Here is a 57,671-nt window from a genome sequence, read left to right as displayed (position 1 = left end):
ACAGATTGTCTTTTGAGATCATCCTTAAATAATTTGAATAAATCACTATAAAGACTATGATTTTCACTAATTTTTATCGTGAAGCTATCTATTACACGTTGGACAATTCTATGAGCATCATCCAAAAGTATTGCTATGGGAACTATCCTATCCCGATCAAAAATATTCTTACCATTGAACATTCTATCCACTGTAGCAATCAGTATAGCTTCAGCATTAAGAAATTCTTCGGGAAAGTCTCTGTTAACATCCACCTCACAAGTCGGTATTCCTGACATTTTTGATTGTTCTATTACTTGAGCAACCAATTGTCGATCAGGGCATAAGTAAACTACTGGTTTTTTAAATTCCAACATCTTCGAATACAGCATCAAAAGACCAGTGAGTGTTTTACCAGCTCCAGTATTCATTTTGATTAAAACATTGTTAGAACCTCTTTGATGATGCCATTTTTTCAAGACCTCTTCTTGAGCAGGTCTTAATATACTATAATCATTTTGTTTGTCAAAAGAATAATAAAGTTCAATAGGTTCTATGGGCAGAGTTCGTTTTTCAAACTCTTTATTTTTCTCATCAAAAAAATCCATTACATATAATATTAGGTTAGTTGAATATTTAAAATATAGCTAATTGAGTATATCAACAGTTAATCGTTTATTTAAACTTTTAACGGTCACGTATAAGCAGTCGTTTTAATGCCGCTTATACAATGTTAGCGGCTTTTATTATATAATATTCCATCCATTTTCCTCTAATCCTGCACGATGCGCTTCAACAATCTCTTCATTAAGTGCAACGCACAATAAGTGCGTGGGTCGAGACATTCCAACGTGGGCAATCTTCAAACAAGCCTTTTTATAAGTATCTTTTTTATTCTGAGGCGGTGTGTAAGGTGTTCCAATAAGTTGATCGATTAAATGTTGACCACAAGATTTGTGATAAAAGGTTTCAAGGTAAAGCGTTACACGATGCGTCTCTCCTTTTACGGAATGAACAGTTCCTACCTCAATGGGGATCTGTCTCATCTTTTCCTGTTCCGAATAGAAGGTGTTTTTTGATTCTAATTGTTCTTCTGTCACCTCGACGACCTCTTCACTATCAATAAACGCATTAGCATATTTGTTTAACGTGAAATTGATAGCCGGGAAAAATATATCTTTTAAATAGGGGCGTATCTCCTGAATTACTTCTTCAGTTTTATTAACCAACAGTTTTCGACCCCAGATGGAAATTTTACCGTTGAGCGTAATTAATGATTCTGGGTGATGACGCTTTAAAAGCCCCAGAAATGATGTTCTATTGAAGTATCTCCGTCCTTTGGGTGTGTCGTGTTTTATATCCGCTAATCGAAGTATTTCAAGACAGCAATCCATCACCGTGTTGTAAACTTCTTTTGGATTCGTTGCTTCACAAATCTGCACAGCCGATTTTAATGTATCCAGTGATTTTTTCCTCACCATTACTTTGCTGAACGAAGGGAAGTAGCTACTTATGGTCAATCCGTCTTTTTCTTTCCCAACCCATCCAACTGCTTTAATTGGATCTTTCTGAGCATCACTGTCATCTAAACCCAACTTATGAATGAGGGAGACGAACCTCTCAAGCACTTGTGTTTCCTGTCCATTTCGATAGCTGATAATATGGGGTTGAATAGTTGCTTCCCCCGTGCCGGTTAGCTCAGAGTCACCATTCAACGCCACTGTTCTGAGAACCTTTGCAATAGGCTGTGAAAATCTTCTGGAACCAGTTATTTTTAATCTTTCTGAATCTTCCCAGGCGCTTTCAGAATTACTATCATTCAATATGGCCTGATTGGGATCACCAATCCGCTGAATAACAATATGCTTATCAAAAATCTCCTTGATGATCTCATCTTGATGAGCATAGGTATCCTGCATTTCATCAATGAATACATGGGAAAACCGGCTGGATATAGTTTGTTTAATCCTTGGGTAGTTCATTAAATACTCGTTGGCATAGAAATAGGCGTCATCAAAAGATAAATAGCCGTTACTTAAAATATCTATTTTTAAAGCTTGCAGGGCTTCATAAACTTGAGTTTCAGAATTCTCTTCCCAATTTTGGTTTTTAGGGATTTTTACTTCGATTTTATCACCACCGCATCCTTTTACTATAACAACCCCTTCTTCTGTCCTTTTCAAAGTCAGATTGCTTGCTATACCATTTGGTTGATGTAATAAAATCTTTGCTCGATTTAGATTTTGTCTACTAACATGGTTCACGTGGTAGGTAGTAAACAATCTCTTTGTTGCTATTTCTGAATCAATAGTCCTAGGTCGAAGTTTGTTTTTTCCAACGTAATATGGGATAGCCAAATATTTGTCAACAAATGATTGAATGGTGCCGAAAAAATTGGGATACTGAAAGAGACGATCAGCCTTGTTTCCCAGCTTTTTCCTTATCTCTTCAATAGCGACATTGGTATGCGTCAGAACACATATTCCTTTACCATTTTCGAATGGCATTCTTTCTGAAAGCAAATAGAGCTTTGCCAAAAGACTTGTTGTTTTCCCACTTCCCGGACAGGCTTCTACATCAATAGATTTGTCTAAACAGGATATAAATGCGTATCGCTCTCCCTTTTCATCTTGAAATGAACCATTTCCATTAAAGAAAATTTCTTCAACCCGTTTTATGTCATTTTCAGCTATCTCCATTTTCGGGTTTTGTCACGTGGTAAATTGCATCAACGATATACTTCAGCTGCGGATCACTTTTCAGAATCGGTTGCACCCGAGACTTGTACCGTAGTAGTATCTTGGACAACCATTGAGCGGTAACAGCTTTAGAGGCCTTCTTATTTTTAAGCCGCTGATATATTTTGAAAGCAATCTCGCTCTGACCTAACAGGGCAGCATCCCAATCGGCATATATTTCATTTGCTTTTCTGATCCTTTTTTTGGCCTCCTTTTCACTAATACCCTTAAAATTCTGATGAATTGATCTCGATTTTACTAATTGTGCAATGTAGGTAGCGTAATTGACCAATTTTGCCAACTCTCCCAAAGCGAGGTCATATTCCATTGTCCATAAAGTGGAATGAAATACCTTAACCTTTCCATCGGGAGAATCATAAGCAGCTCTCAGTTTATCTGATTCCGTTTGCACATCTGGTATCGCACCAGTAGTTTTTCGCTTTTTAGATTTTACTATACCGGCTGAGGGATTCACCTGTTCAATATCCAGATCAGTTAAAACAGCCACTTTTATAGGTAAAGAACCCTCAGGTTGCCGTTGGAATATTTTAGCGTATCTCAGAAGGGCTTTGCTTCCCACATTCACCACCGATACGCCATATTTATGTAATGGCCTTTCAAGTATTTCAGCAATAGCAGGAATCAGAATATTCTCGGCATCTCCTTCCACAAGAAGAACTCCTTTAGCGAAAAACAGGTTGGCTTTTGTTGCGTCCAGAAATCTTTCAAGAAAATCATAATCATCTTTTTCAAGACCAGTTTGGCCATGAGCTAACGAGTACGTCTGCCCATCCTGACACAGAATCAGATTGTCTAGATGTATTTTAGATGCAAGTGTGGTACTATGTGTGGTTAAAATAAACTGGTTGTTGAATTCCTGCTGCTTATCCTGAATGGCACTTATCACTCTGAGTTGAGCTTGTGGATGAAGGTGCGCCTCCAGTTCTTCAATAAGCGCCAACCTCAAGCCTTTGTGGTTAGTTCCTTGTAATAACAATAATTCTGCGGCAATAAATAGTTGATTCAAAGCACCAAGACCGGATCTGTTTTCTTCTAATTCCAATCCCAGTTTTCGAAGGATGCTATTCAATTCAGAACCAGAAATATTGAATTCTGGGTTTTGTGGGTCTTCAGAGTGGAAAAAATCATTTAAATGTTCCTGAACCCTTTGCTTTATTGGCCCTCCCCCTGGAGTGTTCGCTTCAATCCTGTATTCTTCATCTTGGTCAAGTGTTTCTTTTGAGAAGTATTCCTTTACCAAGCTGTTGGCCCTTAATATGTATTTCTCAAGAGTGTGTTCAACCTTTTTTTGATCCGCATCAAACTGATCCTTAAATAGAGGATCACTACTTAAAATTTGTGCCAGTCTTGATCTATATCCCGGAGACAATTCAGCTTCAGCATCTCTGAGAGGTTTAAGATAGGTCAATCTAAGTAGATCTTTAGCTCCCCCGTCAATAAAAGCACCTTCTTGGTCAACCCCAGCTCTTACATTATATATTACTCTGTTATTTCGTAAATAAGCGTATAGCCATACCCGGAGCTGATATTGCTTTTTATCATTGAAATGGAGCCACTCCAAAAAATGTCCTGCTTCCTGATCAGTGAAACCGGAAAAAAGACAATCAACCCTTAATTCTCGGCAACGTATATGTTGATTTGAGTAAAAATCACGTTCATCTATACGCTGATATTCTAAGCTGTGGGTACCGAGTAAGAATCTGATTGCATCAATGATCGCGGTCTTTCCAGAATTATTCTCTCCAACAAGCACATTCAATATAGGATTTAATGCAAGATCAATCCCTGGATTATCTGCTCGAATTTCACCGCTACTATCCGATGTGCCTATTTTCCTGAAGTTCCATATTTTAATATTTGATAAGTACATCTTGTATTTTAGTTGCCTTAACAATTGTATAAAACCTATGGGTTTTATTTTTTATTATATATTATAAACACCCCATACCCGAAGAAAACTTCGGACATGGGGTGGTTCTACTTTTTACGTTGCTTCTAAAGTAAGAAAATAAAATCAAAAGACTATTTTTTCCCTCATATTTTTATGTGTTTTTTATAAAACGTAATTTACACTTGCAATTTTTAAGAATATTACAAATAAGAGAGATTTAGATAAAAATGAGTTCATTTAAGTGTAAAATCGTAAACTTATAAAATGAACCATTTCATTGAACTTAAGGGACTTCGAGGTAGAATTTATGAGATCTCGCCGGATAGGCGGGATTAATTCAACTTACGGATTTGAGTTCGTCTTACAGACTTCTCAAATTCGAGTTTCATTAAAACGACAAGAGGGAGTACTAAAACGGTCAATTAAAGAAACCTACCCTCGAATAAGCAAAATTAGATTTAGAAACGAACTATTGACTTTTATATAAACTATCAGAATTTATAATTTCTTTACTGAAAATGTTGTATTTGATTCCTGTAATTCCGTATCTGTTTTTGGTAGTCACCGCATAATTATTTTTAAAAGTGTCATCCAATTTAATCACTTCTATATTAATTCCAGCATCGTATAATGGCGCTGTTCCCCCTCGGATAGTTTTACCTGTAGTACGCTGAAATATGACAATGAAGATAGTATTCGGATATTGTTTTCGTAAACGATCAAAATCTTGTGAGGGTAACCCTGTCTTATTCCAGCTATCTATAATGATCACATCGAAATTCTTTGTGGCAGCTTCAATGGTCTTATATCCATCAGGTAACTGATCTGCTCTGGAAATACGATTCCTGTTTTGCGGACTAAGGTATTCATTTTTCATTCTGGTAATCAAATCAGATTTACCACCAATCTCAAGGGTAAAAATGGCTACATTGTTTCCAATGCTTGCAAAGGCATCTGCTAATTGGTAGGTAAATCTTGTTTTTCCACCTCCCTGATCCCCTTCAATAGTAACAGCCAGTTCGAACTTTTCTAAATCCCCCAATAATTCTCCCATCTCTCCAGGTAATCTAAATGTTGGGGTATTGGTTGTGATAGGTTGCTGATCAAAAGAAGTGAATAAAGATTTTTTTGTTGATATGGTCATCGGAACACGATTTTCTTTGGGAGATATCATAGTATTTATACTTCCTAACCCTTCACTAGAATCTTGATTAGCTATTTTCTGAAGTTCAGATCGCCACTTACGATTGATGATGATATTGACGTGATCTACCAAGATCATTTCGTTGTATTGCCTGATCAGTTTATCTTGTACCTCTTCAATATGTTTAGCGTATACATCCCTTTTGGTGATTTCCTTTCTAGAGACTGCTTTTTGTAATGAAAGAATAAATTTTCTGAGTTCCTTTTTAGATTGGATGGTGTGATGCATATCCAAAAACGCCCGAATAAAGAATACAGAAACCATCGCATCTTGATTGTGTACTTTTCTATTCTCAAAAAGGTGAGCATTAAGTTGCTCCAGATACATATCAATGGTTTCTTTGATTTCTGGTTCTCGATCATAAAATTCCTTCGCCTCCAGAAAGAACTGATGTCCTTTTTGTAAAATATCAGGCAAATCTTTTATACGAACCTTAGAAATAGCATTATTATAATTAACTAATGAAATATGTTGTTTTTCCATTTGGTAATAATATCACAAGTGGCTCTGCCACATTCGGGTTGATTCGGGATGAGTTACGTTTTTACAAAAGATAAACGAAGTCGAAACGTCTTAGACTTCAGAAGCATAGCTTCACTTAAATTTTTGTTATTTCCATTTAAAGAAGTATTCATTTTTGTAATGTCATAATTCGCAGTAAAGACCTCTGTTTTCTTTTTATCTCTTTTCCCTTTGGTCACACTAACGGTTTGTTCTATAGACTGGCTATACCATTTATTTTTCTTTGAATATTTAAAAAGTATATCGGATGGATAACTACTAAGTAGAAACTTTCCTTTGATATTTGCTAACAAATTCAGCAAGCTGATGAAATCTTGCTTACTATACCCCTTATAATGCCCCATATCGGAATTAAAATAAGGAGGATCAATATAAAAGAAACTTTCCTTTGTATCCCTGCTTTTTATGACGGTAAGCGCATCATTACATTCGATATCTACCAAATCCAATCGCTCACAGATATCTTTAGTAAATCCATTTTTTTTGTTCAGTATGGTCCTGGAGACTCCATTGGTTTTTCGCTCATAGGCATAGCCTCCAAAAATACGGGAAGAAAAACTCATATTGGTCTGAATCCAAAATGCCCAGGCTTTTTTGACTATATCCTTTTCTGTAGGATCCTGAAGAATATCTTTTGCTTCGCTGTGCAACTTTCTACTATGCGGAGTAGACTGGATCATTTTCTGAAGTTTGGAAAACTGAAGTTTACATACTCTATAAAAATTAACCACTTTACCATCCAGATCATTAATCACTTCCACAGGACTTGGTTCTTTAGCAAAAAATACCGCAGCTCCTCCCACAAAAGGCTCACAATATAAGTTATGTTCTGGAATTAATGATAAAATATGTTTGGTCAAATTTTGCTTACCTCCATAATAACTAACAGGGGTTTTATTTACTTTTCCTAACCCATTTAAATATGAATCCATTTATATATCACCCCTTTTTATATGGTTGTTTTACTTTTTCTGCTAACCACTTTCTTACTTTTTGCTTTTCATTTCATTATAGTTTGTTTTTACAGAGGTAATGGTATGAAGGTTCGTGGATTTGATTTCGGGTTGATTCCTAATTGTGAATACCCTTAAGTAAATATTTTGTGGGTAAAACAAAACTTATAATATCTTTATAAAATGCTAACTTGAAATAAGTATGATCAACCATATAAGCCAAGATTCCCTTGTCTCACTAAGTAAAATAATTAAGAGGTATAGTCAAACTAATAACCTTTTTGACCAACAGTTTGATTCCAACAGTGCGTTTTCTTCTCTTCAGTATAATATAGTACCCGCGTTAGTAGAGATTTTTTTATCTGGGAGCTTAACTTTTTTAAAGGATACTGACTTAAAAAAAAGCATTAAACAATATAATAGTACCCAGGATGATAAAATCAATTTTGAAGAACTATTAAAGAAAGGCTGGATACGACTAATTAACAATGAAATCAGGGTAGCAAAAAAAATATATTCGTTGGGGAAAAATGGTTCAAATAGATCTGATCTAGAGTTAACAGAACAAGACAGTAAAGAACTTGATTTTATAAAATGGCTGCCAATAAACTTGGATAAAAATGTTTTTATTGATCAAACTAATATCAGTCAAATATTAGATAAATACAAAATCCCAGTAGATCATTTAATAAATAATTCTGTAGTCATTTCAAATGAAAACGGAACGTTTAAGTGGAATAATAGCAGTCGATTAATAGCGAATTTTGAACAAGAAATTACGGCCTTGCTATGGTCAAAATTGGAAGTTGAAAACAATGGCCTGGAGTCTTTTAAAAAGTTTATCAAATATCGATTACATATAATAAATCGATTCCCGGTTATACAAAATAAATACTTTAATAGAAATCAAAAGAAACTTCTTGTAACCTTGGTAGATGAATTGCTTACTAATGAAGGTGATTTGATCGACATAGGTTTTGAAAACCATAAAATTTTTCTTGATGGACATGCTACTCACTATCCTAACCTAGACGTTTCTGAACTAAAAATTAATAAAGAAGACGCATATACTATTTATAAAAGTTACGATGAGTTTCCTGGTAGTCTTCAAAATGATATAATAATTCAGGATAGTAGAATTGAATATTCATTAGCGATTCGGTTTTTGATCCTAAATGATTCAATACAACTAGACGAAACCAGAAAATTATTGAATCATCTAGATAAACCCTATGTTGTATATAAAATATTATACCAACTAAAAGGATATAGAGCACATTCCATTCCATATTTAATGATTGATGAAAAAAACTTTGCTCTTGCTTTTTATCTTATTAACGGTCTGGGGTTTGAAGCAGAAAAACCAGGAGCTTTTGAGAATTCGAATAGTTTAATTCAAGATAGCATATCAAAATTAAATAGTTTTCTGTTACTTTTATTTGAAGAAATCCTTAATGCTATAAGTTATTTGGCGTATCAAAACAATATCGGTAATTCAGCTACTCAAATAACAAGAATATTTTTACTCTTGTCAAAAAACACCTTTAAGTTCAACCGTAATGTCTATGATCAGAGTTTGACAATACACACCCTAAGCAAGGAGTTATATTCTGATTGCTTAAGGATTTTCCAAAATCAAAAAGTAAACCTAAAAAATCCAACTAAAGACTTTAATAGCTTATTTCAGCTTTTAGGACATGATTTAGTAAATAATATTTCGATAGAGTTACAACAGTTTAAAAGTATAAGTAGTATAATAATACTGCCTGTTTATTTGATTGATCTTTCAATCGAAATACTCAAAATATCTTCTTTGCATAAAACCACTGTACCCAATGGTTTTGATGATAAAAAAATTAAAAGAAAGATATTATCCACAATATTAAAACGCTTTGGGAAAATTTATAAAATTAAGAGCCCTAAAAAACTACAATATTCAGGAAAAACTTCCTTTATTAATACAAGTTTTCAGGTAGACGAATTTGGTATCGAAGTTATTGATTGGGGAGCATTTTGTGTACAATTATATAATTTTGATAAACTAGAGTCATTTTATAAGTATTTTTCATCAAAAAACTTTGATAATAAAATTAGTGACGGTGTATATAGTAATACTAACTTAGGAGAAGCTAAGAAATTAATCATTAATTTTAAAATTTTGATGATTGGTTATTTACAATTAACCAAAAACAACAATACATATTATGTTTCCAACCGACCTGGCACCATAGCTACAATCAAAAAAATTCTTTTCGAACAAATCAAATATTATGCACTTCATTACAATTCAGACATACACCTATCTAATGGTTACCTGGATATTTTTAATTTCAGGTATTTTCATTTAACAGGAAACCCATATTACAAACCATTACTGGATTTGTTTATGGGTATTATAAACGGTTTAGAAGATATTTCTGAGTCAAAGGAAATTTTGAATGATTTTTTCAAAAATAACCGGGACCTGGTAAGGCTTTTAAAAACAAGTAATTTAATTAAACATCCAGATTTAAAAGTTACTATTAATAGCCTTATTGACAAACAGAATGTCTCTGAGTTTGATACAATCTGGAGACCTGAGCTGGAAAATGCTTTGGTCGAATCGGTAAATTCTGATGATCATTATCTGAAGGCAGAAGAATTTTTGAAGAGATTAGAATCTCAAATGAAAAATACTTCAGGGTTTCATAAGGAAGAAAAACAAGACTTTATATATAGGGTTAAGCTTTTAATTGCGCTAAGAAAAAAAGATTTAGAAACCATAAAAAACTTAGAGTATCCAAAAATTAGAAATTTTTATTATAATCATCAACATCAAATCACCAATATAAAAGAACATTACATTGCCTTATATCACATTAACATTGATAATGATTTTAAAAGAGGGATAGAAATATTAATGGAGCTAGTAATTACAGAACCTGAAAATATTAACTATCAATTTGATCTTTATGAAGCAAAGACCCTTAATGCAGTTAAAGAGAATACTATAATCCAAACATCTATTGAGATAAGGAATGAATGGGAAAAGGCCAAAAGAGAGGAGCTACCAGAATTCAAAAATGACAACCTAAAAACTATTGAGTTAATTCATGCCTGCTCCCAAAAAAACACAATTTTGTTTGACACCCTGATTAATGAGGTATCTAAAACTTACCTTGAGGAGATAGATGTTGTTATACTATTTTGTGACTTTTATACTGAAAGGCAACTACCAGAAATGGCTTATAATTTGGTAGAATCAGCAATAAACCACAATAGTCAATTTAAAAAGCCTTTAGATAATTTCTTATCAATTAAATCGAGTTATGAATCCCCTAAATTAGCCAGTAAAATTAATAAAGCATTACAATCCTTAAATAACATTTCTAGAGAGTTTGTTCCTCTTTCCATTCCCGATAAACAAAACAATTATAATACAATAGATTTTTTTATTCTATTTGAAATTATAAAAGCAGTTAAGTTAATGCAAACAAAAATTGTAGCAGTTGAATCCATTAGAAATGAGAATAATTATAATGATATTATTAGTTCAATTCTAAGAAATAGAATCACATTATGGGGTTGGGATGTTAAGCAAGAAGAACGTTCAGGTAAATCTTATTCTAATGACGGTATAGGTAAAAATGCTGGTGAAGTTGATTATACCATTACAGATTCTAATGAAGATATTGCAATGATCGAAGCTTTTAGATTAAAAAATATTGAAAGAGGAAACATCCAAAAACATCTCAAAAAATTATATACCTACAATAAAAATCTTAATGAATATTATGTTTTAATATTTTTTAAGGGTAGAAATGGGTATGATCAAAGAGTTTGGGATGGTTATTTAGGAGAAGTTGAGAACACTAATTTCCCTAAACAATTGGCAATTGATAAAACAAAATTAACAGAAGACTTGTCAAACAAGTTTAAAAATATAAAGTCTATTAAAGTAGCACGTACATTTCACAAAAACGGCTCAAAAATTTATCACCTGATGGCTGATTTAACTTAACATACTATATAATTCTTAAAACCTAATTATGAAAATCGAAGTTTTTGAAAACATTAAAAAATTGTTCCCTTTTATTACTTTATGGATTTTACTATTAAGTGCCTGTAAAGAGCTAATATATTATAACGGTTTTGGTATTATGATTTTACATTATATGGAATTATCTGAACTTACATATCTGTTTTTGGATGACATCATGATTTGGGCTTTTTTCTTGATTTTACTTATTAGCTTTTCATTGACTAATAATATTGATAAAAAATTGAGTATTCAAAACCATCCTTTTAATCGGTTCTATACTTATGTGTTTATTTTTACTGTTCTATCAATTTTTGTAGTAACAGATATTCTGGAAGACTATGTGGAAAATATGAATTTATATTTTATCGCAATTACGATATTGATTTCTTCGTTTCTAATTTATTTATTACCAAGATTTAAAAATTCGTATATCGGTAAATTTGGTGTTCTAGTTCCCATGTCATTTGTATTGGTGTATTTTGTTGCAAAATTCAAGCAAGCATCACTTATGGATGGGTCCAGTGATTCGAAGTCGATAATTACGTTTGAAAGCAATGATGTTTATTCAAATTCCAATAGTTTTTATATAGGTCAAACCAAGGGATATCTCTTTTTTTATGATAAAGAGAAAGAAGAGTCAACAATTTATGCTAAAAACAAGATATCTAAGATGACATTTTCAAATTAACCATCTAAGGCTCTCCCAATCTTTCGAATAAAAATCGCACCACCTCAGGCCTGAGAAGCTTAGTACTTTTTTTATAACCAAACTTTTCTAATTCTTCTAAATAGGTATGTATCCAGGAAGAAAATGTTTTGGTGCATACATTATACAATGCTGCTAACTCATATTTATAATAAGCTCTTAACTTGGTAGGTTGTTCCCCTTCAAAATATACTCTTTTAGGCTGTAAAGATTTCATACTATTTTGCTAAGTTTTTATTCAGGAAACAATTATATACTTCTTTCCCTTCCCACATCGACTCAAGAGATTCTGTATCATCATCTACTTCATAAATAATAGTTTGTGGGTTTTCTAAAACATATGGAGCTTCGAATGTATCAATTGCCAATCCATATTGAGATGATATTTTTTCCAATGCTTTAATAAAAGCCCTGCATCGTTTTCTTTTGTCTCTTTGAAGTTTAATATTACATTTCATAGTTTTGTATTTTCTTTTTCTGGAATCAACTGCTCGCCTAGACAGGTTCCGATAAATCCACCGATCAGTATAAAAGGATAAGTTTCTTTAGGGGAGTACTTTTTAGCTATAATAAATCCAAGCATACTTCCAATGAGTATCCATCCTGCTTTCTGTGTGTTTTTAGATACTCTCATTAGTTCATTCTATTAAGTACGAATAATCCTCCGGCAGCTACCAATGATCCCCAAGCTGCAAGTTGTAACCTCCTTCTTCTCTCATCCCTAAAATCTACTAGTGTAACTGTAAAAGAATTACCATATCGTTTACGATGCCCGTTAGAAATCTGTAAGAATCGATCAAAATCTGTAGCATTGGCAAATACCAGGCATCCAGCAGAAAAATCATCAATCACTTTAGTGGTTCCTTGCCTTCTGGCACGATGGATATTAATCCCAAACTGACCTGTATCCTGAAATCCGGATTCAAACCATTTAAACAATCCTTTGCGCTTATAATTTCGAATTACAGTAACAGGTTTTGTTTGTATCAATGCATTATAAACCCCTCTATGTAATCCTATACTGTAGGCATCTATATATTGCCCTTTCTTTAGAAAAGCAGTTCCTTGAGGATGTATAGGGTTTTCCAGCCAGTATTGTCCTGGATCAGTTGTGGCTTTAAACATATGATATATCCATTTTCCTTTATCATTAGTATAGAAAACATGGATCTCATCATCAAAACGGTTGCTACCCATAAAACGACTGCGATATCCAACAATATTAAGCTTATAAGGCTCTCTATAAATCTTATACTCTTTGCTTTGTAATATTTGTAAACTCTTTGATAGCATCTTTTCTAATTTATGGTAATTTTTGCCTGTCAGTGCTATTGACAAAGTCCGATACTACCCATACTTGTTTTTTTAATCTTCGTTTTCGATAGACACCATCACCTTCCCGTGAACCATTATCATTGGTATTTCCTTCTACTGTGACAATCCATTTCTCACCCCACTGATCTATAAAACCGATATGAGCAGGACGGTTTTTGCTATTATACCATATCATAAATACATCACCTTTTTGTGGCGTTTGCTTTTCAAACTTACCACGATGATAGATGCGTTTACGCCTTAAAGCGAAGCTGGGAACCCAGGCACTTTGCGGAGCTTCTACTTCTGCATTCTGGTAACACCACGAAACGAACGCAGCACACCAAGCATATGACGGACCTAAATCTACACTTGCCAGATACATTTCTACATGAGATCCTCTGTTAGAACCTCCTGTTTCACGTACTCCCACCTGGGAATCGTATAGTTCTTTTACACATTCCCGTGTATGCTCTTCATCATTTTTAGTGCTTATTAGGCTCATAGAGCCCTGGCTAGTGATGCTACTGCAAACAAGAAAGCAAAGAATATAAAAGTGGATAATTTTAGCTTTTGCCATGGTGTAATGGTATTAAAATCGTTTCTAAAATGATGGTCTAAATAATGTTCTGAAGTGGGCCAGATGAGTTTCATCAGGATTCTTACAATGCCGTGAAGGACGAAAATTCCAATGATGGCGAACAAGTATACCTGGAATACTCCTGCATCATAGGTTCCTGAGGTTGGGTCAATCCATCGAAGGAATACTGCACTATGAATCCATAATATTAACCCAACTGCCAATGAGGACAATTCACGCCACACTTTAAAATAGTCACAGAATGGCTTTAGTTTTTCTAAAATGGGTAACAACCATTGTATTAGTTTTTTCATTGTTTTTATTTTTAAATGTTACACTTATAGTTATTTATTGATACCAAATGCCATCAATGATGGCTAGATGGAGGATAGGTTTCTGGTGGGGGCGAATACCGTTTCTCCGGATTGTGTTAGGATTCTGGTTGTTCCATTTTCCATTCCTGTGATATATCCCACTACCGTATTTGGAGCAAGTTCAGGAACGATAAAGGATCCATCTGTAGCTTTTAGCAAAGTTGGTTTAACTGCTATAGCGAGATTCCACTCATTATTGATTTGATTAGAATTTGTGTCAAAAGATCCTATGGATCCAAGTCCTGGAATAAACCATACACCTCGTGCATTTTGCTTTAACCCCATACGTCTAAACTCTGCTCTTATTTTTACTTTCTCCAGTTCTTTTTGTTTAAAAGTCACACTAAGTAATGCATTGACCAATGAAGTTACCCGAATCCCATTAATCCTAACCCCTTGAAAAAAGGTACTCACCGATTGGTACTGATCTACAGAATTTATTTTTTTAAGTTCACTAAGTACCCCAAACAGATTTCTTGTATTGGCAGCAGCTATAATTTCTCTGGAGATCGATGCTGCATCGAACCCTGAAGTAGTTGTTTTGCCTACTAAGCTTGTAAAAATACTTTGTGTAATTACTGAAGGAAAACCAGCAGCTCTAAGTGCTCGTTCTGTTCCTTTCCCGAAAATCCCATCCACACGACCACTTTTAAAACTAGTCTCTTTAATGATCATAGCTGCTTGTCCACCTTTTGCCAGGAGTGCATTTTGTATCATCGCTACTAAAGCACCTCGAGCACCTCTCTTCACCGGAAAGTTGCTAGCAGCAACGGGCAGGCTAGGTTTTGTGATGATATCTTTGGAAGGGGTAGTAATAGGATCATTGAAAGCACTTCGCTTTGCAGCTGCTTTATTTCTAATGTGATTATAAGCTAAATATCCTATCCCTAATGCTACTCCGCCACCAAGGCCAATCATCAAAATTTGCTTCTGGGTAAGTGGTTTGTTTTTATTTTTGCTTGGCTGTCCGCCTCGGACTTTCTTTCTTGTTTTGACCGCAGTCGTTGTATTTCGTTTCATGGGCCTTATCTTTTTGAGTTAATAATTTCATTGGCAATCGCAAACTCTTCTGTGGTGAGTTCGCTTTGTAGATCGGCTGCTAGATTTCTACCTTCTAAATCACGATAAGCGCGCTGAACTTTTCGCATCATACTGGCCGTTGGGATTTGTTCCAGCGTTCGAAACAAAGTTTCTTCATCGGTTCCCCATCCAAAAGCATTGTCATTTTCAAAAGCCATTACCAATCGAATGGCGAAATTGGCAGGGTTTCCTTCGTTTAGAGCTTGTCCTTCCCGGATATCTCTTTTAAACCTTCGCCATAATGCCCGTACTCCCCAAAAGGCAGCAACTCCCAATCCTGTGGCTAATAGTATATTTGTGGTTTTTCTACCAACTGTTACTTTCGATCTTTTCTTTATTGCCTGCACTGCAAGTGCTGCTGGGAGTGCCATAGTGTATTCTTTTTATTGATCTCTCGCTATGCGAGTTTCATTTTTACCAGGTTTCTAATAAAGGCATCATTAAGAAATAGCTGTTCCATCTTGATAATGCCTTTGGCTCCAAAATTTTTATTCATCGTTTCAAAAGCCTTTTGCACATGGCGGGCTTCTGTTTGGTCTTTTACTTCTATCTCTACGGTGATCGGTGTTTTCATATGTATTATTTTTATTGTAGTAATGAGTAGTCAGTATTAAGTACAAAGACTTATTTCTTAACACTGAATACTTTGTGCTAATTACTCTGCTTCTTTATTACCATTCTTTTTCGCCTCTGTTTTTCGTTTTAATTGACTTAGGTAATAAGTGATTTTTTGTATCAACCCCTGATCATCATTGATCTGTTCTCCTAATTGGATCATCAGTTGTATGACTTGTTCGAATTGTTCTTCAGTAAACACCTCACTAAGATGCTCTAATACCTGAAGTAAGTAGTTATTCTCCTGGTGATCATTAGTGTTTTCCGGTGTATCGCTGATACCCAGCCTTCCCAGGGTTCCTGCAATCCCTTTCATTTGATTGGGGTACTGTTTGGCTAATCCTGAAATTGCACCGGGAAGGAGGGCTTTTCCTAATTCTACAAAGCCTAATTTTTTCACCAGGGCTTCGATTTCCTTTTGGGCCTCATCGAGGCCTTCCTGTAATTTTTTTACTTTGGATTCAGATTCAGCATAGGACTTTTTAAGTTGCTCATAATCTCGTTTCTGGAGTTCTTCCTGAAGCATAGTATGTACCTTATGATGAACACCATTCAAGGTTTCCTCACTACTTTTGGATATTTCCTCCAGTTTTTCCTGAAGCTTTCTATTTTCCATCGATAGGCGTTGTATGGTCAGCTGATCTTTTACCACAGGATTCACTTCTTGTGATGTATTTGTAACTGGCAATTGTCTCACCATATCTTTTTCAAAAGATGTTTTTAATCCTTCTAACTTAGATTGTCCCTGGTCCATTTTATACTTCACATAAGCACTTTCATTGGTAAACCCTAACCGATCCATTTCAGCATACTGCAACTCATTTAATCGAACTGATCCTGGTTTTCTATTCCTTGCTTCCATCATCTTCCGTTTTTAAGATCACCTGTAAAAAGCGAATGGTTCGCTGGTATTTCCTAGTATTGATAATTTCAATACGGTCCCCATGCTCGTGGGAGTTTTCAATAATTCCTTGTGTATACCAATTATCATAGCGCCCATAATCTGATTTGACAATCAGCCCCCAAGCGATATAGGTTACCAACCAGATTTCATTATTTGCCTGAAACTTCAGCATCCCATTTGGTGGTATCATAAATTCCCTGTAAACAATGCGATACGAATCGTATCCTCGTTCTTTGGCTCTTCTGTCTGCATATTTCAGTGCAAATTCCTCACGCATCACACATTGTGTGTTTTGTTATCCCAGACCCATAGGGTCATTTGGCATTTCATTCTATTAGGGATAACTGGTTATTATTAATTTAAATGCCACTATGTGGCCTCTACGAGTAACCATACGGTTACTTCGTATGGATAGTTAGCTTGTCCTTCATCCTGATAGAAAGCGGTGATATAATCGGTATCACCTGATTCATCTACTGGCAACAATTGCTGGTTTTTTGGAACATCCGACAATTGTAATTGCATATCCGGAGTAAGTTCCTGTTCAATGACTTTTGAAAATGAGTCTTCCCAATGCAACTGCTGCTGCTTATAGAAAATTCCTCTTTTCTGAAATAGTGATAATGTTCCTAAAAGCATACTTGTATATTAAGTTGGTGGAAAAAATGTAATCAATGAAGACCCCGATTTAGGAAGTCTTTCACTCCAGAGATAATATTTATCAGGAGTACATTGTCCTTCTCGAGTAAACTCAAGGAGTATGGGATCCCCTAATTCCTCAGAAATACCATTATCAATAAAAAGGGGAAATCGATCTAAAACAGGATGTACATAGTACCACCATTGATTTGTGAATTCTCCATTGGAAAACCCATCAGGAGGGTAGTCACCATCATAAAAATCACCATCATTATCAGCTAAAAATTGGGTGTCCGTCATTTTAAAATCAGATATCCCATAATAGTACTTAGGAAGGAGCTCCTTATCCACACAGGATTTTTTTACTTTAGAAGTGACTAAAAGGGCATTGACTTTGGTAGTAGCGAATGGAAGTTTTGTCCCTGCGTTCAAAAATTGATTTTCCCTTTCGATTATAAATTTTATCGGGACAAACTTCCTCCGCACTATAACAGTGTCATAGGTACTTTTATTGTTTCCTCCTTTGATTATACACTTCATAACTATCAGTTATTAAATATCTATTGTGGATTTTTTGCTAAATACGGTCTACGACCGCTCTTGAATGAGGATGATAAGGGTTACCATATACCCACGTTCAAAAGGAGCACTACTATGATCTTTATCTTCAAAACGTATCTTTACGGAAAGGTCTCCCGGCAATACATCCCCCAATTCAAAGAAACGTTCCCTGGGGGCTACACTAAGTGAAGACATTAGTATCTTACTTTCAAAACCATCAGGAAAAAGTTCCTCCCCTCCAATTTCGATACGTTGTCTCCCTCGGTAATATAATCGGTCTGGATAATCAGAGATCAGTTGAATCCCTTTCACTAGTTTGGTATATTTTGGTAACTCAAAATTATCTACGGTAATCAGTCCATTTTGCTTTTCCACTTTAAAGGAAAATACTACCCTAGTCTCCTTGGTTTTCTCTTGTTCTTCAGTGTTCATCAGCTATTACATTTAGATTAGTTTTTTAATTTTTGCCCCGCACGGCTCTTGCCTAGGCTGGGACTGTTGCTGTACCTGCCAGTACCACTTTAATCAGTGCTTTTTCCGGGGCATCATCACCAAGTTCGATATTGAATTCAAATTCCTCATCATCACGGATAAAGCGTGGACTTTCTAAAAAGTAGGTTCCCAGATTCAGCATGGTATTGCCATCGGTAGCAAATTCCTGCATAGGGCGTTCATCGATAATAATCTTCTTATTCGCAATTAATGAGAACACTCCATTCTGCAATCCACCTACTTTTTTGATACTATCAAAATTGGTTTGTTTGATTACTCTTTTGAGTTCCGAATCACTCCCCGGAAGATCACCTTCAATCTCTGCAGCCAGTAGGATGATACGGTTGCATAAGAACAATCGATCCTTTTGAAGTTTTGCCTGGGTAACATTGGTGATCCCAATTTCCTTGGCATCCTGAGTTTCGAACATATCAATGTTTGCTTTGTTCCCTGCGAACTTGATAGCATAATACGCGGTATCTGCTAATTGTAACCTGCCTTCTTTAATCCCTGTGGCTACTTTAACCATCGCAGGATCATATTTTTTCGCCTGATCTCTTAAAGAGATATGGGCATTCACAATTTCTAAGAATTGTGATCTTGAACTTTTTTTCATTGTATTCATCGTTTTAGTATTTGAGTTTTTTAGTATTGGAGAGTTGAGTTTGTTTTTGTTAGAATAGATAAATATTTGATTGCTCAAATACTCACTTACTCACAGGCTCACCTCTATGCCACTGCATTGAGTTCAGAGATATCTTCAGCTCCGTTTAATTCCATCGTATCGATTCCACCGATATTTCCATCAAATCCATTAGCAAAGTCTTGCTGAATATCGATGGTAGGGAGTTGTTCTCCATTTTCAATCTTACGGATAATCTCATCCACTTCACCAGTATCAAAATCCCCTGTATCTGCAACTTCCGATCCCATAAAAACCAATGGGCGATCTTCAATATTTCCAAGTGCTAGTTTCTGTGCCATAGAAGGAGAGAGCTTATCGAGGTATAATTTTTTACCAATAGCTTTCAGGGAATTGATTGCCCGGTCTTTGGCATCGTCCAGATTATCTTTAATACCATCCACTCCGTTAATGGCTTGTGATTTTCTTCCGAAACCATTGGAAAATGCCATCCCTACTCCAGCGGAAGTGATCCAGTCTTTACCGTAGTAGGCTCCCCCGAATATGGTCAGCGCACCAAGTGCGAGGGAGTACCTTCCTACGGCAGATCCTGCCACCATTCCTAATACTCCTGTGCTGAGATGTTTCCCAACTTCCAGAAGACTACCTTTTGTATTTGCTTTTACTTTCATTTTAAATCTTGATTTATAGTTTCCGTGAAGACGGAAATCTCATGGTTACTACGTTATTTCTGTTTTACAATAATGCTTTTGGGACGAGTTTTTTTGGAGCTTTTCTTGTTGTGCTTTTTTTTCTACCTCTCCGGGTTCCGGAACCTTTGGTAAACCTTCCTAATTCATCTCTTTGTTGTCTTTTTTGCTTTCCTTGCCGAGGGTTTCTGGGTGTTCCGGATATAGGTTTAGAAGTTTTCTTTTTGTTAGATCGCATCGCAATGGCTACTCCTGTTCCTACCACCAACAATCCTGTTCCAATGAGAATGGGCGTTTTATGTTTTTTGAAAAAACTTTGTTTTTCAGAGGATTCCGTATTGGTATTTGAAGGCAATGCTTTATTCTGAACAACACTTTGTTGTGCAGGATTTCCTGGAATAGCAGGAGTAAAGTTCTGTACTGGAAACTGTTGTAATCTTGGATCTCCAAATCGTACAGGAGCAGGCGGTAATGTTGGTATTGGCTTTGGTTTTTGAAATAAGTCTTGCGCCTGCTGTTTTATCTGTTTACCTTTTGTAAACACATTACCTATCTTACCTACCAGTGCAGCCACAGCTGCTACCGCACTGGTTGCTGCAGCAATGGATGCACTGGATGCCACAGCACCTAATCCTTCTACCTGAATTTCATTATTGAGAAATGCTTCAACCACATCGGGATCAGACTCCACCACAAACTTTTCAAAAGGATCGTTATATATAGTTGGCTCATCATCTTCAAAAGGATTACCCAATCCAAAACCACTTAGGGGTACTTGTTTGTCTTTATTTCCTTTACCTCTTAGAATGGCTTTTTTCAGGTTTTTGGTTTTTCCGCCTGCCATATCGTAAATCTTCTCTGCCTTTTGAACTGCTTTTCGCATCTTGGCAAACTTGCGCATATCTCCACCACGTCTTCGGGCTTCGGCATCACTTAAATATCCAAAACGTAATTTCTCAGCTACTTTGAACATATTGATTTTCATTGCTAACAGAAATCCGTTTCTAAGCAGGATGGTAGCAGGATTTAGAAATCGGTTAAAAGTTTTTACAACGGGTTTGATGACTTTTTTGCCAAATCGTTTTAGGCCTCTTCCGATCTTTTTAAAGAAGCCTCCCAAACCATCAATCACATAGATGTTTTCATCCAGATCGGCATACATCACCACATTTCCTTCATCGTCTAATATCTCATAGGCTATATCCGGGGGGGCATCATTGATGCCATTTATTATCTCACTCATACTCTGAGTACCTGCAATATCCAGGGCATCTAATCCTGTGGCATCAAAGCCGTCTAATCGGTGTAATTCCATATCCTTTATCTATTTTGAGGTTATAAACCTCTTTTTTGTTTTAATTTCTGTTCGTATTATTATTTTTACCTCTCGCGTTGCGAGTTTTGCCTCTGGCGCTGCCAGTAAGGAGTTTTAGTACACCTATTCCTGCTGCAACTGATATCCCTGAAAGGATTAAAAAATTTAATAGATTAAAATCTTTTTCGGGGGGTAATGTCTTGATCTGCTCTCCATCATCGAGTCGAAAAGGTGAGGCTACCAGCCCATTTTTAAAAGATGATACTCCTTTAGTATTCCTTACAGGGGTGGTACATTGTATTTTCTCTGTCTTGGGAGGTATGACTTTTCGTAGTGGAATGGGTGATTCCTCTAAGGCATCTAAACTGATGTCTGCCATATCCACTCCACTCAATGTTCCTAAACCATCAATGGATATATTTTTACTAGTAGGGACAATGTCCCTTTTTTGGGAATAGGGGACTTCGTAATTAAACTGATCAGCTACACAATCAATGATGATATGTCCGTTCGAAGTTGGTACAATTGGGTATACATGTTGAAAGTGATGTTTTCCTCCATATTTGGTAATTCTCACTTTATATGGTATTCCAAGATTGGTCAGGATGCTTCCTATAAACACCGTATAACAATCACAATCCACTCCTGTAAACCGATCTGCCCAGGTACGAGAAGGTCTGCGTACTTGTTCTACACCTGTTTTATCCATTTTATACTGGATATGCTGATACACAAAATTCCAGATGTTCCTGCAGGTTTCAGTTATATGGTGACCTTTCAGTTTTTTTGCTAGTTTTTCTGTATCATTTATGGTCTCTCGCACTATGAGTTGCATCAGTTGAAGCGTATCCTCCAGTTTTGCTTTGCCAGGACCTATAATAACAGTATCCTTATGCACACTCTTTGGAAACAAATGGTCAAAGCTTTTGGTACTATTGATATGTCTTTTACTTTGTGCTTTCATCAGAGTTGTAGAGTCATAGTATCAGTTTGTTCATATGGCAATCCGTTGATTCGGGTGATGATCTGAGCTTGGATGTTCAGTTGGATAGGTTTTCCATTTCTTATCTGGTTTACCGCCTCGGTGCCCAGTATCTGGATCAGGGTAAGCCATCCTGCGGATTGGATATGCAGATCAAAATCTTTTTGACTGTTTTCGGGAATTTCAATGACTGCATTTTCCACTGTTGAGCTTCCCAAGAGTTTGTTTTTATGTAAAATTCTGACAAAAGGATGTTGTAGACGTAAGGCTACAGGATTAGGATTTTGTAATTGTACCATTGCTTTGAGTTCAATCCCTGTCAGGTTCACCTTATGGATCCGTACCCGAATACGGGAAGTGATATTGGTACTCGCTTTTTGCAAACGGGATAAATATCGTATCGAAAAAAAAGTGGCCAATCCACCAACGATCCATTTAAACATTTTGTACTGATTTTCAGTCAAAGGAAAATGTTTACAAAACAGCAGACAAACAAGCTTGTTTAAGCCTGTTTAGGTTATGGCCTTCTGTATAATTTATGGTAGTTTAGTGTTGTGCTAAGCACTTATTTGCAGCATTAGTAAACCTTTGGTTCTATAATTTAATGTGGGCTTAGATAAACCTAAATATTCGATATAATGGAAATGCGATTTTGGAGTAAAGCAGAATTAGCTACTCGATTTGGAATTAGTCGGGAAACTCTACGATTAAAATTGAAAGAAATTAAAGGGTTGGATACCGGACGTAGACAATTATTATACCCCTACGAGGTGCGAATGGTCTTTAAGGAATTTGGGATTAAATATTAAATCTATATTTAACATTTAATAGCCTAAGTTAGTTCGAACTCCAGGACCTATTGGAAGTCTTCCAAGATGACAAACCAAACCTTGATAAGCGAATGCATTAATTCTTCTATTATCTCTGGGATGTCCTCTCATATGTCCAAAGTAATAATGAAAACATTCGTGTATAAGCACACCAGGTTGATACTGTCCTTTTTCCTCCCAATAAGGGCTATAGAGCGCAATATAGTGTTCATTTGGGAATGCTGCTGCAGGAGTATGAAGTTGCATGTTACCAAAATGTCTTTCACTATTATTATCCGAGGTAGCAGCAAGATAACTTCGAGATATTCTTCTTACTCTAACTTCAGGAACAACTCTGGTTATTAATTGAACTCGTCGTAATAAAATATCTAAAAAAGTAGTAGCTCTCGAATTGAAGAATCTTCGTAATGCGAATTCCACATCTGAAGGAATACCGTGGTTTGTAGAACTATCCCTTTGCCTAATTGCTGCTTCCAACCTTATTTTGGTTCTGTTTAAAGCATGTACAGATCTATTTCTTACGGTTTGTATTTCCATAGTATTAAAAAGCTTATAAAACAACAAACCCATTTATTCTTAGAAGTGATCTCTAAGAATAAATGGGGTGTTTACAATTAATGATACAAGATACAAAGAAATGGAGATGCCAACAAGGGTTAAAACACCCTTATTCCATTCTTAAACTTAGCCAATTCTTTGCCATTAGTTTTATTCTCATAAATAATAGCAGTTTCCCAGGTTCCTTTAAAATGTTGTAATAGCATTTTTTCAAGTCTGCGGATGCCAAGGGCCTGATTAGGTTTTGATCTTTTATGTTTCCTGTCGAACGAATAAAATGTCCTGGAGTTTCCATCATTAAAGTATATAATGCATTTACTCAATGCTATATCTGGATTAGGATGTATCATGGTTTACATGTTTACCATTTTGTGTAAACTTTTTTCATATTGACTTAGTAAACGCTCATCTCTGTATTGTGCTAAGCGTTTTTGCTGTATTCGAAAGAGTTGTAAACGACTTTTATTTTTGTGTTTTCCTTCTCCTTTTTTATGATCCTGCCATTCTGATTCGGTTTTTTGAATCAGGATCTGATTTCTGATTTCTCGTTTTAGCAATTCCTGTTTTAGAAACCAATTGTGAGTTTTTCTAAAATCATTCTTTTTGTTTTCTGGATGAAAATACAAATGTGGTGGCGGTACCCATCGATTAGGGTTTCTGTCTAACCATCTGGCGACCATATCGATACGTTTATACAGGATTTCCTGATAACTTTCCCAATCTTTTTTGCTACCGTGTACTTTAAATTTTCGATATACGGAAGCCCATATGTTATTTAAAATCTCTGTTTCTTCCGGTTTACTTAGCATAGTATTTGGGTACAGGAGTAATCGGGTGTAGCTCCAAAAATCTCGCACCAGTTGTAATAAAAAAGCCGAATCTGCCTCTTTTGCATGTGTAGATTTTGTAATCTGTAGTTGCTTTTTAGAAGCAGAATTTCGACTTTCCCTGATGTTCTTGTATTGTTCTTGTGAGGTTCCTCTAACTAAGTTATCAGTGGACTTGTGAGCTGGCAAGCGAACTCCTTTTTTTGGAGTTGTTAACTTATTCACAGTGTTATTATTATTTTTTAGTTCTTGTTGTTCATGAACTAATGGGTGAAAATTTTTCACTTCGAGGTCACAGACCTCTTTTATTGTTTGAATATCAGTTTTAATATTGTTGGAGATCGTTGACAATTTTTTCGTCTTAAAAACAGTAGGATTAATCCATAATTCAATCCCTGATTTTCCTCTGTGGATCTCCTTGATAATAAACCCTGCTGCTTTTAATCGTTCCTTATGATTGATGATTGTTCTCACTGTACACCCTTTACAAGAAGCCAGGCTTGGGTTGAAGGTTTTAAACCCAGGGAGAGTATCTTTTATGTTTTGTCCCAAACTAATAGTCCTATTGAGTTGCTTGGCGTAAAGTCTTGTTATTAATTCTGCAGTAGCCCTATGGTTAGCATTTAGTCTTTCTTTTAGTTGTGGATGTTTTCTGTTATAATGATCAATAAACTCTTTTGTGGCGGTAAAGAGTTTCCCAAAATCATAATTAGACTTTACTATACCTTTACTTTCCATAGGATGTGTTTTTAATAGATTGTAATTCGCGTAAGGAGGATAATACTGAATCATAACAGAAAATATTATGATTCATCTTTTCTAAAAAGATATGACTATACCTATCTCCAAATTGCTTCTTAACATTTTTAAGATTTTGTATAGAATCCTTTCTTTGCTTTTTCAGAAATAATATTTGTTCTTCGAGTGTAAGCATGTGTATCAATATTTTTATTAAGAATATCTCACTATATGTCTGTTTAAATAATCCAGGATGCTTTTCTTGGAATATTTAATGACCCGTCCGGCTTTAGAAAACACAATCTCATCGCAATCTCTGAGTTCCTGTAATTTGGTTTTACTTTTGATTCCCAATAGCTTTTTAGCTTCCTCTGCAGAAAGCCAGTCATTGGCGGGATCCATATTGGCTAATGCTTCTTCTTTGGCTTCTCGAATCGAGGTTCGCATCATTTGCATAATGTCACTTTGTAATTTTTTGTAAGCCTCTGATTCAAATACAATAATTTCCATGTGTTTATTGATTTACTTTTGTTTCTAATAATTGAAGAAATTCTTTTCTGGGAATAGCAGTAAGAGGATTGAAATTTTCTTTAAAAAAAGAAGGAAGATTACCAGCTAATATATATTCCCCGAAGGGAATACTTTGTTGGTTATCATTACACCTTTTTGACGTTATACTTGTTTCCATTTTTTAATTTCTCTTCAATGTGGGTGTAAAGAGAATCAATAGAATCATACCAAAACAGTGGTACACATGTGTACCACAAATCAAATAAGTCTTAAACTGTTGTAATACAATTGATTAAATTTAAGTATAGAAGCAAAAATTGTAAAACTTAATGCTATATTGCACCTAATAGCATCAGTAAACGTGTTATAAAGTTGAACCCATATGCAACACTCTGCCTTAAAAATTTTAGTCAAAGCGTTAGATATTCCTGATGAATTACGAACATTTCTAAATACTAATAACATTGATAATCTGGAATCCGTAATCATATACAAGATTCATGAGATTATGAGTATGGAAGGATTCTCATATAGAATCCTATATCAATTACTGGATGTACTGAACTCTTATGACTGTCTTGATCTTTTAGAAGAGCGATGATTAAAGTTCTCCACGCATATTTTCTAAGGTATACAACATTTTTTTTAACATCCCTTCCACAGATAGTTTCGTGGCTTCACTAACAGAGTAATATCTATTACTTATACTTTCCTGAGAAATTACTTGGGATTTCTTTGTAATAAATGTATTCGATAAAAACTGAAACAGTTTCTTTTTTGGTCCCTTAAGAAGTCCGGTTTCAAAAAGCAGCCTGGCTATTAATGATATTTCTGAAACCGAAATATGTACTAGCTTCTTTTTAGGAGCGACCACAGCGGTTTTCGGAATATTCTCAGGAGAAGGTTTGATTAACTGCACTTCATTTTTAAGAAAGCTAATTTCCTCTCTGACCCATATCAGAAGCTGTTCTTTTAAAGAAGGAAGGTTAGGATTATATTTGTAACTGCTGGTGATAGATGTTGTAAGAATTTCTTTTTGAAAAGATCGCAAGATGTTTGTTTTTTCTGTTACCTCCAGTATATCTTCACTCATTTTTTTAAAATGATTAATAAGAAAAAAGAACATTTTAAAGGTATTAAACTCCAGACTGATAAGTACTTTATATAGCATCTCTAATGAAGGAGGGTTTTCCTTATGAAGTAAATTTCTTAAAACCTTAATATATACAGATAAATATTCTCTGTCTTGATAAGAAAAAGAAGGTAACTCATTTTTGTATATCTGTAAAAGTGGTGCACAAATGATGTTTTTGGCTAACTCAGGAATTTCCAAAGCTTTTATCTGACATAACATTAAAGATACTTGCTCTTTGTTCTTAAGAGTAAACCATAATTTTTGTTGGTGTGATATCTGTAGCGAACAGTCTAAATATTTATAGAAAATTTGTTCTAAGTAATTTAGAATACTATCCAATGACTGATATACCAGTTTGAAAATATCAAGATCCGTTTTTTGATCGGATATTTGAAATTTTGAATTATGGTCTTCTGAAGAGAAATAATTATTCTCTATAATTCGACAATAGTTTAGGAGTAAAGCCTGATAATTTCTCACAATAATTTCAGTCCTTCCTTGTTCGTGGTAAGACAGAAATATTTTTTCATGAAGACTGCGTTGCATTTTTTTCTGAAAATCAGAAAGTAATACTTCATAAAATAAGAATCGTAAAGAGGCTCTAGGTTTAGTATGTATATCTTCTAATGTAACTTCATTTTGTGTTAGTTTTTTAATGTTATTTAAATAGTATCCCTTTGTTTTTTGGTTGGTCAATGGATGTAAGTCCTCGTGAAATATCCTATAGAATATATCAATTTTTTCCATGGACGATTTGTGTTTTAGTTTGTTTTCCCTTTACGTAGTTTTTATGTCATAGTTCTTTTTAAATAGTTAAATGTGATATATTTTAATTAGAGATCTAGTAATAATAACCTATCAGTTTTCTTATTTTTTTTGGAAACTCTGTGTTGTTTCAAAAAAATCACCACTTTAGACACTTCAGGCGTATTCTCCAGGTTCTCCAGAAGCTTCTTTTTGGTTAATGGCAGTAATTCTAATGGAGCATATTTTGTCTTAAAATAATAAGTAGTAAATGGACTCCATTTCATCCAACCTCTTTTATTCTCTTGATAAATATGCAGCCAATCATTTGATCCAATAAATTCACAAAAATTACCATTAGGCAGGACAGTGAATTGAAACGGATCAACATCTCTACTGCCATCAAGCCCGGAGTTAATAATTTGTATAATACTATCTTTAGTAATGGGGCTTGAGGTATAGAATAATAAAATTTCCATTTTATGTAATAGATCAAATACTTCTATTTTTTGCATACCTTCAAAATGCTGCATTATTTTATATAATGAGTAGTTTTCATTTTTCATAATATTGTTTTTATAAAGTGGCAGTTTACCATTTGACCGATGATAATATAATCAATCGCCTACCTGATTACTACAACTAAGCCATAGGTAGTGCTGCCACTTTTGCTAATTGAAATTGCTTGTGGTATTATGTTGATGTAAATCTATTATTTCCTTATACTCAGATTGTATTCAGAAATCCAAAATAAACTGAAGACTTAACCGCAAGACTGAGATTTATGTCCTACGTTTAAAGATCAAACTATTTTTTTTAAACTTATAGTTATAAACAATCAAGAAACTAGACGTGATAAGGGTTTTGATCTTCGATATTTTGACTAACTTCTCATTTTAGGTTTATTATAACTTATTTAATAATAAGCTCTTTTAAAGTATATTTCATTTCAAAACCTTCATAGAACTCCATTTCTTGTTTGACCTCTAATGGGTAGTATTTATCAAGTATACTCTTAAACTTAATAATGGGATGATATGGTTTCTTAATCTGATCAGTAACATATAGCGTATAATAAGATAAAGCCTGTTCTGCACCTACCATACCATTGTCCAGATAAACCACATATACTCTATAACAATCATAGCCATTGATTTTCTTAATCGTTTTCTTATCCTCCCAAATCTTTAGTAAAAATTTTTCTTTAGTATAATATGTATCAAAATCTTTTATGGTTTGTTGTGATAAATGAGTAGAGTCATTTTTTAGATAATACCTTTTTATCCTTATAGAATCTTTAATAGACAAGGATACTTTTTGTTCTTTACTAAATTCATTAACCACAGCGTGGGCTAAAGAACTCATTTCTTCTAGCTCATCATATTTTTGTTTTAAACCAGTAGAATCCAGGCTATATAACAGTTGTCTATCAATTGATAAACTACCAATACGTATAAAACTTTCTGTTATTTTTTTATAATCCTTTTTATGAGTAGCATCAAATGAAACAAAGAACTCTTGTGAATACATTTGTACACTCAAAAATATAAACAGTAAATATGTGTAATTCTTCATTTTGTAAACTTTAAAATAAGGACTAGTAGTATCATACTAGTCCTTACTATTATTTTTAATTAAATGTTCTCATCATCTTTTATAGATTTGCCCTGTGCTACTGCCGCACTGTGGCGATGAAAATTGACTGGACAAGTGTGGAGAATATACTCTAAAATCCTAACTTGCCTAATAACCCCTTTTTCTTGGGTGGTTCTGGACTTTGATGTACCAAATCTTTAGGATAATATTGCTGATCGATAAAACTACTATCATCCAAGCCCATAATCTTTACTATTGCAGCAGCCTCGAAGCTCCAGTAACCATAATAAGTATTTGCTTTACTTTTATGACTATTATAAAAGCCCGAGTGTTTATGGTAAAAGTCTTTTTCTAAAAATTCTTTTACCAATTTGGCAGCCTCTTCTTTATCATTTTGTTCAGTAGCTCTACGCAGCTTATCGTACACTTTTAATATCACTGACTGATCTGTATCGTATTCCTCTGGTCGTTTTTGTACACGATCTGGGAAACGAGCTTTGATAATAAACTCATAAAGATTATCACTGATGTTATCTCGATCTATTTTATCTACTAAAATCTTAAAATCTTGATCAGATGTATTTAGCAAATATCCTAATGATAACATGCGTAACATTTTACCATGTGGCTCAACCGTATAACGATCTGTGTATTGAATTCCTAGATTAACTTTGGTAGTTTTTGCCTTCCAAACATTTAAGTCACTTAAAATTTTTAAATAATTGTCTTTTACTATTACCAAATCTAATCCTATAGAATAATCAGCAATAACTTTGCTTAAACTCTTATCAAAAATATCAAACTTAAAAGTATCGATCATTTCAACAGCTACTTTTCCTTGATCCAATAAAGAATGACCTCTCGATATTAGTCTTTCTTTTTTTTCTATAAACTCTGTAAAGTAAGTTTTATCTTTTAAACTATCACGCATAATTTTTAAGGATTAAATGTACCTAGTGGCCCTCCTCCTTGAGTTAGATAACCTGTATCACTAACGTATTTATAGGTTACCGATCCATCGGGAGCTACTTTTGCTAATACCCTTGTATAACCAGCAGCTAATATATCTTGTGCAACTTCCTCACCAACTGCATCTACTAATCTATTATCAGCTCTAATCCAAGCATCACTCATCTGCCTGTCAAGGTCGGTGGCCGGATTCGCAGGGTTTAACGATGCTGATCCTGTATATTTCCCTTCTACAATAAAATATTGACCATTCTTTTCATATACACCATCGATCCCATTATGACCATTGGCATTGATATCATCGATACGGCTTTGTAAAGGAATATAACCTTTTTCAGCCAAATCAAGGTCTGCACCAATCTCTCCAAAATTACCTTTTTGTTTATTGGTGGCGGTTGCAATATTATTGCTCCATTGGCTCATTACACTTCGCTGTCGATCATTAATCGCATCGGCTACGTTTCCTAATACTCTGGCTACATCATTATCTCCTCTAGCAATGACATTGCCCAACTTATCCTTGAGCAAAGTTACACCTCTTTCCTTAATAAGTGTAAACTTGTCTTTTAGCTTATTGGCAATCGCAGCAATCTCATCTGCATTTTTTGCAATTACTTCTATTGCTTTTACACCACCTGTAAGGACCACTACCTTACCTACAAATTTGGTTCCAGTAGCCGCCCATCCTGCAAAAGGAACCGCTCCCGCAAAACTTAACCCAGCATTAATTTGATCACCTTCTAATAGATAAATGGCGCCATTGGCTAAATCTGCAATTTCACCAACTACAGGTACTAATCCACCAACATCCAATAACAAATGTACGGGTTCACTAAGTACCTGCCAAAGTGCTGTGGCATAAATACGGGCATCTGACCAATTATCATTTCTGTGTTGCCATTTTACCACCGCGATCTGTGCAGATAGTCGAAATCCAAAAGCAGGGTCGGTAGTGTCTACATCAAAATATTGATTTAAGGCTTGATAATAAGCTTGATCGTAGGGGCCATTCAGCTTATTGGCTCTTAGGACATCTAATGTTATGTTTGATGCTTTAATCGCCTCATCACTGTTATTGCTTTCTTCTGTAAAATTGAGTAACTCATCTGCTTGTGATACGGTTACTTGATTTTCAGATAAGGTTTTAAGGAAGCTTTCAATAAGCCTCTTAGAGGCTGGTTTATCTCCTTGAACACGGCCAAATTCACTGATCTTTTTGGACAGGTTTTTAGCGTTTTGGGCATATCTATTTTTATAGATGATACTTAGTAACTCTGGCACATAATTAATCTGTTCTCCCTGAAAATACCAATTCTCTTGCTGGGGAGTAAGATTTACAAGATCCGAAAGCGCAAATACCGCGACCTCCTTTGGGCTTAAAAACGGAGTAGAAACCATACCGCCATCACCGCCAAGTCCACCTCCAATGGCTTCAGGTGCCCTACCAGAGTTAATACCACGAAACCCCCCAGTACTATAATCCACAAAAGTATACCCCACCGATAAGGGACCGTTTTCACCTCCGCTTTCGTTTCCTGGACCGCAGACCTCTCTAAAATCCAGAACATAGGAACCTTCTGTACCTCCTTGTTCAGCACAGGTACATTGCGTATCCCAAGGACCGTGACAACCACAACAACTACAATACTGGGTAAAGGAATAAGCCACTATTCGACAATTACTACTTTTTGCTAAGTCATTATTATTTTTATGAAACCGTACACTTCTTTTTTGTTTAGAAATAACCTCTTCGATGCTAGAGAGTATGCGTCTAGTATATGATAACTCTTGATCAGATGATGGATTGTCAATATAATTGTGATATGTATACCAATATATGGTTTGCTTACCTAGTTGATCCACAAGAACGAGGTTATCAATATCACGTGCTGATTTTTGTTTTGTTACCAGCGAAAAAGTTAAAGAGGTATACTCATTAGCCACTACCTTTCTTACCTTGGTAAGATCAATATCAAAGAGTGGAGTGGTTGTAGTCTTTTGTTTTTCTTCATGAGAATGCTTGTCTGTACCCAAATTGTTACTAGTAATGAGATCATGAAATAGTTTTTCTGATTTTATTTCTGCAGCATTTAATATAGTAACTGTATGTGGCACTATAGTAATGGTTTCCGTAGTTGGCTCTTCTAATCTTTCTTCAAGAATTTCTTCTTTCTCACAACCACTAAATATGGTGAGTATAAAAATTGTAACAAAGAAAGAGGCATGTTGCCTTATAAAATTTTTCATAATGTTTGTAATAATTTATTATAGTTACTTTTCCTACTCTGTTTGATATAGGCTTTTCGGTATCCGCCTTACGCTGCGCTGCGATTGATATAATTTCTATTTTTCTGTTTTCCTTTTTTTAAAGCATTGCTTTTTAATTCCCCTAGGTCATTGATCTTCCCCCAGAGGCAGACAGGTGCCGAAGTGGAAGGGGTGTAGAAGGATGTTTACCTCACACACTAACTCCTGACTCCTAACTCCCGATACCCGACACCTCACACCTGACACCTGATCATACTTACACCACTGCCAATTCATCATACACAGGATTTTTCTGGATCATACGTAACAAAGTTTCCTTAATCTCAAATTTCTTTTTTCTGGCATACCCTTCGGTATATCCATTGACCGTAGCGATCTCCCGCATGCTTTTTCCTTCAAAAAACAGCTGTAGTATAGTTCTGTTTTTCTCACTAAGATTATCCAGGTGTTTATGATATAATACGGTTTGATCTTTCTCAATTAGGGTATCAATTACAGATTGGGTATAATCTGGCTTTTGTGTTACTAGTTGATCATTATAGCGTACCTTATGTTGTATTCTTAACTGTTCACGCCACTTGTTTTTACAGACACCTATAAAAAAACTATGAATAGATATATCAATTTGTAGGGATCCATTTAGTAGTTTTTGGTAGATCAATACTAAGGAGTCCTGGAACACATCTTCCACATCCTGTATGCATCCTCCTTGTTTTAGGATATATTTACGGATATAGGGTAGGTTGTTTTTATAAAATGTTTTAAGAATCAAGCGATCCCCTGTAATGATTCCATCAATTATTTGTTGGTTTTTTTTTGTATTCATCTGTTTTGTTATTCTTGCCCTTCAATTTTTGCTCAGGATAAATTCTAAAATGAATCCATTCTCATTCTGAATTAATAATTCATCTGATCGGATCAAATATATGGGGAGAAATTAGTGGGACACAAGGAGAGTAAGTCTTGATTCTAGAATATTAGGGTCGAAATTCTAGAATTAAGACTACTGCTAATATGAATGTAAACTACTGATTGTAAAACAGTTTTTGATAAAAATTGGAAGGAAAAATAATACCTGTATCTTTGTGTCGTTTTAAACTAATTATGGGGAGAAAATTATTTTATATTGCTATAAACAGATTTATCTGTTTTGTTATTTTAGTACTTGCACAAGAATATACAGTGTATAGTCAACAAAAAAACCTTCCGTCTATAGATTCTTTAATGAAATTGGATTTTGAAGAACTTTATCAAAAACAATTCACCGAAAAAGATCCCTACGCAAATAAATGGTTTGCAAAAGCTTATTTACAAAAAGCAAAAGATCTCGATAGTATTTCTGAAATGGCTAGAGGGTATTTTTGGATATCATTTCTTGTTGCAGATAATTACGAAAAACAGATTATCTATATCGATAGTGGTATTGCTAAAGTAAAAAATACAGAGCACGTATTACAGACTGGATCAATGTGTAATACTAAAGGGATAATAATGCAGCAAAAAGGTGATTACAACAAAGCTTTGGAATATTATCTTGAAGGGTTACAAAATTCTAGAAAAATGAATTCTTTATACTATAAATCTATTTTTAACTCTAAAATTGCTACCTTAAAAAGAAAATTAGGAAAGTACGATGAAGCCAAATTCCTTTATAAAAAATGCTTACAATATGAAAAATTAAAAAAAGAAAGAGATGCAAAAGACTCATTATGGTATCTTATGAAACTCTCTGATTTAACGTCTACATATCTATTGGATAAAGAAATTGATTCTGCCCATTATTTTTATAACCAAGGAAAAAAATTATCTCAGAGTACTGATATTAAAGGGGTGTATACTTTAAACAAAGGGATATTTCAGTATTATGAAAAAGATTATGACCAGGCAATACTATCCATAAATCAAGGGATAGAGGAGTTTTTAAATTGTAAGTTTGGTGGAAGTTATGGATATCACAATTTAATTAACGGATATTTTTATCTAGGAAAATCCTATAATATATTGCGTCAACAAGAGGCAGCTATGGGTTATTTTAAAAAAATAGACTCTTTTGTACAACTATCTAATGATTTAATTTCTGAAGCTAGACCAGCATATCCTGAACTTATAAAATATTATAAGGCTATTAAAGATAATAATAATCAACTTTATTATATCAATAGGTTACTGTATAATGATAGTATATTTCATAGTAGGTATAAATCTACTACAGATAAATTAAATACAGAATTTGACACCCCTCTTTTGATTGCTCAAAAAGAAAATATCATACAAGAACTTAGAACCAAAAACTATCAATCCTACTACATTATTCTTATTTCGTTACTAGTAATTATTGCTATTACAGGTGTTCTCTATACAAGCCGTAGGAAAAATAAACAATATAAAGAACGTTTTGATAGTCTGATGTTGGATACCCCAAAAGAGGTTACCAAAACCAACGTTCCTACTGATCACAATACCACTACTATTGATATTGACGATGATGTAGTAAATTTGATTCTTAGCGAGTTAGAAGATTTCGAAAAAAACAATGGCTTTTTAGAAATCAAGCTTACCTCTGCAATGATGGCTAAAAACATGAATACCAATTCAAAATATTTGACCAAGGTGATAAAATATTATAGGGGTAAAACCTTTTCTCCTTATATCAATGATTTAAGAATTGAGTATATTATAGAAAGGTTAAAAACAGACAAAAAAATAAGGAATTATACCATTAAGGCATTAGCTAAAGAGGCAGGTTTTAATTCTAGCGAAGTGTTTTCGAAGTCATTTTATAAAAAAACAGGTATATATCCTTCTTATTTTATAAAGCAGTTAAGCTATTGAAAATCAAAGGATTTCAATGTTCCAATAGTCTTAATTCTAGAAACAAGACTAACTTTTATATAATATTACCATGGATCAATGTACATTTGCCTCAAAATAAAAAAATAGAAATGGAAATTAATTCAAAAAAATTACAGTTATCTAAAATTACAGTTTCAAAACTTAATAAAAGCAATATGAAAAGGATTAATGGTGGATCTTTTCCATGTGGAGGACAACGCACTAAAGATGAAAATGATCCTGAATGTGATGGAAGTAGAGTAGATTGCTAACAAGCATATTTTTCCATTATAAATAATAAGACTTTTTAGAGTAATATTATCTCTTGTTAATGGATTTGAAATTTGTTTTCAACAGCTATGATGATTTTCAAAACAGCAATTGTTTAAGTGTTTTTTGGGTATTTGGTAAAAATTAAATTATAATAGTTTGAACATATATACATTTAAAATGAGTGTTGATTATTTTAAAAAAAAAGGTATTAAGAAAATTAATTTTCTTAATACCTTTTTATTTCTGGTATTCACTTTTGTTTCCAATAATATTTTTAGTCAAAAAACCTCCTTATCTTTTCAAGAAGGAAAAGAAATGAAGGTGATAGGAAATGAAATACATGATTATACACTACCGCTTACCAAAGGTGATTTTGTGCAATTACATTTGCGACAAAAAAATGTAAACCTGCAGATTATCGCATCAATACCAGAAAAAGATACACTCCAGGGTTTTTTGGGTAACTTTAGACAAGATGGATTGGAGATCGTAGAACTCCCCATTAAAAAAAGTGATACTTATACCTTTAAGGTGTCTCCTTATATTTCCAAATGGCTAAAGGATTCGGCTAGACAAGCTTTTATAAAGAATATAAAAGGTGGTTATATTGTAGAAAAATTTAGGGTCTTATCCCCTAAAGAATATAAAGCACTAATCGCTTACAGAAAAGCACAACAAGATAGTGTGATCACTTGGATCAAAAAGAAATCAATACCTCTAAATAGTGTACGTGCAGAAACCGGGTTTAGTGATTTGGAGCATTTAAAACCCATATTACAAAATGTACGTATTGTGGGTATGGGGGAGACCAGTCATGGAACTAAAGAAATCTTCCAGATGAAGCATCGTATGCTGGAATTTTTGGTCAAGGAGATGGGATTTACCCTTTTTGGTATTGAAGCTAGTCATATAGGATGCCAACCTATTAATGATTATGTACTCTATGGCAAAGGCAGTAGCAGAGAGGCTTTAAACGAGCAAGGGTTTTGGATCTGGAATGTGGAGTCGGTGATCGATATGATAGAGTGGATGCATCACTATAATAAGACCGTGCCTGAAGTCAAAAAAGTGAAGTTTATTGGCATAGATACACAAACCGTAGGATTGGATTTGGCGTATAAAAATATCAGCGATTTTATAGACAAGACCGACCCTCATCCTTTACTAGAGGTACAGGTAGATTCCTTATTTCAGGATATTAAAACCATTACAGACAGAAGTGATTTATCTGATCAACGACAACAATTATATAGGGTGTTATCTTATCTCCATGTGAATGAGATGCGCTTGGTCTCTACAAGTTCTACGAAAGAATATCGAAAGGTACTGACTGATCTAAGGAAAATTATCCAGGGTCTAGAAACTTATAATCGTAAACTAGAAAAGAAAGCAGGTTTTAATATTCGCGATGAATATATGGCACAAACCGTACTGGAGGTACTAGAAAAAGAAGGTCCTGATGCCAAAATGATGCTATGGGCCCATAATACTCATATCAATAAAAATCCTGATGCGTATACCAATGGTAGTCAAAAACCGCTTGGCAGTGTTTTAGAAAAATACCTAGGGGACACAGCATATTTTGCCATGGGGTTTTCGACCTATCAAGGAACGTTTCAGGCCAGAAGTTACTTTAAAAAAGGAAAAGAATATGTATATGATAAAGTTGGTTCTTTTACAATATTTCCTGAAAAAGAAGGCAGCTTGGATTGGTATTTTATGCAAGCTGAGAAAGATAAGTTTTATATAGACTTTACATCATACCCTAATCACAATGCTATACATTCCTTTATGCATAAAGACATAAGTATGCATACTGCATTTTCCAATTGGGCTTTTGGGCGTACATATTCTCCATCGATAAAAATTGTTTCCAAAAAAGCTTTTGATGGGATGATTTTTATCAAAGAAACTTCAGCTTCTACACTTACCCCGGGAGGAGAAAAGGAGATAGAAAAACGGATACAAAACGGGAAATAATGGTTTTTAGTGACATAATTAAAAGAATTTTCATATTTCTATTGATTATTTCTTGTTCCAAAGAAGTAACTAGACCTCCACAAGCAATATCAATTAAGACAATTGATACCTATCATGGCCAAAAAATTGAAGATCCTTATCGTAATTTAGAGAACCTTGAGGATTCTACAGTCATTAATTGGTTAAAGCAACAAGGAACTTATGCATTTAATACATTAAATAGTATACCTGGGAAAAAGTCATTGATAGATAAACAATTATCATATGATACTAATACTGAATTCTCTATTAGGTTTGTTAGAGTTGTTGATAATGGTAGTTATTTTTATACAAAAAGTATTGGAACAAAAAGTATTGCTAAACTTTATTATCGTCAAAACTTGGAAAGTGATGAAATACTTCTTTATGATCCAACTTCGTATTCTGATAATGATGAGTACCATATTAACTATTTGCAACCAGATTGGAATGGCAAAAAAGTTGCTGTAAGTCTTTCCAAGAAAGGAGAAGAAGCTTCAGAAATTTTAATTATTGAAGTTGAAACGAAAAAAGTGTTACCTGACGTTATTAAAAACAGTAATCCTAGTTTTGGGGGAGTTCAATGGTTATCAGATAACTCTGGCTTTATTTATCTGCATATACCGGATGTAGATCCAACAGATAAAGATTATTGGTTAAATACTAAATCAGTTCTACACATTGTAGGAAGTGATTCCAAAGTTTTAACAGATGTTTTTTCTAAGTTAAGTTATCCTGAATTAGATATTAATCCTGAAGATTTTCCTATAGTATATAACTATAATAAGAATGATGGCTACTTATTTTCAATAGTAGGAGGAGTAAATTCTTTTTATGACAAGTATTATATAAAAGAATCTTCTGTTTTGTCTAAAAATGCTAAATGGAAATTACTGCATAAAGAATCAGATAAAGTAAAAAAGATTCTAATTGAAGGTAATGATTTTATATTTCTCTCTGCTAAAAATGCTTCTAACTTTCAGATATGTAGGACCTCAATTGAGAGCCCTAACTTTGATAATCCAGAAATTATTGTTCCGGAAAAAAAAGATAAAATAATTACAAATTTTGTGCTGGCTGAAAAAGGAATATATTTCACTACCAAGAAAAATGGTGTAGAAGCTAAATTGCATAGTTTAATAGGTATAGAAGAAAAAGAGATTAAACTTCCTAAACCTATAGGAGATATTCATATAACAGCTACAGGAATTAATAATGATTTAATTAGAATTTCAACAATTGGATACCTAACCCCAACCACAAATTATTTATTCGATATTAACACAAATCAATTCCAAACAGAGACCCTATTACCTGTAAATCAATACCCAGATTTTGAAGATATTGCAGTAGAAGAAATTGAAATTCCATCTCATGATGGAGTCATGGTTCCAGTCTCTGTTATTTATCAAAAGGGAATTAAGAAAAATGGATCTAATCCAACTCTGTTTTTTGGCTATGGTTCTTATGGTGGAGGAGGTAGTGTTAGATTTAACTCTAGTTTTTTAACTTGGGTGGTAGAAGGAGGAATTCTTGTATTTGCCCATGTTCGTGGTGGTGGACAAAAAGGAGTAGCATGGCATAAAGCAGGTCAGAAAACTACCAAGCCTAATACCTGGAAAGATATGATCGCTACTACTGAGTATATGATTAAAGAAGGCTTTACTAGCCCTGAGAAATCTGCAATATGGGGATCCAGTGCAGGAGGGATCCTTGCCGGGCGAGCGATGACTGAACGCCCTGAACTCTATAAAGCAGTTATCCTGACTTCTCCGGCTATGAACATGTTGCGATCTGAGATACAACCAAACGGGCAGAATAGTATCAAAGAGTTTGGTACAGTAGAAATCAAAGAAGAATTTGAAGCCTTGTTAGAAATGGATTCTTACCATCATATTAAAGAAGGTGTAGAATACCCAGCCACTTTGGTAACTGGGGGGATGAAAGATGGCAGAGTAGTAATCTGGGATCCGGCAAAGTTTGTAGCTAGGTTACAGGCATCTAATGCAGCAGATACTCCTGTTTTGTTTGGAGTTAAATTTGAAGATGGACATGCTGCGATGAACTCTACTAAAATGGATAGATATGAAATGTATGTCAATGCATTTTCTTTTGCACTTTGGCAAATGGGATACCCTGAGTACCAGCCTAAATAATATAAGCACTATTTAAAAGAGAAATTATATTTATGAACTACTTGAAAAGATATACTATCTATCTGCAATTTATTGCGGTTTTTCCATTTATACAGATCATTAACGGACAAGAATCTTCTTTACCCTTTCAAGAAGGTAAAGAAACCAGTGTCATAGGAAATGAAATACACGATTATACATTATCACTTACCAAAGGAGATTTTCTACAACTACATCTACAGCAAAAAAATGTAAATCTACAGGTGATAGCATCCATACCAGAGAAAGATACACTCCATGGTTTTTTGGATAATTATAGAAAAGATGGGCTGGAGATTGTAGAACTCCCTATTAAAAAAAGCGATACGTATACCTTTAAGGTGTCTCCTTATATCTCCAAATGGTTAAAAGATTCTGTTCGCCAAAACTTTATAGACAATATAAAAGGTAGTTATATTGTAGAAAAATTTAAAGTTTTATCTCCAAAAGAGTATAAAGCATTATTAAAATTTAGAAAAGCACAACAAGATAGTGTGATCAATTGGATACAAAAGGAATCCATATCGCTTACTAGTGTACAAGCAGAAACCGGGTTTAGTGATCTAGGGTATCTAAAACCTATATTACGAGATGTTCGCATTGTGGGTATGGGTGAGACCAGTCATGGGACCAAAGAAATCTTCCAAATGAAACATCGTATGCTGGAGTTTTTGGTCAAGGAAATGGGGTTTACCCTTTTTGGTATCGAAGCCAGTCATATTGGATGCAAACCCATTAATGATTATGTGCTATATGGTAAGGGTAATAGTCGTGATGCACTATCTGCCCAGGGATTCTGGGTCTGGAATGTAGAGTCCGTAATCGATATGATCGAGTGGATGTATCGCTATAATAAGACGGTACCCGAAGCCAAAAAAGTAAAGTTTATAGGTATTGATACCCAGACCGTAGGATTAGATTTGGCATATCACAATATCGAGGGGTTTATACAAAAAACAGGGCCGCATCCCTTACTAGAGGTGAAAGTGAATTCTTTGTTTCATGATATTAAAACAATTACAGACAGAAGTGATTTATCTGATCAACGACAGCAGTTGTATAGGGTGTTATCGTACCTCTATGTAAATGAGATGAACTTGATTACCAAAAGTGCTACACAAGAATATCAAGATGTACTCACTGATTTAAGAAAAATCATCCAGGGTGTCGAAGTAAGTGGTCGCCAACTGCAAAAGACGGTAGATTACAATATCCGTGATGAATATATGGCACAAACCATTCTGGAGATATTAGAAAAAGAGGGTCCTGATGCTAAAATGATGTTATGGGCCCATAACGGCCATGTTAAAAATGATCCTGATGCTTATGTTAATGGTAGTCAAAAACCGCTAGGCAGTGTTTTGAAAACATATCTGGGGGACACCGCATATTATGCGATGGGGTTTGCTACTTATCAGGGTAGTTTTAGAGCCAGGCATTATATAAAGAAAGAAAACAAATATGAGTATCTCAAAACTGAATCCTTTAAAATAATCCCCCAGGAAGAGGGTAGCCTGGATTGGTATTTTAGCCAGTCTAAGAAAGACTTGTTTTTTATAGATTTCACACCGCCTTCTTATGATCCTGCTGTACATTCTTTTTTACATAAAAACCTGAAAATGCATAGTATAGGTTCTGGTTGGACTTTTGGACGTACGTATTCTCCTTGGATAAGGATTGTTCCCAAAAAATCTTTTGATGGGATGATTTTTATCAAAGAAACATCAGCTTCTACACTTACCCCGGGAGGAGAAAAGGAGATAGAAAAACGAATACAAAACGGGAAATAGGAGGTTTGGAGTTTCTGGTTTTGGATCATAATGATTGAATTTGTCATTCCGGGCCTGACCCGGAATCCAAAGTATAGCAATGAGCTGTAGAATGCCAATACTAACCGATAAGCAAAGCTTCATCCCATTGGGTATCAAAATCTGCTAGATAAGAAAGTATTGCTAATCCTACACCGGCAATACCATCTAACAAGCAGTCTCTTGATTTCCAGGAACCTTCATATCCGAACAGGTATCCAGCATATCCATCAGTATGTGTTGCCATATCCAGTGCTACAGTAGCCCAATGCTCCGCAGTTTCTTTACATACAGTATCTCCGGTCTTTTTAAATACGTGTTGATATATATGCATAAGCCCAAATGCTCCGTGGCATAACCCGGCATCTTTTAACCCTACCTCTACGATATCTCGTCGTGAGGCAGAATGTTTTAATACATGTATAGCTTCTTGATAAAGTTTCTGATCATCTAAGACTTCTCCCGCTCGTAATAAAGAAATCCCAATACCTGGGTCTCCATAACACCACGCCAATCTGGAGTTATACCCCTTAGGCTCCTCTTCTGTGATCCAATTAGGAAATGAAGAAGTAAATTGTTCATTAGTGTGCTTGCAATTCAGCATATGATTGACTGCGGGCCTTAATAATGGTAGCGTGTGCTCAGAAAAATCAGGATACACCGAGAGCCTGGATAAAAAATTAATAATACTGGCTACTCCATGGGATAAACCTAGATTATAGCCATTAAACTTTTCTTCTCCTACCTTGATCTCTGACTGCCACCAGATACCTGTATCACTCTGTATAGCGGTATCCTTAAAAAAGGTTATGAGCTGGTGTATATATGTTTTATATCTTTTTTTTAATGCTGCTGAGGTGATGTTTTGATACCGTTTTAGAAAATAATACCCATACCCGGTGGCTCCGTGCAGAAAATCATAATAGCCTTTCTGTAGATCCTCATGCATTTTGTCTAACAAGTACTCATCGAGTTCCGGTGTGATTATGTCTTCCTGAAGCTCGATATATTGTTCTTCTTTTAACACTTCTAGTGCCCAGCAAGCTCCTGCAATACCATCACAAAAGGTTGGATAAGAAAACCCTTCTTGTATAAGACTAAAGGTTTCTGTGATAATATCAGAGCCTTTGTCATCATAGTGGTTATCATCCTTATATCTGGCATAGTAAAAATGGAAAAGCGCAATTCCCGAACTACCACCTAAAACTCCAATACTATTATAGCTATGTTTATGATGCAATAGTATTGCTGCGATTTCTTCTAGTTTATCTTTTAATCTGTTTTTTAAATCCATATTTTGTACCCTGAATATTGATCATTCTGATATCGGAACAATATAATTAAAATAGCTTCTATAAAGATTTGAAATCCAAAAATCCATATACTTTTTTTGATCAGTATTGTCTAAGGACATCTTTAGTAGGTCTAAATAAATTGCATATTATAGATAGTGCGTCAAAAATCAGAAAAATTTGGAAAGACCCAGTAATAAAGGAAGCTATATTTTTAGCATCTCCAGATTTATATGCCGAGATAGATAAGTCCATAATAGCAAATAACAACCTTCCATCTGATAGATTGCTATATGCATTGCTAAAATACATAACCCGTATCTCATCACGTTGTACGCCATTTGGGTTATTTGCAGGGTGTAGTGTGGGGAGGTTTGATAATAGCACAAATATTAAAATTGCACCCTCATACAATCATAAAAGACAAACCAGATTAGATATGAACTTTGTAGTAGCTTGGGCCCAAAACCTGGCTAAGCTCCCAGAGGTTAAACAACAATTACTTTGGTATCCTAATAACAGTTTATATAAAATCGGTGATCAATTTCGATACGTAGAATATATCTATAATAAGTTCAATCGCAGAGAACATTCATTAGAAGCTATTACCTATACCGAGTACTTAGAAACCATAGTAGAGAAAGCTAAAACGGGCGCCACTATTAAAATATTGGCTGAGCTTTTGGTTGATGATGAAATCACTATAGATGAAGCATTAGCTTTTATTGAAGAGTTGATTGATAATCAGGTATTGGTAAGTCAATTGGAGCCCACTGTAACAGGAGATGATTTTTTAATGCAGATACAAGAAGCACTCTCTGGATTAAAAGAAACAGAAGGTTTAGTAGCGTTTATTGAACAACTCTTTGAGTTGCTTAATGAACTGGATACACAAATAGGAAATTCAATAAAAAAATACAATCAAATAAGTCAGCTTATTGATCACCATAATATTTCCTTTGAGTTAAAATATCTTTTTCAAACTGATCTATATCCAAAATACATAAACAATGAGCTAAACAAAAAATGGGCATATAGGATTAAGAAATTATTACCTGTTTTTAATAAAATGACAGTTCCTCATAAAGATACTAACCTGGATCGATTTATAGCCGCTTTTACTAAAAGGTATGAAACTCGAGAAGTAGAATTAACGACAGCTCTCGATACAGAAATAGGTATAGGATATTTGCAACATCAAGATGCTTCGGATTCAACTCCTTTTTTGGATGGGTTAGATATTCCGCGTAAGGTACAGAAAGAGCAACAAATCGATTGGAATCCTTTTTGTAATCTATTACATCAAAAACTTAAAAAATCGGCATATACTATAGAAATAGAAGACACAGATCTAGAAGGTTTTGAAGAAAATTGGAATGACCTACCCGATACATTGAGCACGATGGCAGAACTGATACAGCTGGACGGAGAAGAAAAAATGATATTAGGATCTATCGGCGGGTCTTCTGCTACGAATCTTTTAGGAAGGTTTACCACTGGTAATCAAGAATTATTGTCATTAGTTAAAGAAATTACAGACACAGAAGAGCAGATGAACCCTGGTGCTATTTTAGCAGAAATTATTCATCTCCCGGAATCCAGAACAGGTAATGTCATCAGGAGAGAAACTTTAAGAGAGTATGAAATCCCTTATCTAGGCAAATCCAGTGTAGCTATAGAGAACCAAATTCCAATCGATGATTTGATGATATCCATAAAAGGTGGGAAAGTACATTTAAGATCCAAAAAACATAACAAAAATGTGCTGCCTAAGCTAAGTAACGCACATAACTATAGTGCTAATGCATTACCTATCTATCATTTTTTATGTGATGTACAAAAACAGAAATTACGATCCGGTGTAGGATTTAATTGGGGTGCAATGTTAGAAAAAAGAGCTTTTCTACCAAGAGTAATGTACAAAGATTTTATCTTATCAAAAGCCAGGTGGGTTATCAAAAAAGAAGATATCACTGGATTTCTAAATAAGGATAAGGAAATATTAATCGAAACTATTACAACTTGGAGAGCTTCATTACGAATACCTAAGTTAGTTCAGTTAGTAGATGGAGATAACACTTTGCTGATGAATTTAGAAAACTATAATATGATTAAGATGTGGCTAGATACTGTGAAGAAAAGAAAAGAATTCATATTAGAAGAATTCTTTTTTACAGAAGAATGCATTGTTAAAAGAGGAAATGAAGGATTCACCAATCAATTTGTAATCTCTTTTTATAATGAAGAAAAACTAAAGAACGCGTGAGTTGTGTCATCCCACACTTGATGTGGGATCCAAAATATTGTTGGAGTAATAAAATGAATTGCAAAAACTAATAATGAAACCCAAAAGAATATTCATACCAGGAGACGAGTGGTTGTATTATAAAATATACTGTGGTGCCAGAACTTCAGATTTGATATTGACGACGACAATAAAACCACTTATAGATACGCTAAAACAAAAAGGGTGGATAGACAAATGGTTTTTTATCAGATATAACGATCCGGATTTTCATATTAGAATACGGTTTCACGTAACAGACACAAAACATATCGGTAGTGTAATCCTGGCTTTTAATGAGAGTATTAAATCTTATGTGAATGATGACATCATATACAAAGTACAAACTGATACCTACATACGCGAATTAGAACGTTACGGCTCAGGAAACATAGAGAATTCTGAATATTTATTTCACCGCGAAAGCGAAATGCTGCTCCAGGCTATAGAACTCATAGATGATGATGATTTATATTTCATATTCATCTTAAAAGCGATTGACAGCCTATTAGAATCTTTTCATTATACTTTAGAAGATAAACTGAACTTAGCCAAAACTAATAAAGAATCTTTTTGGAAAGAATTTAATGGTAACAAGCAATTAACAAAACAGCTGGACAAAAAATACAGACTGCATAAAGAACAATTACTATCATTTGTGTTAGGTCTAAACCTGAATGCTAAACCATTATATCAAGTTCTGGAAGCCACTCAAAATACCTCTTCAGAAACTATACAAAATATACTTACCTATCTCGATAAGAGTCACAACTTATCAAAAAATCAATTAATTAGTAGTTATATTCATATGCTTGTGAATAGAGCTTTTCGATCCAAACAGCGATTTTATGAGTTAGTTTGTTATGATTTTTTATATAAGTATTACTTGATGAATATTCATCGAAAATAATAATCAGCTTAAGAGTTCTTTTCAATTTGCCAGATGAACATAAACTGTTTTTTCTTAACTAAGAATCTTATTCTCAAAGCTTATAAGAAAAACTTTCATATGGAATAGTTTATTGAGGTTCAATTATAACATTAGAAGTCAAGGACACTATCCAAGGCGTCATCCGCTTCTTTGTGAATGAAATTACCTTGATACCCTATTGTTGTGCTTAAATGAGAGTGTCTATAGAGTTTTTGAAGCATGTGTGGTGATATTTTATCTCCTGCTATATTTCCAAAAGAATGCCTAGCGATATGCATAGTAACTTTTTTGTTTATTTCTGCTTGTTCAGAAATTTGTTTTAAATAGTGATTAAATTTTTTAGTTGCGGTTTTAGATTTTATATATAAATCTTTTTCGTTATGTTCTTTAGCTTTTTTTAGTTCTGGGAAGATGAAATCGTTCTGGGATCTTTGATCTTCTTTGTAATAATCTAAAATCAGTTTTACCTTTAATGGTAGTTTCAAAGAATCTACCTTTTTGTTTTTGCTCATTTGATAGTATATTCTTTCATCTTTTATATCATTCCATTTCACTCTTAAAACATCAGATACCCTCATGCCAGCGAGATAAAAAGAAAATAAAAATATATTTCGTGTATGCCAAATTGTAGATTTTTCTGGTAGGTCCAGTTCTTCAATAGCTCGTATCTCATCTTCTTCCAATCCAATTTTTATAGTTTCCGGGAATTTTATTTTTACTTTATTTTTACCAAAAGGATAATATTTTTGTTCAACGATATTATCTTTAATTGCTTTATTAAATATTGTTCTAATCACTACGAAGCTATTCATTATCGATCTTTCAGATATTTTTTTTTCTGAGGTAACAAGATACATTTTAAACCTATTAAGCATTGGTTGGTTTATTTCTTCAAAACGAATGTCTTTATTTCCTAGAAATTTTTTGAATTTCTTTATTCTACCTCGATCAGCAATAACTCTACTATATTTTTCTAGTTTTAGCAGGCCTTCAAAATACTCTTCAGAATATTTAAAAAACAGTTTTGATGGTTTTCGGCCTTTTAAGGTTTCTGTTATCTGGGATGATGTATAGGTTTTTTTATTAGCCTCAAAATCTAAAATCAAATCATCAGCTTCAGTTAGCTTTTTTAATAGGTAATTATTTAACCTAGAAGCACTGTGGTAAGAATTCTTGACTTTGTTTTTTTCTTGATCCCAATGTTTTTCATCAATCCATTCTAAATATAAGTAGCTTGGTCTTCTATCTTTAATGATTCTTAAAACAATTGGATATTTTCCGTCCGACCTTTTTTTACTCTTGTATAAAACTATTCTGATTGAAGCCATCTACTAATTTTTAATCAAAGATAATCATTATGGGTTAAACATAGGTTAAACAAATTGTGAATTTTAAAAGCTTCAATAGATTTTAAGGTAGTCTTTTAAATCTTGATTTTATTAGTATTTTCAAAGGTTAAGGATTATTTGGGTTTGTTTCGGTGTATAAATCGCTGGATTCAAAATCCAGTTCCTTCGGGAGTGTGGGTTCGATTCCCACCTTGAGTACAAGAAACCTCTTTAATCTGTAGATTTTAGAGGTTTTTTTATAAAATTTAGTTTCTTGATTATTGGTCTTAAAGCGACACACCAACCAGCACGCCAGCTCCAATACCAGCAATACCTATTAATATTTTTTCAAAAACATTTTTTCTCCGTTCTCGTCTTGCATTCTTTTCTACAAGGTCAAGACTGGTGGAGGCTTTTTCAAGGCTGTTTATGGTATAATCTAATGCTCTCTGAGTATTGGTTAATGTAGCTTGAGTTCTCTTATAAACTTCTAAATCTAAACTATCTGATTCCCTGAAATTTATTTTTAACTTACGCTCTAGATCTATGTTTCTACTTAGTGTTTGAGTGTATTTTTCAATCAGATCTTTGGTCATTTTATCCTGATCAAGAGTGCTCAAATACACATTTTTTAATGCTGAAAAAGATTTTTTGTTGACTAGAAGAACATCTGTGGTACGAAAAATATATAAACTGTCTTGTTTTACTTTAAATGGCTCACCCACTCGATCTGCATAGGATCTGGGAATTTCAATAACTTTTAATGAATCTAATTCCTGACCGTGAGAAAAACAAACAGTTATTATAAAAAGAACAAGGAATAATTTTTTCATGATGTATTAAATTGAAGTATTAGATGTAATGTTCGGATATATGGTTGTTACTTATTTAGTCCAAGAAGACCATCTATTATTGCCCGGTCTTTGGCTAACTTATCATTGGTAAATTTTATAGAATCTTTAATACGCTGTAATTCTTCCCAATCTTTAGCATTTTTTCTTTTAAAATCAAATATTAAAGAGTCTCGTTTATGAATAATAAGGTCTTTTTGAGCTTTCATTTTTTGGAACTCTTTTTTTGAATTTTCCAGATCAGATTTCGTGGTTATCAAGGTTTCTTTAGAGGTCTTAAGTTCTTCTCTAGCATTGTCTAGTTCTGATTTTATGATTTTCCAGTTAGAACTAGAATTAAAAGTGAGATATCCAATGATCACCAAAAACAAGAGAGCCACAATCTGCAATATTGTACTTAGGTTGATATTCTTCATGAGTTAATTTTTATGTGTAATATTTCTTAAAATGTTATACAAGAATAATTGTTAGTGGTTAAGTATGTAAATTTAAGTATTTTATTTTCCAAAAATAGGGGGATAATATCCCTAAAAATGGGGATATAATTTTAAATAAGGCTTTTAACAAAAAATAGAATAAAAAATCATTGATATAATATACTCAAAAAAACTATTAAGAGATTTTGTTTACTAGTCAATTTTTTTTTGAATTTATAGGGTATAGATTTGAAGAAATTTCATACAATTTTGTAGTGTATTGTAAATTGAATTTTAAATTCCTGTAAGAATTTGCGTCTAATTTTTTCATTCGTCTATTTAATTGTACATTTAGTCCCAACCTCAAAAATGCAAAAATAACATGTCTGAATTTTGGTTTTACTTTAAACAAGGTCTTTATCATGTGCTGGATTGGAATGCGTATGATCATATTTTGTTTTTAATTATACTTACTGTAGCATATACTTTTGATAATTGGAAAAGAATACTAATGTTAGTTACTCTTTTTACAATAGGGCATACAGCATCTTTATTTTTGGCAGCTTTTAATGTTGTATCTGTAAATTCTAGATTAGTAGAGTTTTTAATCCCTATTACAATACTTGTAGGTGCTTTATTCAATGTGTTTACTGCTAAGAATAGTGCTAAGAATAATAAGATAGTGATCTTATATGTTACCACGGTGTTTTTTGGGCTTATTCATGGGTTAGGTTTTTCAAGTTATTTTAAGATGATCAGTAGTGGAGCAGGTTCTAAAGTATTGGCTTTAATTGAGTTTGCTTTGGGGATAGAAATTTCACAAATTATAATTGTTATCATTGTACTTATATTTAGTTTTATTGCTCAGACTTTTTTCAGGTTTTCCAGAAGAGATTGGATTCTTATCGTATCCTCAATTGTAATTGGAATGGTTATTCCTATGATTATCGAAAATAAAATTTGGTAATTTATTGTCAATTAGGGTTGTATTTGACACAATGACATAATATATTCGTATTATAATTAGTGTCAATTTTTCAGACGTAATGATATATGCCGAAACAAAAACAACTTAAGTATGATAAAGCTTATCTTAGGATAGCAAGAGAATGGGGAAAGTTATCCCACTGTGACAGGAAAAAAGTTGGTGCGGTTATTGTGAAAGATAGGATGATTATTTCTGATGGGTTTAATGGAACACCAACAGGGTTTGAAAACCCTTGTGAAGATGAAGAAGGATACACAAAATGGTATGTGTTGCATGCAGAAGCAAATGCAATCTCTAAAGTAGCATCCTCTACGCAATCTTGCAAAGGTGCCACATTATATATCACACTATCACCTTGTAAAGAATGTAGTAAATTAATTCATCAGGCGGGAATAAAACGAATTGTATACCAATTTGGTTACAAAGATAACTCGGGGCTAAAGTTTTTAGAAAAAGCAGGAGTAGAGATAGAACAGATTACAGATTTAGACAGTTAATGAGTTATTCAAAAAAATATACACCTTTACTTATTGGTCTGGCTATGGGTGCGGGAATCTTTTTAGGAAGCAAACTCGATTTTAGTAACCCATCAGCTAAGCTATTTTCATATAATCCAAAAAAGGAAAAACTAAACCGTCTTATTGACTACATTGATTATGAATATGTAGATGAGATTAATACAGATAGTATTGTCGATGTTACAGTAAATAGGATTCTTGAAAACTTAGATCCACATTCGGTTTACATTCCACCAGAAGAACTAGAGGGCATTACAGAAAGTATGCAGGGGGATTTTATTGGTATTGGGGTGAGTTATTATCCATATAGAGATACAATTTCTGTAATCAATACCATAAAAGGAGGCCCAAGTGAAAAATCTGGTATCAAGGCCGGAGATAGGATTTTGATGGCTGATAATGATACATTGTTTGGCGAAGGATTAATAAGAGACGGATTAGCTAATAAACTTAAAGGAGAGTTAAATAGCCAGGTACAGCTCAAGGTTTATCGAAAAGGGACAGGAGTATTTGATGTTATGGTAAAAAGAGGTCGCGTTCCTTTACAAAGTGTAGATGCGTCTTACATGCTCAATGAAAAATTGGGATACATAAAAATAAATCGATTTGCGGAGACCACGTATAAAGAATTTAAGAGAGCTTCAGATTCATTAAGAAATATAGGAGCAGAAGGATTAGTAATTGATCTTCGAGATAATGGAGGAGGTTTTATAGCACCCGCACTGAAGATTGCAGACGAGTTTTTGGAAGACGATACCTTGATTATGTTTACTAAAAACAAGAAGGGTGCGATCGAAAATAATTATGCCACCAAAAATGGAAGTTTTGAAGACGGTGATGTGTTTGTGTTTCTTAATGAAAATTCTGCCTCAGCTAGTGAGATTTTGGCAGGAGCCATACAAGATAATGATAGAGGTACAATTATAGGAAGACGTTCTTATGGAAAAGGTTTGGTGCAGCGTGAAATGTCATTAGGAGACGGTAGTGCAATACGATTAACTATCTCCAGATATTATACACCAACTGGTCGGTCTATTCAAAAGCCATATGAAAATGGAAATAAAGAATACTTTAATGAGTATTTAGAGCGTTATAAAAATGGAGAGTTACAAAACGCAGACAGTATACAGGTTGCAGATTCTCTAAAGTTTAGAACACCTGGGGGTAAAGTAGTTTATGGAGGTGGAGGAATTATACCTGATATTTTTGTAAGCAAAGATACTACAAGAGTGGGTGAGACCCTTAATTATTTGCTTCGTTCAGGACGTATGGGAGGGTATGTTTTTGAGGAATTAGATAAAAAACGAGATTTTTACAATAATTTATCTCAGGAAGAATTTAAAAATGAAGTAGTTATAGATGATGATTTTTCTGAAGGATTTCTTAAGTATATTAGAAGAAGAGGTGTAGAAATCGAACTTAGTAACTATCAAGAACAGTTAAAAAAATATTTAAAAGCGACAATGGCCCAACAAATGTTTGGCACAGATGTTTTTGAAAAAATTATTAATCAGGATGATAAAATGATCAAAAAAGTTTTATCACTCACAGAAGGTAAACTTATAAAAGACTAATATAGAAATATACCCCACCATCATGTTAGAATTAAAAGAATACCTGATCACAATAGCGGTCTGTTCTCCGGTTTTTCTGTTTATAATTGGAGTTGTTTTTAGATTACTTGATAATAGTGCGTCGATTTTTCTTAATAATGAAATCCTGGTCGACTCATCTTACGTTTCTGGTGAGGTAATAAAGGACTATATTGATAGTGCTAAAGACCCTAAACTCAAAAAATCACTTAAAAGAGCTTTGTTGTTCAGAAGGCTACATAACTTTTTTATGGTTTTGATGTTGATTTCTTTACCGCCAGTAATAATTACTCTTTTTATAGGCTTTTGATAAAGAACTTATTACTTGCCTTTTCTTTTTTCTTGAATAGCTCTGGAAACCAACAATATTAGCATTAACAATACTACACAAGCTGAGGCAAGAATACTTATAAGAGCAGTTTTACTATCTCCTTTCATAAGATTATTAAAATCTAAAATAGTTGCATTATAGATCATTAACCCTACGGCTATTACGATTAAAATGTAGATAAAATATTTCATTTGTTTAACTTAAAAAAAGTCCTTTAATATTAGTGGCAAATAATTTTACAGCAATTGCCAATAGGATAACACCAAAAATCTTTCGTACCACATTAATCCCTTGTTTACCCAGAACCTTTTCTATTTTTCCAGAAGATTTTAATACGATATACACAAATATGATGTTTATCACAATGGCGACAACAATATTTTCCGGGTGATATTCTGCTCTTAATGATAGAATCGATGTCATAGTACCTGCGCCAGCAATTAATGGAAATGCCAAGGGGACAACAGCTGCAGTTTCAGGTTCATCATCTTTATATAATTGAATACCAAGTATCATTTCCAGGGCCAAAAAGAAAATAATAAAAGCACCGGCTACGGCAAAAGAATTGACATCAATACCAATAAGATTTAGAATCTCTTTTCCTACAAAAAGAAAAACAATCATTAAGACTGCGGCTACAATAGATGCTTTTTCACTTTGTATATGACCTACTTTTTTTCTTAAGTCAATAATAATAGGAATACTGCCTACGATATCAATTACAGCAAAAAGAATCATACTCGCAGTAAGAATCTCTTTAAAGTTAAAATTCAACATAGATTCAAGGTTTTAGTTCGTTTAAAAGTAATTCTAAATTTAGGGCAAAAGTAGGGTAAATAAGTAAATAAATTGTAAAACTCAGAAGTATTGAATCGAGTTTATCTATTATCTTCGCGATATGTTTCAGTTAGGAAAAACAATTATTTCGGAAGACGTCATCCAGAAGGATTTTGTGTGTAATCTTTCTGCATGTAAAGGAGCTTGTTGTATAGATGGAGAAGCAGGAGCACCATTAGAAGAATCAGAAACTAAGAAATTAGAAGAAATCTATCCTGTGATTAAATCTTACCTAAGAAAAGAAGGGATAGAGGCTATAGAAAAACAAGGAATATATATTAAAACCTCACAAGGGGAGCTAGAAACGCCACTTATAAATGGAGCTGATTGTGCATATGTGATTTTTGATGAAAAAGGTACAGCAATGTGCGCTATAGAAGAAGCCTATAATCAAGGTGAGGTAGATTGGAAAAAGCCTGTTTCTTGTCATTTATATCCAATCAGAGTACAAGATTATACAGAATTTTCGGCCGTGAACTATCATAAATGGGAAATATGTGATGATGCCTGCTCTCTAGGTAAAGAATTGCAAGTTCCTGTATATAAATTTGTTAAAGAAGCACTAATCCGCAAGTTTGGAGAAGATTGGTACATGGAATTAGAAAAGGTAGCCAAAGAGTTTAAGCGATAATTTTGTTATTTTTATGTAAAGTATGTTAACCTCTTAGAGATACATTTCACTAACTAAAAAACCAATAACAATAATTATTATGAAAACTTTTAAAAGATTATGGCTGCTGCCATTGATTGTGGGTGCGTTTGCACTATGTACTAGTTGTGATAACCTTTCTGAAGCCGAAAAACAAGGCGTCTTTCTGGAACAGGATCTACACGCACTATACCTGAGGCAACAGATGGACAATACACAAAAAGAAATTGACAGGTTAGAAGGCAATGCTACTCATTCTGATGATATCGAAGAGCAATTACTACTACTAAAAAGACAATTAAAAGAATCAGAAGCTCAATTCAATTCTTTACAAAAGCAAGTAGAAAGTACTTCTCAGATTTCCGGATTAAGGCCTATACCAATAGTTGGGCCGTTTCCACCACCTCCAAGTCCTTGTAATTGTTTTACTCCGGTTATGTTGAGTAATATTCAACAAATATATATCGGTAAGGGTTCAAAAAATTTTTCTATTAGAATTGTTAATGAACAAGGGAAAGAGGTAGTTAGTTTTAGCGAACCAGCAGTTGTTAATAATCAAGGTGTAACAAGTATATCCGTCAATGAAGGAATAAATTTTAAAGGGAATGTTTTTTTAGAAATTAAGAAGTTTTCTGAATCATTTAATAGTGAAGTCAATTTCAAAATAAAAGGGGTATTTAACTGATAAACAGCTGTAAAATAATATTTAAATTAGCTCTCTATCATTTTAGAGGGCTTTTTTATGTATAAAAATATAATTTGGTTGATTTGTCTATTTGGTTTCATAGGCTTTTCTCAAAGCAAGGAAGAACAATTAAGCACTTATTTTCAAAAAGGGAGTAGTTTTTTATATTCTGATAAAGATAGTTTGAATTACTATTTCGATAAAAGTATAAAGTTATGTAAAGAGCTTAGTGATGTTAATAGTGAAATAATGATTTTATTTTACCGTGTGGGAGCTTATGGATATCATTATGATCTCGAATTGTTAAAACAAAATCTTGATAAGATTGATGCAATGATTAATGATAATCGGGTGTCAGGATTAATTAATGATGTGGAGGCAGTTACTAAAAACTATTTAGTACAAAAAGGCAATTATAATTTTAAGGTAAAAAACTATACTGGTGCAAAAGAAGTTTTTCTGCAATTAGAAGATATTTTATCTTCAGTAAGCACAGATAGTATGGCAGTTGATGATAGAACACTTCTTTTTAGCACCTATAATTATCTGGCCTCCATATCTGAACTCACAAATAAAAATGATTTAGCAAAAGAATACTTTTATAAAAGTTTTAGATTAGAAAAAGAAGGTGAAATACAACATGCAAATCTAAGAATACAAGGAACTAAAACAAGGTTAGCCAGAGTTTATGAAAATGAAAAAAGCTTTGTCAAGGCCAATGAATTATTACACGATGCATTAGCATTTTACTCTTCCGGCTCAGATAATCCCAAGATAAAAAACAATCTTCTTTCTGTTCATCAAAGATTATCAAAAAATTATCTTCTTCAAGATAGTATTCAGAACGCTATTAGGATACTAAAAGAAGGTGAGCAATATTATGCTAAAAATGATGCATTCGCAAGATCCGCAGATCTTTTATATGGAGATATTTACTTGTCTGATAAACAATTTATAAAAGCTGAAGAATATTATCAATCCTATCTTTCTGGCACAAAATTATATCGTAATGATCAAAAACATCAGGATATAGCAGAAGCACTTGCAAGAATAGGTAAGCTTTATACTAAACAAAAAGATTTTGATAAAAGCCTTGGGTATTATCAGCAAGCTTTGATGCAATTATCTGTCAAATTCAATAATGATGATTTTAACGAAAACCCAAATCCAAAAGAAGTTTCTTCTAAGCTGGAGTTAATTAAAATATTAAAACAGAAGTTAGAAGTTTTACATCAAGCATTTATTTCAAAAAATGATGTAAAGTATTTAAGGTCTGCTATTATAAATTCGTATGGTATAATAGAAACTTTAGATGTATTGAAGCCTGAATTCGAAAGTAAGGTAGATAAACAATTTTTAATTACTGAGATGTATCCGGCTTTTCATAGTATGGTGGAAATAGCATATGTTCTTTATGATCAAACTAAAGACAGAAAATATATCGAAGATGCTTTCCATTTTATGGAAAAAAGTAAGAGTACCTTACTGCTTGAAGCTGCTAGGAATGCCCAGGCAAGTTTGTTTGAAGGAATCCCGGAAAATATACTGAGCACAGAGCAACAGTATCGGGCCAATATTATTCATCTGGAAAAGAAATTATTTAGTAAAGGCAGAAACAACAAGATTTCTGATTCTCTTTTTAAAGTAAAGAATGAATACTATGGGTTTATAGAGAATATTGAACAAGAATATCCCAGATATCACGATTTAAAATATGATACTCAAGTTGTAGAGTTAATAGATGTTCAAAATTTACTTGACTCAGATACTGGTTTGATAAGTTATTTCTCTACTGACACAGATGTGTTTGCCATTACAATTCAAAAGAACTCTTTTGAGTTTTATAAACTACCTTTTGGTCATAAGATAAAAAATGAAATATTATCATTTTATAGTGATGTTTCTAATGTCAAATCCAGTAAACCCGAAGAGTTCTTGAAAACAGGGAATTCAGTTTATAAAAATATCCTTGAAAAACCTTTACAATATTTACATACTAAAACATTGATTATTTTACGAGATGATATATTGAATTATGTTCCTTTTGAAGCCTTGCCTAAAAATTCTGATCAGCCGAGTTATCTTATTCAAGATTATCAAATAAGTTATGCAGAGTCTGCTACATTATTGCAAGAATATCAAAAAGGACCTGATTCTAAACGTTATAATTTACTGGCTTTCGCGCCTAGTTTTGGAGAGGTAAATAGTAATGTACAAGAAGAAAGATCGGATTTCGGCCCCTTATTATATAATATGGAGGAAGTAAAAAACATAGCGAATTATTTTAAAGGAGAAGTGATTTTAGGTGATAAGGCTTCAATTGAGTTTTTTTCAAATAATTCTCAGCAGTATAATATTCTCCATTTTGCAACTCATGCGGCAACCAATGATGAGAATCCGGACTATTCATATTTGGCTTTTTCCGAAAAAGATAATAGTACCCATAATCTTTTATACGTTAAAGATTTATATGCTCACAGAGTAGATGCTGATTTAGTGACGCTAAGTGCCTGTGAGACGGGTTTGGGTAAATTGCAAAGAGGAGAGGGAATGTTAAGCCTTGCTAGAGGGTTTAATTATGCCGGAGCAAAGTCATTGGTTACCACTTTGTGGAAAGTAAATGACCAAACTACTGCAGAGTTAATGAATGATTTCTACAAAAACCTTAGTGATAATATGCCCAAGGATAAGGCTTTAAGAGAAGCTAAACTAAAGTATCTTGCATCTACCGATGATGATATGATGAAGCATCCTTATTATTGGTCTGCATTTATGATATCAGGTAATATGACACCCATAGGAAATCAAACTTCACAATTATGGTGGCTGTTAATGCTGGTTCCTATAGCAATAATTTTGATACGAAAATTGCGTAATTCTTAATCTAATTTTTTTAATAAAGCTTCTGCAGAACTTTGTTTAAACGACCCGGCTTTAACTATGTCTTTTAATAGAATAACAGATTTTGCTTTTTGATCTTTTTTAAGATAGGCTAATGCCAGATACCATTTACTTCTTAGCACCAATTGATCATTAAACTCGATATGTTTTTCGAGTAATGGGATTGCCTCTTCTGTCTTATCTAATGCCATCAATGAATTTGCTTGGTAGAGTAAAAAATGAGGTTTATTTGTCGAAGAAAATAACTCACCAAGTTGAGAAGCTGCAGTCTCAAAGTTTTTACTTTCATAAGAAGTAAAAGCAATTATTTCTGCATTATCGCTATTTTCCCCTCTAACAATAGGAGTTACCACATTACGATAAGGTTCAAAGTTTTCTGCATAAAGACTTTCTGGATTTGTTACAAAAGGATTGAAAATACTGAAAGCGCCGATAGCTACTATTAAGACAATAGATGCAGCTACGAGTAATTTTTTATAATTATATAGCGAAACAATTTTGGTATTGTTGTTAGCAATTTTGGTTTCAAAATCATTCATTACTTTTTTAAGATCTTCTCTATCCAATGAGCCAGAAACCGTATTT

At 33.9% G+C, this 57,671-nt stretch carries 61 protein-coding genes and 1 tRNA gene (2 of these 62 cut by a window edge); 19 read left to right on the top strand and 43 right to left on the bottom strand.

Features of this window, described 5'->3' with window-relative positions; translation table 11 throughout:
- The 5 genes from J8M14_RS02410 to J8M14_RS02390 form a co-directional block, all read right to left on the bottom strand.
- Positions 1 to 587 carry the start of a DEAD/DEAH box helicase family protein gene (locus J8M14_RS02410; RefSeq protein ID WP_211072747.1) on the bottom strand. The gene continues 1,912 nt to the left of window position 1, outside the view, so 587 of the gene's 2,499 nt are visible here — the first part of the coding sequence; its start codon is at positions 585 to 587; the stop codon falls past the left edge of the window.
- A gap of 138 nt (positions 588 to 725) precedes the next feature.
- On the bottom strand, positions 726 to 2,678 hold the full coding sequence (locus J8M14_RS02405) for a UvrD-helicase domain-containing protein (RefSeq protein ID WP_211072746.1): 1,953 nt from the start codon (positions 2,676 to 2,678) through the stop codon (positions 726 to 728).
- Positions 2,665 to 4,608, bottom strand: coding sequence for an AAA family ATPase (locus J8M14_RS02400; protein ID WP_211072745.1), 1,944 nt, complete (start codon positions 4,606 to 4,608; stop codon positions 2,665 to 2,667). Before J8M14_RS02400 ends, J8M14_RS02405 begins: the two co-directional genes overlap by 14 nt.
- Before the next feature lie 490 nt (positions 4,609 to 5,098).
- Positions 5,099 to 6,316: an antirestriction protein gene (locus tag J8M14_RS02395; protein WP_211072744.1), complete on the bottom strand. Its 1,218-nt coding sequence runs from the start codon at positions 6,314 to 6,316 to the stop codon at positions 5,099 to 5,101.
- Between the two features lie 53 nt (positions 6,317 to 6,369).
- Positions 6,370 to 7,287 (bottom strand): DNA adenine methylase, encoded by a 918-nt coding sequence (locus J8M14_RS02390; RefSeq protein ID WP_211072743.1) that lies wholly within the window; start codon positions 7,285 to 7,287, stop codon positions 6,370 to 6,372.
- 223 nt (positions 7,288 to 7,510) lie between these two features.
- On the opposite strand from J8M14_RS02390, the gene J8M14_RS02385 reads away from it, so the two are divergent.
- Both J8M14_RS02385 and J8M14_RS02380 read left to right on the top strand, forming a co-directional pair.
- Positions 7,511 to 11,308 carry a hypothetical protein gene (locus J8M14_RS02385; RefSeq protein ID WP_211072742.1) on the top strand — a complete coding sequence of 1,266 codons (3,798 nt, stop codon included), beginning with the start codon at positions 7,511 to 7,513 and terminating at the stop codon, positions 11,306 to 11,308.
- A gap of 28 nt (positions 11,309 to 11,336) precedes the next feature.
- Complete coding sequence (locus tag J8M14_RS02380) at positions 11,337 to 12,017, top strand: hypothetical protein (RefSeq protein ID WP_211072741.1); 681 nt, start codon at positions 11,337 to 11,339, stop codon at positions 12,015 to 12,017.
- Positions 12,018 to 12,021: 4 nt separating this feature from the next.
- Here the strand turns inward: J8M14_RS02380 and J8M14_RS02375 are convergent, their stop codons facing one another.
- The 19 genes from J8M14_RS02375 to J8M14_RS02285 form a co-directional block, all read right to left on the bottom strand.
- Positions 12,022 to 12,252, bottom strand: a complete 231-nt coding sequence (locus J8M14_RS02375) for a DUF4248 domain-containing protein (RefSeq protein WP_211072740.1) — start codon at positions 12,250 to 12,252, stop codon at positions 12,022 to 12,024.
- Position 12,253: 1 nt separating this feature from the next.
- Positions 12,254 to 12,493: a hypothetical protein gene (locus J8M14_RS02370; protein ID WP_211072739.1), complete on the bottom strand. Its 240-nt coding sequence runs from the start codon at positions 12,491 to 12,493 to the stop codon at positions 12,254 to 12,256.
- Positions 12,490 to 12,669 (bottom strand): hypothetical protein, encoded by a 180-nt coding sequence (locus J8M14_RS02365; RefSeq protein WP_211072738.1) that lies wholly within the window; start codon positions 12,667 to 12,669, stop codon positions 12,490 to 12,492. Before J8M14_RS02365 ends, J8M14_RS02370 begins: the two co-directional genes overlap by 4 nt.
- Complete coding sequence (locus J8M14_RS02360; RefSeq protein ID WP_211072737.1) at positions 12,669 to 13,328, bottom strand: hypothetical protein; 660 nt, start codon at positions 13,326 to 13,328, stop codon at positions 12,669 to 12,671. Before J8M14_RS02360 ends, J8M14_RS02365 begins: the two co-directional genes overlap by 1 nt.
- A 10-nt stretch (positions 13,329 to 13,338) precedes the next feature.
- The gene (locus tag J8M14_RS02355; RefSeq protein WP_247672529.1) at positions 13,339 to 13,854 is read right to left on the bottom strand and encodes a CHAP domain-containing protein; all 516 of its coding nucleotides are present in this window, start codon (positions 13,852 to 13,854) and stop codon (positions 13,339 to 13,341) included.
- Complete coding sequence (locus J8M14_RS02350) at positions 13,851 to 14,243, bottom strand: hypothetical protein (RefSeq protein WP_211072735.1); 393 nt, start codon at positions 14,241 to 14,243, stop codon at positions 13,851 to 13,853. Before J8M14_RS02350 ends, J8M14_RS02355 begins: the two co-directional genes overlap by 4 nt.
- Before the next feature lie 63 nt (positions 14,244 to 14,306).
- Positions 14,307 to 15,323, bottom strand: a complete 1,017-nt coding sequence (locus J8M14_RS02345; RefSeq protein ID WP_211072734.1) for a peptidoglycan-binding domain-containing protein — start codon at positions 15,321 to 15,323, stop codon at positions 14,307 to 14,309.
- Between the two features lie 5 nt (positions 15,324 to 15,328).
- On the bottom strand, positions 15,329 to 15,754 hold the full coding sequence (locus J8M14_RS02340) for a hypothetical protein (RefSeq protein ID WP_211072733.1): 426 nt from the start codon (positions 15,752 to 15,754) through the stop codon (positions 15,329 to 15,331).
- A gap of 26 nt (positions 15,755 to 15,780) precedes the next feature.
- Positions 15,781 to 15,957: a hypothetical protein gene (locus J8M14_RS02335; RefSeq protein ID WP_211072732.1), complete on the bottom strand. Its 177-nt coding sequence runs from the start codon at positions 15,955 to 15,957 to the stop codon at positions 15,781 to 15,783.
- 81 nt (positions 15,958 to 16,038) lie between these two features.
- Complete coding sequence (locus J8M14_RS02330) at positions 16,039 to 16,860, bottom strand: hypothetical protein (protein ID WP_211072731.1); 822 nt, start codon at positions 16,858 to 16,860, stop codon at positions 16,039 to 16,041.
- Positions 16,844 to 17,092 carry a hypothetical protein gene (locus J8M14_RS02325; RefSeq protein WP_211072730.1) on the bottom strand — a complete coding sequence of 83 codons (249 nt, stop codon included), beginning with the start codon at positions 17,090 to 17,092 and terminating at the stop codon, positions 16,844 to 16,846. The genes J8M14_RS02330 and J8M14_RS02325 overlap by 17 nt, the downstream gene beginning before the upstream one ends.
- A gap of 179 nt (positions 17,093 to 17,271) precedes the next feature.
- Positions 17,272 to 17,541, bottom strand: a complete 270-nt coding sequence (locus J8M14_RS02320; RefSeq protein ID WP_211072729.1) for a hypothetical protein — start codon at positions 17,539 to 17,541, stop codon at positions 17,272 to 17,274.
- A 9-nt stretch (positions 17,542 to 17,550) separates the two neighbouring features.
- The gene (locus J8M14_RS02315) at positions 17,551 to 18,081 is read right to left on the bottom strand and encodes a hypothetical protein (RefSeq protein ID WP_211072728.1); all 531 of its coding nucleotides are present in this window, start codon (positions 18,079 to 18,081) and stop codon (positions 17,551 to 17,553) included.
- Between the two features lie 48 nt (positions 18,082 to 18,129).
- Positions 18,130 to 18,534, bottom strand: a complete 405-nt coding sequence (locus J8M14_RS02310) for a hypothetical protein (RefSeq protein WP_211072727.1) — start codon at positions 18,532 to 18,534, stop codon at positions 18,130 to 18,132.
- A gap of 52 nt (positions 18,535 to 18,586) precedes the next feature.
- Positions 18,587 to 19,210 (bottom strand): hypothetical protein, encoded by a 624-nt coding sequence (locus J8M14_RS02305; protein WP_247672528.1) that lies wholly within the window; start codon positions 19,208 to 19,210, stop codon positions 18,587 to 18,589.
- Between the two features lie 113 nt (positions 19,211 to 19,323).
- Entirely contained in the window at positions 19,324 to 19,908 is a 585-nt protein-coding gene (locus J8M14_RS02300; protein ID WP_211072725.1) for a hypothetical protein, read from the bottom strand.
- A 64-nt stretch (positions 19,909 to 19,972) separates the two neighbouring features.
- The gene (locus J8M14_RS02295) at positions 19,973 to 21,241 is read right to left on the bottom strand and encodes a hypothetical protein (RefSeq protein WP_211072724.1); all 1,269 of its coding nucleotides are present in this window, start codon (positions 21,239 to 21,241) and stop codon (positions 19,973 to 19,975) included.
- A 40-nt stretch (positions 21,242 to 21,281) separates the two neighbouring features.
- A complete protein-coding gene (locus tag J8M14_RS02290) occupies positions 21,282 to 22,205 on the bottom strand; it encodes a transglutaminase-like domain-containing protein (RefSeq protein ID WP_211072723.1) in 924 nt (307 codons plus the stop codon).
- Positions 22,205 to 22,552, bottom strand: coding sequence for a hypothetical protein (locus J8M14_RS02285; RefSeq protein ID WP_247672527.1), 348 nt, complete (start codon positions 22,550 to 22,552; stop codon positions 22,205 to 22,207). The genes J8M14_RS02290 and J8M14_RS02285 overlap by 1 nt, the downstream gene beginning before the upstream one ends.
- Before the next feature lie 309 nt (positions 22,553 to 22,861).
- Here J8M14_RS02285 and J8M14_RS02280 point away from each other — a divergent pair, with 309 nt between their 5' ends.
- Complete coding sequence (locus tag J8M14_RS02280; RefSeq protein WP_211072721.1) at positions 22,862 to 23,032, top strand: hypothetical protein; 171 nt, start codon at positions 22,862 to 22,864, stop codon at positions 23,030 to 23,032.
- A 15-nt stretch (positions 23,033 to 23,047) separates the two neighbouring features.
- Here J8M14_RS02280 and J8M14_RS02275 read toward each other — a convergent pair whose 3' ends face one another.
- The 6 genes from J8M14_RS02275 to J8M14_RS02250 form a co-directional block, all read right to left on the bottom strand.
- Positions 23,048 to 23,590 carry a hypothetical protein gene (locus J8M14_RS02275; RefSeq protein ID WP_211072720.1) on the bottom strand — a complete coding sequence of 181 codons (543 nt, stop codon included), beginning with the start codon at positions 23,588 to 23,590 and terminating at the stop codon, positions 23,048 to 23,050.
- Between the two features lie 119 nt (positions 23,591 to 23,709).
- The gene (locus J8M14_RS02270; RefSeq protein ID WP_211072719.1) at positions 23,710 to 23,961 is read right to left on the bottom strand and encodes a hypothetical protein; all 252 of its coding nucleotides are present in this window, start codon (positions 23,959 to 23,961) and stop codon (positions 23,710 to 23,712) included.
- 3 nt (positions 23,962 to 23,964) lie between these two features.
- Positions 23,965 to 25,176: a hypothetical protein gene (locus J8M14_RS02265; protein WP_211072718.1), complete on the bottom strand. Its 1,212-nt coding sequence runs from the start codon at positions 25,174 to 25,176 to the stop codon at positions 23,965 to 23,967.
- Complete coding sequence (locus tag J8M14_RS02260) at positions 25,166 to 25,372, bottom strand: hypothetical protein (RefSeq protein ID WP_211072717.1); 207 nt, start codon at positions 25,370 to 25,372, stop codon at positions 25,166 to 25,168. The genes J8M14_RS02265 and J8M14_RS02260 overlap by 11 nt, the downstream gene beginning before the upstream one ends.
- A 17-nt stretch (positions 25,373 to 25,389) precedes the next feature.
- Positions 25,390 to 25,686: a helix-turn-helix domain-containing protein gene (locus J8M14_RS02255; protein WP_211072716.1), complete on the bottom strand. Its 297-nt coding sequence runs from the start codon at positions 25,684 to 25,686 to the stop codon at positions 25,390 to 25,392.
- Between the two features lie 4 nt (positions 25,687 to 25,690).
- Entirely contained in the window at positions 25,691 to 25,864 is a 174-nt protein-coding gene (locus tag J8M14_RS02250; RefSeq protein WP_211072715.1) for a hypothetical protein, read from the bottom strand.
- Positions 25,865 to 26,068: 204 nt separating this feature from the next.
- On the opposite strand from J8M14_RS02250, the gene J8M14_RS02245 reads away from it, so the two are divergent.
- A complete protein-coding gene (locus tag J8M14_RS02245; RefSeq protein ID WP_211072714.1) occupies positions 26,069 to 26,287 on the top strand; it encodes a hypothetical protein in 219 nt (72 codons plus the stop codon).
- Here J8M14_RS02245 and J8M14_RS02240 read toward each other — a convergent pair whose 3' ends face one another.
- From J8M14_RS02240 to J8M14_RS02215, 6 genes are all read right to left on the bottom strand, one after another.
- Complete coding sequence (locus J8M14_RS02240; RefSeq protein WP_211072713.1) at positions 26,288 to 27,568, bottom strand: hypothetical protein; 1,281 nt, start codon at positions 27,566 to 27,568, stop codon at positions 26,288 to 26,290.
- 86 nt (positions 27,569 to 27,654) lie between these two features.
- Positions 27,655 to 28,131, bottom strand: coding sequence for a hypothetical protein (locus J8M14_RS02235; RefSeq protein ID WP_211072712.1), 477 nt, complete (start codon positions 28,129 to 28,131; stop codon positions 27,655 to 27,657).
- A 346-nt stretch (positions 28,132 to 28,477) separates the two neighbouring features.
- Positions 28,478 to 29,140 (bottom strand): hypothetical protein, encoded by a 663-nt coding sequence (locus tag J8M14_RS02230; RefSeq protein ID WP_211072711.1) that lies wholly within the window; start codon positions 29,138 to 29,140, stop codon positions 28,478 to 28,480.
- A gap of 151 nt (positions 29,141 to 29,291) precedes the next feature.
- Entirely contained in the window at positions 29,292 to 30,092 is an 801-nt protein-coding gene (locus tag J8M14_RS02225) for a PoNe immunity protein domain-containing protein (RefSeq protein WP_211072710.1), read from the bottom strand.
- Between the two features lie 5 nt (positions 30,093 to 30,097).
- Positions 30,098 to 32,377 carry a hypothetical protein gene (locus J8M14_RS02220; RefSeq protein ID WP_211072709.1) on the bottom strand — a complete coding sequence of 760 codons (2,280 nt, stop codon included), beginning with the start codon at positions 32,375 to 32,377 and terminating at the stop codon, positions 30,098 to 30,100.
- Between the two features lie 277 nt (positions 32,378 to 32,654).
- Positions 32,655 to 33,224, bottom strand: a complete 570-nt coding sequence (locus J8M14_RS02215; protein ID WP_211072708.1) for a sigma-70 family RNA polymerase sigma factor — start codon at positions 33,222 to 33,224, stop codon at positions 32,655 to 32,657.
- Positions 33,225 to 33,502: 278 nt separating this feature from the next.
- Here J8M14_RS02215 and J8M14_RS02210 point away from each other — a divergent pair, with 278 nt between their 5' ends.
- The 5 genes from J8M14_RS02210 (at position 33,503) to J8M14_RS02190 (ending at position 41,465) form a co-directional block, all read left to right on the top strand.
- Entirely contained in the window at positions 33,503 to 35,230 is a 1,728-nt protein-coding gene (locus tag J8M14_RS02210) for a helix-turn-helix domain-containing protein (RefSeq protein WP_211072707.1), read from the top strand.
- 110 nt (positions 35,231 to 35,340) lie between these two features.
- Complete coding sequence (locus J8M14_RS02205) at positions 35,341 to 35,502, top strand: class I lanthipeptide (RefSeq protein WP_211072706.1); 162 nt, start codon at positions 35,341 to 35,343, stop codon at positions 35,500 to 35,502.
- Between the two features lie 157 nt (positions 35,503 to 35,659).
- The gene (locus J8M14_RS02200; RefSeq protein WP_211072705.1) at positions 35,660 to 37,483 is read left to right on the top strand and encodes an erythromycin esterase family protein; all 1,824 of its coding nucleotides are present in this window, start codon (positions 35,660 to 35,662) and stop codon (positions 37,481 to 37,483) included.
- Positions 37,483 to 39,657, top strand: a complete 2,175-nt coding sequence (locus tag J8M14_RS02195; RefSeq protein ID WP_211072704.1) for a prolyl oligopeptidase family serine peptidase — start codon at positions 37,483 to 37,485, stop codon at positions 39,655 to 39,657. Before J8M14_RS02200 ends, J8M14_RS02195 begins: the two co-directional genes overlap by 1 nt.
- Before the next feature lie 32 nt (positions 39,658 to 39,689).
- Entirely contained in the window at positions 39,690 to 41,465 is a 1,776-nt protein-coding gene (locus J8M14_RS02190; protein ID WP_211072703.1) for an erythromycin esterase family protein, read from the top strand.
- A gap of 100 nt (positions 41,466 to 41,565) precedes the next feature.
- Here the strand turns inward: J8M14_RS02190 and J8M14_RS02185 are convergent, their stop codons facing one another.
- Positions 41,566 to 42,777, bottom strand: a complete 1,212-nt coding sequence (locus J8M14_RS02185) for a lanthionine synthetase C family protein (RefSeq protein ID WP_211072702.1) — start codon at positions 42,775 to 42,777, stop codon at positions 41,566 to 41,568.
- A 68-nt stretch (positions 42,778 to 42,845) separates the two neighbouring features.
- On the opposite strand from J8M14_RS02185, the gene J8M14_RS02180 reads away from it, so the two are divergent.
- Together J8M14_RS02180 and J8M14_RS02175 are read left to right on the top strand one after the other, a co-directional pair.
- Positions 42,846 to 45,041: a lantibiotic dehydratase family protein gene (locus tag J8M14_RS02180; protein WP_211072701.1), complete on the top strand. Its 2,196-nt coding sequence runs from the start codon at positions 42,846 to 42,848 to the stop codon at positions 45,039 to 45,041.
- Between the two features lie 73 nt (positions 45,042 to 45,114).
- Positions 45,115 to 45,969, top strand: coding sequence for a thiopeptide-type bacteriocin biosynthesis protein (locus J8M14_RS02175; protein WP_211072700.1), 855 nt, complete (start codon positions 45,115 to 45,117; stop codon positions 45,967 to 45,969).
- A 131-nt stretch (positions 45,970 to 46,100) separates the two neighbouring features.
- Here the strand turns inward: J8M14_RS02175 and J8M14_RS02170 are convergent, their stop codons facing one another.
- A complete protein-coding gene (locus J8M14_RS02170; protein ID WP_211072699.1) occupies positions 46,101 to 47,318 on the bottom strand; it encodes a site-specific integrase in 1,218 nt (405 codons plus the stop codon).
- Positions 47,319 to 47,438: 120 nt separating this feature from the next.
- Between J8M14_RS02170 and J8M14_RS02165 the strand changes: the two genes are divergently transcribed.
- Positions 47,439 to 47,535, top strand: a tRNA-Leu gene (locus tag J8M14_RS02165).
- A gap of 70 nt (positions 47,536 to 47,605) precedes the next feature.
- Here J8M14_RS02165 and J8M14_RS02160 read toward each other — a convergent pair.
- Together J8M14_RS02160 and J8M14_RS02155 are read right to left on the bottom strand one after the other, a co-directional pair.
- Positions 47,606 to 48,151 carry a hypothetical protein gene (locus tag J8M14_RS02160; RefSeq protein WP_211072698.1) on the bottom strand — a complete coding sequence of 182 codons (546 nt, stop codon included), beginning with the start codon at positions 48,149 to 48,151 and terminating at the stop codon, positions 47,606 to 47,608.
- Between the two features lie 47 nt (positions 48,152 to 48,198).
- Positions 48,199 to 48,585 (bottom strand): hypothetical protein, encoded by a 387-nt coding sequence (locus J8M14_RS02155; RefSeq protein ID WP_211072697.1) that lies wholly within the window; start codon positions 48,583 to 48,585, stop codon positions 48,199 to 48,201.
- Between the two features lie 382 nt (positions 48,586 to 48,967).
- Between J8M14_RS02155 and J8M14_RS02150 the strand changes: the two genes are divergently transcribed.
- The 4 genes from J8M14_RS02150 (at position 48,968) to J8M14_RS02135 (ending at position 51,993) form a co-directional block, all read left to right on the top strand.
- Positions 48,968 to 49,552 (top strand): HupE/UreJ family protein, encoded by a 585-nt coding sequence (locus J8M14_RS02150; RefSeq protein ID WP_211072696.1) that lies wholly within the window; start codon positions 48,968 to 48,970, stop codon positions 49,550 to 49,552.
- An 86-nt stretch (positions 49,553 to 49,638) separates the two neighbouring features.
- Positions 49,639 to 50,070: a dCMP deaminase family protein gene (locus J8M14_RS02145; RefSeq protein ID WP_211072695.1), complete on the top strand. Its 432-nt coding sequence runs from the start codon at positions 49,639 to 49,641 to the stop codon at positions 50,068 to 50,070.
- Positions 50,070 to 51,665: a S41 family peptidase gene (locus J8M14_RS02140; protein ID WP_211072694.1), complete on the top strand. Its 1,596-nt coding sequence runs from the start codon at positions 50,070 to 50,072 to the stop codon at positions 51,663 to 51,665. Before J8M14_RS02145 ends, J8M14_RS02140 begins: the two co-directional genes overlap by 1 nt.
- 22 nt (positions 51,666 to 51,687) lie before the next feature.
- Complete coding sequence (locus tag J8M14_RS02135) at positions 51,688 to 51,993, top strand: hypothetical protein (protein WP_211072693.1); 306 nt, start codon at positions 51,688 to 51,690, stop codon at positions 51,991 to 51,993.
- A gap of 11 nt (positions 51,994 to 52,004) precedes the next feature.
- On the opposite strand, the gene J8M14_RS02130 is transcribed toward J8M14_RS02135, so the two are convergent.
- Together J8M14_RS02130 and J8M14_RS02125 are read right to left on the bottom strand one after the other, a co-directional pair.
- Entirely contained in the window at positions 52,005 to 52,205 is a 201-nt protein-coding gene (locus J8M14_RS02130; RefSeq protein WP_211072692.1) for a hypothetical protein, read from the bottom strand.
- 4 nt (positions 52,206 to 52,209) lie between these two features.
- Positions 52,210 to 52,791 (bottom strand): MarC family protein, encoded by a 582-nt coding sequence (locus J8M14_RS02125; RefSeq protein ID WP_211072691.1) that lies wholly within the window; start codon positions 52,789 to 52,791, stop codon positions 52,210 to 52,212.
- Between the two features lie 121 nt (positions 52,792 to 52,912).
- Here J8M14_RS02125 and J8M14_RS02120 point away from each other — a divergent pair, with 121 nt between their 5' ends.
- The 3 genes from J8M14_RS02120 (at position 52,913) to J8M14_RS02110 (ending at position 57,068) form a co-directional block, all read left to right on the top strand.
- The gene (locus J8M14_RS02120) at positions 52,913 to 53,482 is read left to right on the top strand and encodes a DUF3109 family protein (RefSeq protein ID WP_211072690.1); all 570 of its coding nucleotides are present in this window, start codon (positions 52,913 to 52,915) and stop codon (positions 53,480 to 53,482) included.
- A gap of 79 nt (positions 53,483 to 53,561) precedes the next feature.
- A complete protein-coding gene (locus J8M14_RS02115; protein ID WP_211072689.1) occupies positions 53,562 to 54,185 on the top strand; it encodes a hypothetical protein in 624 nt (207 codons plus the stop codon).
- 57 nt (positions 54,186 to 54,242) lie between these two features.
- Positions 54,243 to 57,068, top strand: coding sequence for a CHAT domain-containing protein (locus tag J8M14_RS02110; RefSeq protein WP_211072688.1), 2,826 nt, complete (start codon positions 54,243 to 54,245; stop codon positions 57,066 to 57,068).
- Here the strand turns inward: J8M14_RS02110 and J8M14_RS02105 are convergent.
- On the bottom strand, positions 57,065 to 57,671 hold the 3' portion of the coding sequence (locus J8M14_RS02105; protein ID WP_211072687.1) for a hypothetical protein. 128 nt of this gene lie beyond the right edge of the window; the window shows 607 of its 735 coding nt (coding positions 129-735); its start codon lies beyond the right edge, outside the window; its stop codon occupies positions 57,065 to 57,067. The two genes, J8M14_RS02110 and J8M14_RS02105, sit on opposite strands and share 4 nt — an antisense overlap.

It is taken from the genome of Aquimarina sp. MMG016 (assembly GCF_018100805.1).
In the GTDB taxonomy this organism is placed as follows: domain Bacteria; phylum Bacteroidota; class Bacteroidia; order Flavobacteriales; family Flavobacteriaceae; genus Aquimarina.
Note: the sequence above shows the minus strand (reverse complement) of the source record. Positions and strands in the feature narration are given on the sequence as shown.

Coding starts and splice junctions, on each gene's coding strand:
- J8M14_RS02130 (WP_211072692.1), bottom strand. CDS start 52,205: ATGAAATATTTTATCTACATTTTAATCGTAATAGCCGTAGGGTTAATG.
- J8M14_RS02210 (WP_211072707.1), top strand. CDS start 33,503: ATGGGGAGAAAATTATTTTATATTGCTATAAACAGATTTATCTGTTTT.
- J8M14_RS02375 (WP_211072740.1), bottom strand. CDS start 12,252: ATGAAATCTTTACAGCCTAAAAGAGTATATTTTGAAGGGGAACAACCT.
- J8M14_RS02145 (WP_211072695.1), top strand. CDS start 49,639: ATGCCGAAACAAAAACAACTTAAGTATGATAAAGCTTATCTTAGGATA.
- J8M14_RS02235 (WP_211072712.1), bottom strand. CDS start 28,131: ATGAAAAATGAAAACTACTCATTATATAAAATAATGCAGCATTTTGAA.
- J8M14_RS02305 (WP_247672528.1), bottom strand. CDS start 19,210: ATGAAAAAAAGTTCAAGATCACAATTCTTAGAAATTGTGAATGCCCAT.
- J8M14_RS02325 (WP_211072730.1), bottom strand. CDS start 17,092: ATGATACCACCAAATGGGATGCTGAAGTTTCAGGCAAATAATGAAATC.
- J8M14_RS02290 (WP_211072723.1), bottom strand. CDS start 22,205: ATGAAAGCACAAAGTAAAAGACATATCAATAGTACCAAAAGCTTTGAC.
- J8M14_RS02345 (WP_211072734.1), bottom strand. CDS start 15,323: ATGAAACGAAATACAACGACTGCGGTCAAAACAAGAAAGAAAGTCCGA.
- J8M14_RS02245 (WP_211072714.1), top strand. CDS start 26,069: ATGCAACACTCTGCCTTAAAAATTTTAGTCAAAGCGTTAGATATTCCT.
- J8M14_RS02365 (WP_211072738.1), bottom strand. CDS start 12,669: ATGAGAGTATCTAAAAACACACAGAAAGCAGGATGGATACTCATTGGA.
- J8M14_RS02230 (WP_211072711.1), bottom strand. CDS start 29,140: ATGAAGAATTACACATATTTACTGTTTATATTTTTGAGTGTACAAATG.
- J8M14_RS02125 (WP_211072691.1), bottom strand. CDS start 52,791: ATGTTGAATTTTAACTTTAAAGAGATTCTTACTGCGAGTATGATTCTT.
- J8M14_RS02405 (WP_211072746.1), bottom strand. CDS start 2,678: ATGGAGATAGCTGAAAATGACATAAAACGGGTTGAAGAAATTTTCTTT.
- J8M14_RS02225 (WP_211072710.1), bottom strand. CDS start 30,092: ATGCGTGATAGTTTAAAAGATAAAACTTACTTTACAGAGTTTATAGAA.
- J8M14_RS02310 (WP_211072727.1), bottom strand. CDS start 18,534: ATGAACACTGAAGAACAAGAGAAAACCAAGGAGACTAGGGTAGTATTT.
- J8M14_RS02195 (WP_211072704.1), top strand. CDS start 37,483: ATGGTTTTTAGTGACATAATTAAAAGAATTTTCATATTTCTATTGATT.
- J8M14_RS02350 (WP_211072735.1), bottom strand. CDS start 14,243: ATGAAAAAACTAATACAATGGTTGTTACCCATTTTAGAAAAACTAAAG.
- J8M14_RS02380 (WP_211072741.1), top strand. CDS start 11,337: ATGAAAATCGAAGTTTTTGAAAACATTAAAAAATTGTTCCCTTTTATT.
- J8M14_RS02330 (WP_211072731.1), bottom strand. CDS start 16,860: ATGGAAGCAAGGAATAGAAAACCAGGATCAGTTCGATTAAATGAGTTG.
- J8M14_RS02395 (WP_211072744.1), bottom strand. CDS start 6,316: ATGGAAAAACAACATATTTCATTAGTTAATTATAATAATGCTATTTCT.
- J8M14_RS02370 (WP_211072739.1), bottom strand. CDS start 12,493: ATGAAATGTAATATTAAACTTCAAAGAGACAAAAGAAAACGATGCAGG.
- J8M14_RS02275 (WP_211072720.1), bottom strand. CDS start 23,590: ATGGAAATACAAACCGTAAGAAATAGATCTGTACATGCTTTAAACAGA.
- J8M14_RS02160 (WP_211072698.1), bottom strand. CDS start 48,151: ATGAAAAAATTATTCCTTGTTCTTTTTATAATAACTGTTTGTTTTTCT.
- J8M14_RS02205 (WP_211072706.1), top strand. CDS start 35,341: ATGGAAATTAATTCAAAAAAATTACAGTTATCTAAAATTACAGTTTCA.
- J8M14_RS02400 (WP_211072745.1), bottom strand. CDS start 4,608: ATGTACTTATCAAATATTAAAATATGGAACTTCAGGAAAATAGGCACA.
- J8M14_RS02360 (WP_211072737.1), bottom strand. CDS start 13,328: ATGCTATCAAAGAGTTTACAAATATTACAAAGCAAAGAGTATAAGATT.
- J8M14_RS02170 (WP_211072699.1), bottom strand. CDS start 47,318: ATGGCTTCAATCAGAATAGTTTTATACAAGAGTAAAAAAAGGTCGGAC.
- J8M14_RS02190 (WP_211072703.1), top strand. CDS start 39,690: ATGAACTACTTGAAAAGATATACTATCTATCTGCAATTTATTGCGGTT.
- J8M14_RS02260 (WP_211072717.1), bottom strand. CDS start 25,372: ATGCTTACACTCGAAGAACAAATATTATTTCTGAAAAAGCAAAGAAAG.
- J8M14_RS02315 (WP_211072728.1), bottom strand. CDS start 18,081: ATGAAGTGTATAATCAAAGGAGGAAACAATAAAAGTACCTATGACACT.
- J8M14_RS02115 (WP_211072689.1), top strand. CDS start 53,562: ATGAAAACTTTTAAAAGATTATGGCTGCTGCCATTGATTGTGGGTGCG.
- J8M14_RS02295 (WP_211072724.1), bottom strand. CDS start 21,241: ATGGAATTACACCGATTAGACGGCTTTGATGCCACAGGATTAGATGCC.
- J8M14_RS02215 (WP_211072708.1), bottom strand. CDS start 33,224: ATGAATACAAAAAAAAACCAACAAATAATTGATGGAATCATTACAGGG.
- J8M14_RS02255 (WP_211072716.1), bottom strand. CDS start 25,686: ATGGAAATTATTGTATTTGAATCAGAGGCTTACAAAAAATTACAAAGT.
- J8M14_RS02335 (WP_211072732.1), bottom strand. CDS start 15,957: ATGAAAACACCGATCACCGTAGAGATAGAAGTAAAAGACCAAACAGAA.
- J8M14_RS02220 (WP_211072709.1), bottom strand. CDS start 32,377: ATGAAAAATTTTATAAGGCAACATGCCTCTTTCTTTGTTACAATTTTT.
- J8M14_RS02185 (WP_211072702.1), bottom strand. CDS start 42,777: ATGGATTTAAAAAACAGATTAAAAGATAAACTAGAAGAAATCGCAGCA.
- J8M14_RS02385 (WP_211072742.1), top strand. CDS start 7,511: ATGATCAACCATATAAGCCAAGATTCCCTTGTCTCACTAAGTAAAATA.
- J8M14_RS02175 (WP_211072700.1), top strand. CDS start 45,115: ATGAAACCCAAAAGAATATTCATACCAGGAGACGAGTGGTTGTATTAT.
- J8M14_RS02300 (WP_211072725.1), bottom strand. CDS start 19,908: ATGAAAGTAAAAGCAAATACAAAAGGTAGTCTTCTGGAAGTTGGGAAA.
- J8M14_RS02240 (WP_211072713.1), bottom strand. CDS start 27,568: ATGGAAAAAATTGATATATTCTATAGGATATTTCACGAGGACTTACAT.
- J8M14_RS02110 (WP_211072688.1), top strand. CDS start 54,243: ATGTATAAAAATATAATTTGGTTGATTTGTCTATTTGGTTTCATAGGC.
- J8M14_RS02390 (WP_211072743.1), bottom strand. CDS start 7,287: ATGGATTCATATTTAAATGGGTTAGGAAAAGTAAATAAAACCCCTGTT.
- J8M14_RS02140 (WP_211072694.1), top strand. CDS start 50,070: ATGAGTTATTCAAAAAAATATACACCTTTACTTATTGGTCTGGCTATG.
- J8M14_RS02340 (WP_211072733.1), bottom strand. CDS start 15,754: ATGGCACTCCCAGCAGCACTTGCAGTGCAGGCAATAAAGAAAAGATCG.
- J8M14_RS02150 (WP_211072696.1), top strand. CDS start 48,968: ATGTCTGAATTTTGGTTTTACTTTAAACAAGGTCTTTATCATGTGCTG.
- J8M14_RS02270 (WP_211072719.1), bottom strand. CDS start 23,961: ATGATACATCCTAATCCAGATATAGCATTGAGTAAATGCATTATATAC.
- J8M14_RS02155 (WP_211072697.1), bottom strand. CDS start 48,585: ATGAAGAATATCAACCTAAGTACAATATTGCAGATTGTGGCTCTCTTG.
- J8M14_RS02265 (WP_211072718.1), bottom strand. CDS start 25,176: ATGGAAAGTAAAGGTATAGTAAAGTCTAATTATGATTTTGGGAAACTC.
- J8M14_RS02120 (WP_211072690.1), top strand. CDS start 52,913: ATGTTTCAGTTAGGAAAAACAATTATTTCGGAAGACGTCATCCAGAAG.
- J8M14_RS02355 (WP_247672529.1), bottom strand. CDS start 13,854: ATGAGCCTAATAAGCACTAAAAATGATGAAGAGCATACACGGGAATGT.
- J8M14_RS02320 (WP_211072729.1), bottom strand. CDS start 17,541: ATGCTTTTAGGAACATTATCACTATTTCAGAAAAGAGGAATTTTCTAT.
- J8M14_RS02250 (WP_211072715.1), bottom strand. CDS start 25,864: ATGGAAACAAGTATAACGTCAAAAAGGTGTAATGATAACCAACAAAGT.
- J8M14_RS02135 (WP_211072693.1), top strand. CDS start 51,688: ATGTTAGAATTAAAAGAATACCTGATCACAATAGCGGTCTGTTCTCCG.
- J8M14_RS02280 (WP_211072721.1), top strand. CDS start 22,862: ATGGAAATGCGATTTTGGAGTAAAGCAGAATTAGCTACTCGATTTGGA.